Consider the following 57,671-nt stretch of genomic DNA (forward strand, 5'->3'; position numbering starts at 1 on the left):
TTGCAGTATCTCTGCCACGGATGTACTTATGTGGTGAAATATAATAACATAAACTCTGTTCGCTTTATGATACAAAGAAGGAGCGTGTGTCAGAGTCAATAGTAACAAAATTCTCCTCCTTCCCGAAGGAGAGGAGTTTAGTTACTATTGACATACCCTCCAACAAAACTATAACCTAATGAAAAAACGAGGAAGAGGGGGCGGGGTTATACCCGTATTTCCCAACCTTTTTCGTATTCTCTGCCCCAGAGCTTGTTAGCTTCCAGATCGTTCAGAATACGTCCGCTTCCCGGATCAATATCTAAAGAATGACCTACACGCTGTGCGATATTGCCTAACTGTACTAACTGAGTACTGATGCAAGCATCTACAATGCCAGAATTCAGCTTACCACCTTTGCGGATGGCGTCAAACCAGTTTTCGAAGTGATAAGCATCCAGCTTTTCCGATGGATTTAGCAAATTACCAGTTTCAAACTTCAAGTTACTTTTTACATCTTTGATTACTTTCCCTTGTAAGTCTGTTATTTTGTACTCATTGCCTCCACTGATGAAAAGGGTGCCTGTTTCTCCGTAGAAAGCGGTACCTACTCCGTATCCGTCTACCGGTGTGCTGTTGCAACTACGTCCTTCCCAGGAGCAGCATGCTTCGTCGCCGAACTGGAAAGTAATTAGTTGTGTATCAGGAGTTTGCTGGTCGTCCTGAAAGCGATAACGTCCTCCTACAGAATCTACCTTTGTCGGATAATCAACGCCCAGCCCCCAACGGAGGATATCAACGAAATGAGTTCCGTTATTCAATGCTTCACCGGTACCCCAGTTCCAGAACCAGTGCCAGTTATAATGAATATAATTGTCTTTAAAATTGGGCACCCGTGGTGCAGGACCTTGCCATAAATCCCAGTCCAGATAGTCGGGTATAGGAACCACTTTTCCTGTGCCTATGGAAGGACGGTTGTTGACATACCAGGACTTGGCATATCTTACTTTCCCGATTGTTCCAGACTTAATCTCTTCTATTGCTTTGATAACGTTCGGCCACGAACGACGCTGGTTGCCGACTTGGACAATCCGGTTATATTTAAGCGTCGCCCTGACTAACATTTCATTCTCTGCCGGATTGTGGCTGGTCGGTTTTTCCAGATAAACATGCTTTCCTGCTTGCATAGCCATAATGGCTGCTTTGGCATGCCAGTGGTCAGGCGTGGCAATGACTACCGCCTCAAAATCGTCCGATTCCAGCATTTTGCGGATATCTTTTTCTCCTTTGGGAGTGCGTCCGCTTATTTTATGAATATCTGCCTGACATCTTTCAAGTGCTCTTGAATCAACATCACAAAGGTAAGTAACTTCACAACCTTTCATCTTGGCAAATCCTTGTGCCAAGGCATTACCTCTGGAGTTTACACCAATGACTCCGATTCGTATTTTTTCGTTCGCACCCAGGATTTCCTGATAACTATTTGAACCGAAGCCGGGAATAATGCTTCCCAAGGAAAGGGCGGCCGTGCCTGCAACTGTTTTTTTGATAAAATCTCTTCTTGTTGTCATAGTGTTTATTTTTCCTCAAAGTTAAGCCGTTATTAACTGATATCAGACTTCTTTTCCGTCAATCAATCTTCAAAAAACGTAAAGCTGTTACTTCTTTTTTCGAAGGAGATGACGTAACCCGATAACGAGTATACGCGGAATCCATAGTATGAAATAGATGAAAAAACTGATAACGAGCACATACCCCAGTTGAGTGAATATTTCAATCCACGGACGTGTATAGACAAGAATTGCAATAATATTGATTGCAAAAGAGAGAAGAAAGCATATCAGATAAATGTTTCTTTCCCTTTTAATTTTTTTGAAGGTGATGATGATATCTTTCATAATTTAAAATTTCATATATGGTATTTTATATTCGTCGGGGAAAAGGATATGGCGCTCTTCCTCCATTGCTTGATTGCCAAGCAGGCAAAGTACGGTGGAGCAATAGGCTTCTTCTACCACATTTTGTGCTTTTTCTCCAGTGATACATGATTGGCAGAAAGAAGAGAGAATGATATCGGAACCATCTTTGTCGGCTCCGATCATGCTCAGCCCGTTGTTGATGTTAATGTCTCCTTCAATAACAAAATGTGGCGTGTATTCCATTTTTGTTTCCGGTCTCCAGCTGGGTCCGGCTGTCGGGATAGCAGCGAATACTTTATCCTTAACCTGTCCGATAAGTTGCCGGATGCCCGATGTTGAATGGTCCTCTTCCAGATAATAGATACCTTTTGCCATTTCCATAGTACCTTTGTGCCCGAGGATCTGGTCTTCCATACCGTTGAATTTATTGGAAATCAACGATTCGTAGGCAATCTTGGTTCCGTCGGAGTATCGGTAAGTCACATTTACGCTATCGTATACTTCGCGACCGTCTTTCCAGTAGACAATGTCACCCATACCGATGATGCTTACCGGCATTCTTTTAGCTGCCCAGTTGCATACTTCCAGTTGGTGACAGGCCAGTTCGGTCATTAATCCGCCTGAGCTTTCTTTGTACAATCGCCAATTGATTTGATGTTCCAGTTCCGGTGAGGGAACGGGACGGCGCCAGTCTGCATTTCTGAACCAATGGCAGCGCATTCCTACCACATCTCCGATGAGTCCGGAATGAATCATTTGCATTCCTTTGATATACTTCTCGTCATACATACGCTGCATGCAGAAGTAGAGAACCTGATTGGTCGTTTGATAGGCATCATAAATAGCTTTGCATTCGTCTAAAGTCCGTGCCATGGCTTTTTCACAGAATACGTGTTTACCGGCTGCCATGGCATCCAGTACGATGGGGGCATGCCAGTTCAACGGAGTAGAGATAATTACGCCGTCAATATCTGCCGATTCCAAAAGCTTCCGGTAGTCTGTGTATGCTTTGGCACCCGGACATAACTCTACTGCTTGTTGGAGGTTAGGAGCATAATTGTCACAAACGGCAACAATCCGGGCATGGGGAATCTCTTTTAGATTGTGGATATGATACTGTCCCCTGGAACCAGTACCGATTAAAGCGATCCGGGCTTTCTCGTTGCGGATTTCTTTAAGCTTTTCGGGTGTGCAGGAAGACAGCCAGGGTGTGCTTGCCAGCAGTGCTGTTCCTCCTGCGATATATCCCAGACTTTTGATGAATTGTCTGAGATTCAAATCGACTCCTTTTTCTATTTTGTTTCTCATATTTTATAGAGTATATATAGTTCCTTTTATATGTTTGAAGTTCTCGTTGATCTGTTCCCGTTGTTGGTCGTCGGCAATCATCCAGACTGTACTGAGTATTTCTGCATCCAGCGGATTGTCTGATAAGATACTCGTAACTTTTTTTTGTTCGTTGTAGATTCCTGTAAGCGGATTTATAATATGTCCGGTGTACTGTTCCGTATTCCCGGAAGTGGACAACGTATTGTCAGTAAGGCAGAATTCGTCAAGAGTTTGTTGAGTGTAAGGATTCTGCAAACTGACTTTCCAGCAGTCTCCATAAGGATGGTGTCCTATTCCCATAATCGAACTGTTGCCAAAATCGACGAAAGCATTCTCTATATTTCCCCGCAAGAGGATTTCTTGAATCTTTTTTAAGGCGTATCCCTTCGCGAAACCTCCAAAATCAAGTGTTACGGAAAAGTTGCTAAAAGAGATATGGTGATTGCCGTGAATTTGTATTTGTGAGAAATCGTTTAATGTGATGTCGAAAAGATGAAGAGTCTTTTCATAATAATATTGGCATGACCGTAGGATATCTTCCAATTCCGCACTGACAGAAACTGAATCTTGTTGTGTATGGCTGTTTAGCTTTGATACTTCACTTGTGGCATCAAATCGATTCAACATCTTATCCAACTTTTCTAACTCGTCGGTAATATGTGCCCAAAGCATGTTTAGGAGGGGAAGGTTGGAGTGAATCATCAGGATATCAAGACGTGTCCCCATAACATGAGGAATGAATCCATGAAACATGGATTCATCTGCATAATATTTTATTTCACTTCTTAACACGTGTCTGCGGCCTTTCTTATTTCTCTTTCTTTGCCAGCTCTACAGCTGTAGTGGTAATATAATATTTAGATATTGTATTCTCGTTTTCCCATTCCGGCATATTTTTATCATGCAAATAGCCAAGGAATGCTTCTGCTACTTTACTGAAGTGAGCTTCATGTCCCAGTCTGTCCGCCTGTGGAATATCAATCAGATAAAGTCCTTCATTCATTTTTTTGACGGATAGGAACGGATAGGTCGCTTGCAGTTGTTTGATTGCCTTTTGCAACTGGCTCTCAAATTCAGAGTGATCAGACTCTGCGGCTTTTTGGATGTAGAGCTGTTTCACAAAACCACTTTCTTTGTCCTGAATTGTTTTCAATGTAGCCTTACTTCCTTTCTTAAGGGAGGTAAAAGTGTCGCCGCCATCACTTGGAGGAGTGTAATTCCAGATAACCTTCATACCTATATGAATCCCCTTTACTGTGTAATTTAGGCTACCATTCGCTAAAACCTCCAGCACATTATTATTGATATATTTGTTCAAGAAGGCGGGGAAGGTGTCAGCCTGCGTCGATTGCGAAAATTCAGGTAATGTAATGCGGGTAGGCCAATGTCTGGCTTTCAATACTTCTACATCCGACTGATAACGGATGGTTTCGTTGGGGAAACATTGCCAGTTGACCAGATCGATAAGATGAGTGGTTACATCTGCAATACCTTCTCCTTGTTGCTCTGTGTCATAATACCATACCGGACGAATCAGTGGCTTGCCTGATACATTCTTAAAGAAATGATGAACACTTTCCATAGAAACTGACGGATCATTCAAAGACCCTTTTTGCAATTCACCAAAAAGATCCGGATTGTTCAGTAATGATTTTTCGATGATATTCAGGATGTCATATCGTTCAGTCATCAAGTCGTAAAGGAGTAATTTCCTTTCCTTTGCCAATTGATATGCTTGAATCAGTAAGTCGAAATCCTTCTTGTTAATGGCCAAAGGCTTGTCGGAAAGCACATTGTATCCTGCTTTGATAGCTTCCAGAATATAGTTTGTTTTTTTCTGGTTGTTTCCGGCAAGCACGACTACATCTCCTTGACGGTCGGAAAGCATCCTGGAAAGATAATCGCCCCCAATATATATTTCTTCTTTCCAGGATGTGGGATTCTCCGCCCGTTGATTATAGCTATTTATATCGTTCAGATATTGTTTGACTTCCGCTCCTTCGGGAGCATATACCCGAATTGTGTCGTTCACTGAGGCCAGCGGATTCTTTTGCAACAGACTGGCATGAAAATGTCCTGGGTCGAGGACCACTATTTTTACGTTCGGATTCATATCTTTGTCATGATTGTTGTTTGCCTGCTTTGGGGAAAAAGAGCAGGAAGCAACTATTAATGAGATGGTCAGGATCCCGATGTGTCTGTATGTGTACCTCATGTGCTATTTTTATTTATAGGTTTTAATTAGCTTCTGTGCATCTTTCAGCCCTTTTCGGTATGCCTCCTCCATGGTAACGATTTTGCCGTTCTGTTCTTTGCTCATATTGGAAGCTTTCATAAAAGTGAATATCTCAATTGTTTCTTCTTTCGAAATCGGAGCTACTCCGGTCTTGAAAAAAGTGAGTATTTGATCGAGCAAAACTTTGTAACCTTCATATCCTCCTGCTGCTATTGCACCTTTGGGGGTATAAGCTGTACCGCCATAAATGGCCGGACCTTCTTTGATTCCCCTGAAAGTACCTATCCGCCCGTCTTTCCAACGGCCTACCACTACATCAGCATCTTGGGAAGACATACGGTTGACTGACTCGCAACCGGTTCCCATAAGAGTATAAAGCGTTTCTACTCCGTGAATGCCATAAAAACCGAAGTCGGGGTGAGTCGGTTCTACCTTGTGAGGAGAATAACAGTCAGTTCCCAGAATTTTGCCGAACTCTCCGTTTCTCAGCTTTTGATTCTGTGGAGAATATCTGAGTGCAGAAGAAGAAAAGATAGGCACATTGTATTTCTCCGCCATTTCGTAAATGGCAATAGCTTGTCCCAATGTCGCTCCAATAGGCTTGTCGATATAGCTTATTTTTCCGGATTTGAATACTTCCATTGCTTGTTCGAGGTGGATTCTACCGTCGTTTGTTTCAAGCATGACGCAATCTACCTTGTCAAGCAATTCCGCAATGGAAGATGTAATCTCCACACCGTGTTTCTTGACCTCTTCTATATATCCGGGAATTCGTTCGTAACTGGACTGGATAGTCTTTGAACCATAAGGGTAAGCTGCTACGACTTCGAACTCTTTGACAAACTTATCGTCAGAGTCTCCGTTCAGTAGCTCGGTGAAAGCTGTAGAATGGGAAGTATCGAGCCCGATAATTCCTATTTTAATTACATCCTGCGCATATAGTCTGAAGCTGACAGACAAGAAAGTAAGGAGGATAAATAAGATATTTTTCATATGTATTTATAAGTTTATTCGTTCTGCACTTTCAGGATCCAAATATAAACAAGAATTTTCTTTTTTGCGTAATATACTGGCCGGACATTTTTCGGAAATTTCTCCATAAAGAGTGTTGTATACTGCATTGGCTTTATTTTTAAAAGGCACAATGCAGAACATCCAGTCCGCTTTTAATAAGGCTGGAATGGTAAGAGTCAGTGCTTTAGCAGGAACAAGGTCGAATGCTTCAAAGCATTTTTCATTCACTTGTTGCTGCCGACATATCGGGTCGAGTTCTACTACTTTAACTAAATGGGAGTCGTTGAAATTGGCTACATCCGGATCATTGAATGCAATATGACCGTTTTCTCCAATTCCCAGACAGACAATATCGACAGGATGACGAAGCAGCAATTCGGAATAACGTTTGCATTCTTCTTCAAGGTTTTTTGCTTGTCCGTTCAGATAGTTTACAGTCTTGAACGGGACTTTGTCGAAGATACGCTGACGGAGAAAATTTCCGAAACTTTGTGGGGCTTCCGGATGAATGCCGATGTATTCATCCATGTGGAAAGCGTTGATTCTGCTCCAGTCAATCTGTTTACTGTGAATAAGATGACTTAAGAATTCATTTTGTGAAGGAGCTGCGGCAAAAATCATATTGATTTCAGCTTTCTCTTTGAGAAGTTCGCATATTTTGTTAGTAACTTCTGTCGCAGCACATTTCCCCATCTGTTGGATAGAAGGGAACATTTTGACTGTTAATAGTTCTTGTTGAAACAGGTATGTTTCATTGATTGTAGATAACATGGCCTTTTGATATAGTTGTTGTTACGTTAATTTGATTGTCGAAGATGACGATGTCGGCATCTTTACCTTCCTCCAAAGAACCCTTTTGGGAATCCACATGCAGAATGCGGGCGGGGGTAAGGGTTATCATTCGGATAGCATCGATTAGGGGTATGCCGGCTATACTTATCATGGTTCTTACCAAACGATCGGCGGTAGCTACGCTTCCAGCGAATGCCGAACGGTCGGGAAGCTTGGCTACTCCGTCTTCAATAATAACTTTCTGACCGTTGGTCAGGCTGCCTAATATGGATTCACCGTCCGGCATTCCCGCACCTCGCATGGCATCTGTGCAAAGTGCTGTTTTATCGGTCCCCTTGAACTTATATACGAATTGTAGTAAAGGTTTGGGCAGATGAATGCCGTCCGCAATGATTTCTACTGTCATACCATCAATCAGATAAGCTGCCTCTACCACACCTGCATAGCGATAGGCATTTCTACGGGTGATGGTTGACATCGCTGAATATAAATGAGTGATATGAGTATACCCTGCTTCGTATGCTTTTACCACTTCTTCATAAATGGCATCGGTATGTGCGATGGATGGGAGGATGTGACAGCTATTGAGCTTTTCCCCCAGTTCAATTGCTCCTGCCAGTTCCGGAGCAATACTCCACCGTACAATATCTTGTGAAGCTTCCAGTATTGTGTTATATTCGTCCGGATGAGGCGTTTTCAAATGATTGGGGTCTTGGGCTCCACACTGCTTAGGCGAGAAGTAGGGCCCTTCCAGATGCAACCCGATAAATTGGGCACCTTTTTTATTAAGACTTTTGGCTTTTTGATAAACGGCAAAGGTCGTCATTAGCTCTTCGTTTGTGCTGGTCAGTGTTGTAGGTACCATGGCTGTTGTTCCATATCTGGCATGAGTTTCGGCTACTCCCAGAAAGGCCTCTACGGTTCCATCCATAAAGTCATGACCTCCGCCACCGTGAACATGTATATCGATAAATCCTGGGGAGACATATTGTTGGTTGGCATCTATGATCCGGTCGTCAGCTTGAGGAATATATGCTTCGGATGATACAATCTGTTCTATCTTACCATTCCGGCAAACCATTATTTTATTGGTTTCGATGCCGGTAGGGAGTATTAGTTCCCCATTGATAATAATCAGTCTTTCCATTTTTTTAATTTTTAATGTCTTACGTTCAGTCTTATCTCCAGGAGTTGATTTTATGCCCTTTGATGGCAAAGAATACCAGATAGATAAAGCAAGGAATAAGTACCCAGTAACCGATACGCAAACTGTACTGGTCGGCAAAGTGACCATATACCAAAGGTAAGATGGCATTGCCACATAATCCCATAATCAGCAGAGAGGAACCGGTTTTGGTGAATTTGCCTAACCCATGAATGGAAAGAGGCCATATTCCTGCATAGATCAGAGCGTTGGGAAAACCTAAAGCATTCAGAAAGAAGATGGAAGCATTGGCTTGATGACCGAATAATGTCATATCGAAGTCTGCCCATACCACTCCGAATGAGAGAGCCAAACCTAGTAATGTACACCCTATCAGTGCATTTTTCTGGGAAATGTATTTAGGGATAAGGATGATACCAAGTATATATCCTATCATTGTGCATCCCAGTGTGTAAGAAGGGAATACTTTTGCTTCCAGTAAATCCATCCCCATAGAGTTGGCGTAATTGATTATAGTGTCAATGGCTATAACCTGTGTACCTACATGAAAGAAAATGGCCAATGCACCTAATATGAGGTATGGAAAGTCGAGAATGCTTTTTTTGTCAGTATGTTTATTGTCCTGTTCATCAGTGGCATTCTGCTCGTCAGTATTTATTTCCGGTAATACGGAGTAGCGGATACCGATACCTGTCAGCAGTAAGATGATGCCCAGAATAATGTATGGGATAATGACACGTTGTATCAATTCATTGAGCATGGCGTTCTTTGTTGCTTCGTCCAGTGCACCGGATTCAATTAATGCAAAGAGTTCACTGTCGTTTGCTTTCAGAATAAGGGCAGCGAATATGAGCGGGGAGATAATTCCTGCCACTTTATTGCAGATTCCCATGATGCTGATACGTCGTGCTGCACTATCTATCGGACCGATAATGGTGACATAAGGATTGGCAGCTGTCTGCAAAATAGCCAGGCCGGTGCCAATAGAAAACAAGCCGATGAGAAATATTTCAAATTGCCGTGCCAGAGCTGCCGGGACAAAGATAAAGGCTCCCAAAGCAGTCAGCATAAAGCCATACATGATTCCTTTTTTAAATCCTGCTTTCTTCAATAGAATGCCCGAAGGAATGGCCATGACAAAGTATGCTATATAGAAAGCAAAGGCTACAAAATAGGATTCAAAATGGGTAAGCTCGCAAGAAATACGGAAGTATGGAATCAGTATGGAATTGACCCATGATACGAATCCGAATATAAAGAACATACCGGCCAGAATAGCCAGAGATATATAATAAGTTTTTTTTCTTGCCGAAGGTTGATTGTTTCCCATAAATTGGTCTTTTATAGTATGTATTTATATAATTGATAAAACAAAGGTAGGACATTCGATTCCTTTCTTCTCTGTGAAAAACGAAAAGCTACATTCAAAAAACGTATCTTTTGAAGCGCCTGTTTGTCGAATGTCCGCCTTCATTATTGTGCTTTGGTAAAGTACGTATCGTATTTTAAGATAAGACTGTCTGCTATTTGAATCGGGTCTTCCTCTGAAACAATAGGGAAAGAGTCTTTCTGTAGTGTCCAGTTGTATTCAAATTGCGTAATGTCCTGGTGGAATTTGTCTTCGTCAAAAGGTTTATCTTCCGAAACGGCAGCGATGACTCCGTCTGTGAAACGTTTCCAACGTTCCCGGTAGAAGCTTCGGGTAAGTCCGCCCCAGCCTCGATTGGCATAGTCATTCAGTTGGGTGTCCTGTTGCCCCCATACGGTCAGGATACAGCGTGCATTTTCTTCATAGTAATCCTTTTCCGACACGGTTGCACCACAGTTTCTGGCGTCTTGTAACCATTTCCCGATGGATAGAGTCGCGTCACAGGAAAGGAGGCGGTCTACGTCAAGCAAGAGGTTGTCCATACGGGTACTCCATTCTCTCATGCCTGTTGTATCTTTCCGGTTATAGCAAGCGGTAAACTGATCTCTATATTCGGAGAACAAGTTTCCTAATACTTGTCTTCCGATATTGATTACGTCAAAGCGAAAATCACTATTGTTGATGTTCCGGGCTTTTAGTAGCTCTTTCCATATTTGCCATAAGTCGTTATTTGCGTAATGTATGCCGGGGTTTGTATTCCAACTTTTAGTTCCCGTTAGTCTGGGGCGTGCGTTCATTAATACCGATTGGCCGCATGTGGCATGTTCGGTATAAATTTTCTGATGCAAGGCTCTCCACGCTTTGATGATATTGGCATCCTGATTTCCTCCTCTGCACATGGACCAGTTGGTTATCCATTGGTCGGTAGTGACAGGATAATCCCATGCCTGGTCAAAAACAAATTCGTACATAAGAGGGTTTACATCAAAGCCTTCAAGAGTTGCTCCCAAGCCATAGACATTGTCTCCTCCTTCCTTGAAGAGCCGTTTAATCTTGAAATCAATATCATTCAGATTGCCTGCTATCATTGTATTGCCGCCAAAATTACCCAGATAACACCAAATATAGGGATTCCCGTAATATTTTTCAGTATTTCGCCAGATTTCTGTATGATCGCAATAGTAATCGAGTAATATCAGTTTGTTATCTGGTACTGCTTTTAGAAAGGAACGGATACGGGGTTGAGTCCATTTCTTTTTGTCATAGAAGAACATCCAGGTCATTTGTAACCATTGGGCTGCTGAGTCTACCTGATGAATCGACTCGTAAATCTTGCTTGAGACATTGGCTAAAAAATCCTCGCTCCAGTCAGGAGAGTCGACTTCATTGAAAGGATCGATTCCATAAATATGGTCAGTACCATATACTTTGGTTTGTTCCTCCAGAAAACGGCGCTGAATGATTGAGTATAATGAGTCCATCGGATCGATAAAATGACTGCGGTATTTTTCATCGAAGCCACCCCACTGACTCATCTGATAGATTTTTGCATTCGGATAAATTGTTTTTAATTCGGCTGGTACATGACCGGCAAATGCTGGTAATACAGGAGTCATATCAAACTCACGTTCTCTTTCGAGAATACGTTTTTGTAATTCCTCCTGATCCTTTAGCCAGGATTGAGGTAGTGGACTTTGCCAGTAATCGACATTGGACATCCGATGCCAGGGAAGATGGGCTGGCCCTGTAAAGTATGAGCGAACCTGTTCGTCGCTCAAACCCATGTCTGTCCATACTTTGTACCAAATGGATTCTTGTCCGGTAATGGCAAGAGGCATGGTGACTCCGTTTAATGCCATCCAGTCTATCAGTCGTTCCCAGTCCTGCCATTTCCAATAGGGCATAGTATAACCGAATGTACAATAGTTGAGAAAAAAACGATTGTCACATTTGGAACGGATATATACTGGCTGAGGTATCTCCGGTAGTACATCAGGCATTTCCACTGTCTCTGAGGCATACCAGGAAACATGGGTATGACAGTAGTTTTTCAGATAATGATTCAAACCGGCAGCCAATGAGTTACGATTGTTTCCTTTTATCCGTATTTTCCCTTGACTCGATTCCAGTATAAAACGGTCTGTATCAATAGAATCTGTCAGTAACTCGAATAGAAACGACTGGGCATGCCGGGGAAATAATCTTTGGCACATTTCTTTTAATACAGGAGGGCCTGTTTCTACATTGCGTTGGCAACCGACTATCAAAAATAGCAGGAGTAAGTATAGGTATTTATGATTCATAGAATGGCGATGATTAAACTGTTTATACTAATGTGAACTCCGGATGGGGCGGCTGATGACAAAATTACAGAACTCATGATAGAGTTGGGTATCGGCTGCGTTCCCTGATTTTTTTAGTGTAAGTAGGGATGCACTTCCCTGATAATAGGCAAGGCGTTTTTTCTCCCATATGCCATGTTTCTTGAATGCACTCATATAGTTCTTCAAACGATAAGCCTTTCCTCTGCTATTCAGAGCATTGTCATCAAATTCCAGTTCCATGTGCATATCATACGTGAGTGCTTTCTGGCAGGCATCTTCCAGACGAGAATCGGGGACGGATTCGTTGAAGAAATAATTAGGCTGGAAATAAGCATAATTAAATCCTAGTGATTTCCACTGATTATATCCATCTGCTCCATAATAGGGGATCCAGTTGAAACTATATTTTAGTTTATTCAGGTAGATGGCAACCGCATTTAAAATGTCACGGGTGTCGGTCGCTTTCTCGGCAAGCCAATAAAATCCCGCTAATTCTACATGTTGATAGTTCTTTTCATTGAACTTGGCACGTACCTGATCGATATACCATTTGCAGGCTTTAATTCGGTCGGCAGAGTTGGAAAAGTTAAGCGTCTGGTTATCAATTTTCCCCCAATACTTAGTTGATGAGGATGCTTGTTCCGGGTGTTGGTAGACAATGGGCTCTGGTATACTGATCACAATCTGACGTTTCTGCCGTGGGGTTCCCAAAATGGCAGAGGCCTCTTTGACTGATGCATCTAATGCTCCGATTCCTGTTTCAGATTGGAAGTAATAGTCTATAAGTTTCATCCAGTCTGCTTGATTGGCTGATTCCAGATTGTACCCTTTGGCGAACATTTTATTAGCGCCTCCTGTACCTGTGTCCATAATTTCCAAAAAGAGGAAGCTGTCGAATAGCCAGTGGGATTGATTGTCGGTATCTACATATCTGATATAAGAACTTACACGTTCTTTATCCCATGTATAGGGAGTGCGATGATGTCCTCCGCCATAAAGTAACACCATATCTGTAGATGTCAGTAACTCGGTGCGGTTCTTTTCCCAATCATAGAATTCTACGACTGGATCGTTTATTTCCGGATCATTCTCGGATGGGAGGGTAGGGACCGTGTGGTCTTCGTCTTGGCAAGCAGCAAGACCACTACCTATACAACAGAGAAAGAGAATAAATAGAATACGTTTCATATTTGCTTTTATTTTATAGGTGTTATTTTGATTAGGGAGACACCGTGATAGGGGATGGAAGTTTCATAACTACCACTGAATATTCCTAAGTCTTTTTGTCTCCATAAGTCTCTGATTTTGACTTTACCTTGGATGCCCAACTGATTAAGGGCAAAGTTAAAGTTATATTTTTGTTGCTGGATATTTACTGCTTTATCCTGATCCCATAAAATGAAGTAGGGATCCATCTGGAAGAAGCCGAGTGCATAGGAACCATCGTATAACTTTTTATACCATATTTGCCCGTTGGGAACTGTGAGCTTAGTAGCAGGGGCTACCAGTGGGTCCTGATTGACTGCAATCACTTCCGGATTGGTCAGAAGACCTAACGTGAAATCGTCTATGGCAGTCATGTCACAACCAAGCAATAATGGGACGGAAAGGATGGACCATAGGGAGATATGTGCATATTGTTCGTCAGCGGTTAAGTCCGAATCGTGGGATTTGGCACCCCATCCCGGTTCTAATTTGCCTACTACCAACATATCCGGATCGTTATATTTTCCAGGTGCTGATACATGTGCGCAAACATCCTGGAAACACCTGATTGCCATTACAATATTCCATTGGTCGTTGATATCACGGGTTGTTCGCCACAAATTACCTCCGGCTTCCGCTCCCCAGTTCCATACATTGGGAGCTCCGTATCCGACACAATATACGATATCCCGTTTTATCTGATCTAAAGCGTTGCGCATGACGATAAATGGTTCTTGAATCGTTTTCTCTTCCGAGTCCTTCTCAATGGCAGCATAACCGCAATAATCGTATTTCAAATAGTCCACTCCCCACTTCTCCCAAGTTTTTGCATCTGTCAATTCGTGCTGGTAGCTACCTATATGCTTGCCACAGGTCGTCCAGCCCGGTGAAGAGTAGATTCCGAATTTCAGCCCTAACGAGTGAATGTAGTCAGTAAGTGTCTTAAAGTCCGGAAATTTTTCGTTAGCCAGGAGTTCACCTTCGGGTGTACGTTCATCGGCTTCCCATCCATCATCTATGTTCACATAAGTCCATCCGTAAGCCTGAAGCTTTTCGTGCATGATTCGGGCGGCATCACGTACCTTTTGGTCATCAGCTGCAAATCGCCAGCAGTTCCAGCTATTCCAGCCCATAGGAGGAGTAAGCATAATCTCGCTACCTATTTTCAGTGTGATCTCCTTTTCATCTGTTCCTTTCTCATTTGTCGCTTGTAGGCGGACCTTAAAGTTTCCATTTGTATTCGTGCTTCCGGTGATGAGTCCTGTTTTCCGGTTTAACTTTAATCCTTTCGGAAGTCCTTTGGCTTTATAGGTCATAGGTCGTTTGCCGCTAACCATAATTGGCATGAGAAAAGGATTGCCGGGACGAGCGCCATAAGTCAGGGGGTTATTGATTTGTGGAGCGTCCGGACTTTGTGGAGTCAATATGTATTTTTCTTTGGCAATGGGCTTGGGCCATACAGGAATGGGCTGTACGTCACCGAGAGTTGTGAATTTGACATTCAGCCAATCAGCGCGGTCGTACATCATTCCATCTCCGCATTCCTCTACCAATAATAAAACTTTGTCTATTCCTGATAAATCGATATTGAAAGGTTTGGCAGGATCTCCTTTTCTCATAATTCCGCTTCTCCATAGTTCTTTCCGATCTCCTAATATCTTGAACTGAAGATTACAAGCAAATGGGGTATTGTCATCTGCACCTGCTAATCCGGAAAGCGTCTTGGCTTTTTTTCCGATATCAAAGAGCATACGGCTGATTGCATGAGTTCCTATGCCGCGTTCATAGACGATGCCTTTCACAGTCAATGGCGTCATAGTGACTGCTTTGTTGATTCGGGGGAGTCCCCAATCCTGTATGTAATAAGAACTTTCGCCTAACTCGTCCAGCCAAATTTCTTTTACTTCTTCTGCCTGGCATTTCCAACTAATCGTTAGTATAACCAATAACATTATCTGCTTAATGTACTGCATAGTAAATTATTTTTTTAATACTTTCTTTATAACCGGACAAACAAGGTCTGCATATCTCATCATTCCTAAGTCTGTGAAATGAATACCGTCTACTGTTGCTTCTCCATCTTCTCCAAGCATCTTTTCGGAAGAAATCATGTATATATTCTTTTCACCTTTTGTTTTTAGAGATTTGAAGACACTGTTGACGGCTTTATTCTTTTTGTTTATTTCGATAGCTATTTTCTTGTCGAACAGAGCATGAGTGAATACGGGGTCCTCAATAAATATAATCGGAGTGCGTGGATGCTTATCCCGAAGTATGCGATAGAAGGTTTCCATTTTCTCATATATCTGATCGGAGGAAGCATTAGGGACGAAGTCTAGTACATACACTCCTGCATCTACTAAAGACATTACTTCGGCTATTTCGTAGTCTAAAAGTGCATTTCCACTGAATCCCAAGTTGATGATCTCTCGATTGAGACGGCGGGAAATGATATTGGTATGTGCCATCCCAGGACGATTGGCACAGCCACCTTGAAGAATGCTTGTTCCATAAAAAACGATTGGTTTAGTCCGTACTGGAATTGCCGTTCGAGGTACTGATATAGATGCTTCTGCATCTATTCCGATGGACAATGAAATTACTCCATCATAAAGAGGTAAATATAGCATATATTCTCGCTCGACCGGTTCCATATTTGCTATAATTGTGGCTTGATTCACTTTTCCGGTGGGGCGCCCACTATTCACAAATCTCCATGCTCCGTCTACCCATGTGTATAGATCGAGTCCTTTAGTACCGGTAGGTGTCATGTGATTCATCAGGTTATTATTCAAATTCTCCCATTTGGTGGCTATTGTTGTTGAATTGGAGCAAAATCTGATTGCTAATCCTGCGGAGTTTCTGCTTAAATTCCATACCGGTTTACGAGAGACATGCTTTAATGAATCCGGCAATCGTTCGTAGCGATTTTCTGTATTCTTTGTGGCTTTACCATACAATGGAAACTCGGCAGCATCATAATATTTTAATTGAGCTTCCAGATATTCCGGCAAGCACAAGAATGTAATGAGCAAAATGATGATATGTCTTTTCATAATAAATGGTTGTTTATAAAAGCAATGCAATATACATAAAAAGAAACCTACTATGTATATTGCTATAGCTTTTATGAATATCCGGATTGGGCTAATTTTTCTTGAAGAATCCAATTGTAGAAACGACTGCCCGGTTTCCTCCGGTCATGTCATTCAAGTGTTCGTCTCCTACAACCATTCCGGTAGAACCTCCGCCGTCAAGATTAATAGCTCCTACACAGCCTAATCCTTTCATTATTTGTGCCAGTTCTGTTAAAGTTGCTCCACCACTGGCGGTAATACGTCCGTCACATATGAATATGACCACTTTTCCATCTTCACGATAACCGATTGCTGTACGGTCCGGGGTTACATTCGCTCCGAAAATGTCATACGGAATGATTTCATAGTTACTGAGATAGTAATCTGTGCCCTTTGATGTCTCTGTAAAATCGAATGGGATTTTTTTGTCTTTCAGTAATACAGGACCTGCACTTAAAGCATATTTAGGACTCCAGCTAATTGCGGTAGTCGGATTTTCATTAGTGACAATTCCATATTTATTTTCTCCTTTGACAGATGGCAAAGGACGGTCGAAATAGAAAACATTACTGGAGGCATCCGTTCCTGTCCAAACAACATTCGGCTTGCCTGAAGCATCTACGCCGAATGTTCCTCTTGTCACATTATACATACTGTTGTATTCTGTATCGCCAGTTTTTAGTGACCCCCGAACGGCTGAAACAGAGCCCGATTTAATGGAATTGATAACAGCTATTCCTGTATGGTTTCCATTATAGAAGTATCCTCCATTGACCAATAAATAACAGTCTCCATTGAATGATGCAGATTGCGTGTCAATGGTTGCGGGAGAAGATGGTATGTGGACACGTACTTCTACCTTACCGGTAGAGAGATCACCAATGGCGTACCATGCATGGAAATTACTACCATTTAAGTTACTGGTGGTTTCGTACAGTTCGATTTCTGCCGGCAATGTAGACTTAGTCAGTTTATTCCATGTCAATTGGATCGCTTGTGGCTCTGTTTCCAAGGAAACAGTCGACTCTGCACTGTAATAAGTACCGGTAGAGGTTGTCAGGAAGGCACGTACTTTATAGGATTTGCCATAGTCGAGTAAGGTATTCGGAATCACTTGAAATACTTTTCCGTCTTCAGCAACTTCCGGTCCGTTTTGCTTTTGATCATTGATAGTGGGTGTGTTTTCGGTACTCCAGCATAAACCATATTTTACGTTGGTTTGTCCAGCTATGTTTGTCACTTGATAAGAGGAACTGATACAAGTTGAGTTTGCTTTGATACTTCCTATGATTGCGATGCTTGGCTCGTCACCGAGGGCTACCAACCGATAGAGCTCGTAAATGGCACGTGAAGTATTCGTAGCCGAGAATGCTCTTACTCCGAAATAGTATATGTTTCCTTCTTCCAGACCACTTTCGATTGTATATTCTGTGACATTTGCGGCTACCTTGGCTATTTCTATATTTTCACTGGTATCTGCTTTTCTTAATAAGATGCTGAATCCGGTTTCATTATTACTATTGTCTTTCCAACGTAGTAATACTTTGGTTTTTCCCATTCTTTCTATGGTTATGTCTGAAGGTGCTTGTACGCTTGCAGACTGTTCGTCGCCGTCATTGTCACTTGAGCAGGCTCCGAAGGCACATGTTAATAATATTGCTATAAATATAATCTGTTTCATTTTACTGTACTATTTATTGTTTGATTACAAAGACTGTTTATTTGTTGATTCTGATCGCATCAAGTGCTTTGATGGTTATTTGTTTTTTATTAGGCAGTGTAACCTTGTGTTCTTGTTCACTCATGTTTACTATAAGGTATACGTGTTCGTCTGATACACTAGCCCATTCTGCCGCTAATACTACCGGAGTTATTTCATAGTTGGGTATCTCTTGCGTTGGGTTATCACCAGTTGGAATTATTTCCTGTATAAAACGGCCTCCCAAGAATAAATCATGTTGTTGACGGCGGAAATCTGTCAGATTTTTCAGAAATTTAGCTTCCCTTTTCGCATCTGGGCGCATCAACAGACTGGGCTCTACCCATCCTAACTGAGAACCCCATAACAGACTACGCATACTCATGAAATTCAAAGAACCGTCTGTGATACGCCAAGGGATGTAGGTGTATCCGCTATAGATGCAACGGTCAGAATAAATGAGCGGAAACAACGGAACCATTTTTGTATAGCTGTTGTGCGGAGAATTGACAACTAACATCATGTCAAACAGGTCAATATAGCACTCTGCATTTTCTTCTGTTGTCATGGCTTGGTTCTCTTTGTATAGATTTGTGCGCATTTCGGTGAGTAAACTGCGGTAGGCAAAAGGCCACCAATCACCACCGCCAGGTGCATGTCCGTGGTTGGTTGCATAGCAGGGTTCGCTGTTGGCGCAACCTATCTGATCCATATATACACCGTTCGTTTTTAGTTCAGTTAATATCTGTTTGTTGACTCCTTTCAGCACATCTCTCCAAATATAAGAAGCTGGGCAGGTTACAGTATTTAATACCTTTGAGCTATATACTTCTGTATATAATGTACCATCAGCTTTGCGACAAGAGGCATCTTTACCATTAAGCGTTTTATAGCTGTCTGTTGCTGGATCCCATAGACGACCGTTAATATATGGAGTAATAAATCCTCCAAGTTCCTGTGTTTCTTTAATCATTTCTTTGAATCCTGCTTTTTCGGGAAAGTATTCCGGATATTTAGTATCGAAACGATGATTGTGCCAATAATACCAATGCAATCCGACTCCTTTTCCATAGTATTTCATCGCTTTACGTACTGCTTCCATTGTTTCAGCATTTACTTCTCCCGGCCGTAGCCACATATCAGCGTTTTTGATCCATTCTGCTATAGGACGTTCTGAAATAGTTTTTGCACCCCACAGTGTTTCGAAAGTAAATGGACGATACCATTGTACTGCAGCGTCCTGCCATCCCTTTTTGGTAAATCCCATCACTGTTTCCCAAGGAATGCAGAACTTCTTGTTTTGAGTCCAGGCATAGGATGTTGTCACGTTCTGAATAAATACAAGACTTTTTCCTTCACTTTTCATTCTGAATACTTTGCCAGATCCCCCTTTGTCTTGTGCGGCAAAGTAGACTGTGCCTCCTTTATGATGCATCAGCACTAATTGCATTGTGCCTGTACACGAAGGATAACGTGATTGCAGTTGTCCTTCATTGCCGATTGTGTATTCGGTCCCGAATCCGACAGGAAGAATTCCTTTTGCTCCTTCCGGTCTGTTTACAGCAATACGGGGAAATTCAGATTCTGTAATCACCCATCCTTCCGGCATTTCTGCTTCAATGCGCCATTCCGGTAGTTCGGCATCTTTACCTAATGTGACTAATATGCGTACCGGACACGTCGGTCCTGCATCTATAACCATTTGCCAGGTGAATATTAATGTTGAGGCATCTTGAGTTTTTTGTATCTCGCCTCCTTTATATTCGCCCCATCGGGGCATTAAGGTCGGGTTCTCTCCGTTGGGACCCCGATAGATTAGTTGCCACGGATGTGTTGTACTTCCATCTACAGGCAATATGTTCATGCCATCCATGCGGAATTCCTTGAATAAGAATTCTTTTCCGTTGGCAAACACTAATTCAACATTCTTGTTTTTTAATACAAAGTTTCCATTTTCATTTTTAGCAGTCACTGAGGCTGATAAAGTTCCAAAACATTGTAAATAGCATAATATGCTAATAATACTGGTTATCATATTTCTCATATACAAAAGATTAGGATGAATAATTTCTATTTAATAATTTCGATGCTTTTTCTGAATAATTTTATTATTTCCTCTTGTGGAAGAGCGGTTTCCAATATGAGACGGCCTGCTGCGGGGAGGATACTTTTGCTTCCTGCTGACCGGATAGGTATTCTTTTACCACTCTCATTCATCAAAGATAGCTTGTTTTTTTCTATATCAAGAGTGAGTTGTCCTGTACCGTTCATATGCCAATAAATGATACAAGTCCTTCCTGCTTTCTGGAAAATGAATGCCCGGATTGGCTTTTCGTCATCCTTGGTTATTTGGCGATAGGGGTATAACTGATAATTTCCTTTTTTATCTTTCATCAGAAGATATTCTTGTTCGGGATTTTTGAGTAATTCTTTCTGTTTGTCTGTCAGGACACCTTGAAGTTTTGCTTCTTCCCACATTTTGATAACTCTCAGGTTATCTTCTGTACGAGGATGATTCTGTAACTCTTCTAAATTGCCAACTAATGATATGGGAGAATTCCATGCGACAGCTTTGCTGCAAATATATTCATACATGTCTGGTTGCATGCCTATTGTCTTGTCGTTGGGAGCCAAGTAATTCACCCATCCGAAATTGACAGAAGTAAAATCTTTGGCTATCTGCTCTGCACATCGAAGTGTATACTTCTTCATTGCCGGACGGATACGTTCCGGAGGGAATATATCGAAAGCATTCCCACGACTTAAAATATGCCATCCATAATGTGATTTCAATGCTCCTTCTGCAAATAATGGAGTTGGTTTCATTTCGTTGTATACTATCATCTGAGAGCGGGAGACATTATACCAATAAGGCATCGGTACATCTTCCGCACCATCAAAATAGACAAAACGAAAGCCTGCTTCGTGGTAGATTTTTCCTAAACGTTCGGCAATCTCTTTTTGGATTCCTGTATTTTGGTTGACACGGATAAACAGGGGCCAGTCATCTACATCCAATAGTCTGAAATGTTGTCCTTTGTCATGTGAGGCTGCTTTTGAGTTAAATACTCCCCGTACACATCCCGTAAATTGATATGGTGGTTCGGTGGTATAGTTCTCATAAGTGACAAGCTCGTTGTCAATTTGCAGGAGACGTCGTCCTTTCTCCATACGTACGCCTTCCGGATTACCTTCTATAGTGATGATAGTACTTGAATCATCTAATGGTTCCGAGAGAATAAATTCGCGTACATGGTTGGTGCGGGAGTCCGGTATGCCGTTGTTGATATATGGGTCATTCACTGCTACTTTGGAATAATGAATATGAATGCCGGGTATCATGCCTGCTGCTTTGATTTTATTAGTGATTTCCTGTAAATCTTTCATTCCATTCGGATATTCTTTTCTCCATTCATAATGTCCGCAAGCTTTGGCGAAATCAACATAATAGACGACAATGGATTTGAAACCACCTTTTTGAGCATATGCAATATGTTCATCTATATTTTTAGTCGTGACATCACGTAGCTCATAATAGGAGTACTGATATTCTTTACGTTGGCGACTTTCTACTCCTAAAGGCATATGATAGTCACGTTCTACTTTATCAATACAGGTTAGCAGTTTTTCTTTTGAAGTAGTAATCAGTGCTGCACCAGAATTGAATAGTTTCACTTGAAAATCAAGTCCTGCATACATCGTAGTATATTCCTTGTTTGCAAAAGCATCGATATAGGTGGTCGGATGGGTGCCTAGCAGGCATATGGCTGTCTGTTCATCCCATGATACATTCAGCCACTCACCAAAGTTCTCACGTTTACGTACTGGTAATTGTAATAATGAGATTTCATCTATTTCAGTTTTGCGTTTTACCCCAAAATCTTCGATACGATAATCAATTTGCTTCAGAGTGAAACCTATATAATAATCTGTGATATTTAACTCTATAATGGCAATGTCATAGGTATCCTGAAATTCTATACGTAATTCATTTCCGTTACGTTCAATTTTATTGGCTGGGAAGGTGCGTGGCTTTGCAGGAAACATTAGGAAGTTTTCATTATCGTAAGGACGGTATTGGGTAATAGCGCATAAAGGTACATCTGCATTTGTTATCAGACATTCCTCTCCCGTAGCTTTGTGTATCAGGCTGCGTGCTTTTCCGTCATTGCTAATAATTAGACGCATTTCCGCGTTCTCTATGACCACATTATTGTTTTCTTTCTGTTCATTAGGCATAGCTATACAAAATTGTGGCAACAATGTCGACACAAGCCAGACTAATAAAACCGGATATGTATAATATATTCTTTTCATCATTTATTTTATGTTTTTATTACCACTTATCTGTGCGAAATGGTCTGACCGGCAGATTGCGTGTATTAATCAGATTTCCTTTCAGGAAATTCCGAAAACAGTAACGAACGGCAACGGGAGATTTGACTGTTGGGGATTTGACAATTACTGTATGATCCTTCTGATTTAAAGAGGCCTCTGCCGGATAAAAGACTTTATCTGAACCTGCAATCTCAAATCCGGAGATATTCATCCAGGGGCTTAATCCTTTTTCTGCATGGGAAAAGGAGATTTCAATTGTCTCTCCGTTGATTTTCATGCTTTTATAAGATGGATATTCGGATTCTATTCCCTGATATCCGTATGTCTTATTCAAGGACATATATGCGAGGCGTTCTCCAATCCCTTTTTTATTGTGAGGATGCACTTGAGGAGCTTCGTATGTCTCTACTAAGTCGTTTGTTCCGATCATACCACTATTGGGAATGAGTGAAAGCGCCTTTTGTTGAGCTTCCCGCAATAATGCTCCTATGTAGCCATCTTCTTTATATTCACAGGCAAATGGGACTGTCTCAACATAGTAGAAAGGCAGGTCTCCTTGTTTCCATATTGATCGCCAATGTTTTACCATTGTAGCTAGGCGTTCGGCGTATGTTCTGCTACTTCTTACATTACTTTCTCCTTGATACCAGATAAAACCTTTTATTGTATATTTGTGACAGGGGTATAAAATTCCATTATACATTAACATCGATTGTAAATAGACTGGTGTCTTGTCACTTCCTATTAAAGTCAGGTCTTCATCCTTGTAGGTTTGTAGTATTTCCTTAGGTAGCCAACCTTCTACTCTTGAGCCTCCCCATGCACAGGTGATAACTCCTATAGGAATCTGCAAGGTCCGTTGTAAAGTTAATGCATAATGATAGGCGGCTGCACTAAACTTCGGAGCATTTTCCGTAGTTGGTTGCTGCCAGCTTCCTTCTGCATACTCCTGCGGAGATAGTTTTACTGTCGGCTTTATGGTTACCATTCGTATTCCCGGATGATTGGGAGCATCTGCTATGACATTATTGGAGTCGCTTATGGGACAATAATCAAATCCGTTCAAAGGCATTACCATATTTGATTGTCCGGCACATAACCAGACTTCTCCGACCAGGAGGTGCTGCAAAGTGACAGATTGTTCTCCATCCGTCAGTGTTAATGTATGTTCTTCGAAACTGGCAGCAGGCGTTGTGATCTGTAATTCCCAACACCCCTTTTCGTCAGCATGGGTTTTGACTTCCTTATTTGCCCATGAAGGAGTTACTACAACAGTAGAATTTGGAGTCGCTTTTCCCCAGATTCGTACATTGCTTTTTTGCTGTAAGACCATATTGTCACTAAGTAGTGGAGGCAATTTGACTTTTGCCTCCATATTGATGCTCCACAGTACAATTATTAAAAAGTAGATAAGAATCTTCATGTAGCATTTCTTTTTTTAGTCACGGAAATCCATTTGTATTTTTTCTTTCTTTTTGATGACAGGACCAGCCGGTTCCGGATGGTGCTGAGGATTACGATAATCAAAGTAATAAATATTCAGCTTATCAAATAAGGTGAATGCATCTTCCATACGTGACAGGAACTTGTCGTAGTCTTTGACTGTCGGTGCGGACCAAGCTGATTCTGCCAGTGCGCAGAGGCGGGGAAAGATCATGAAATCTACCCGATCTTTAGTATGCATTAGTTCCGTCCATGTATTGGCCTGTATGCCTTTGACATGTGAGAGGTCAGAGGCTGACACTCCCCATTCGGCAAACCATTTGTCGGGGAAAGCATATACATCTTCTATTGGGCAGAATCCGTCCCAGATTCGTCCCCATTTGTGGTCTTTATATTGTACGAAGTCAAAATAAAGCGGTTTGCGCGGACACATGATAGTCGAATATCCTTTGGTCAGTGATTTGCGCAGGTAATCGGGTTTATCATGCCTCCACCACATAATGATAGTATTATCTTGCTTTACATTCAAGTCGAGAAGTTCATCCCAACCGACTAAAGTTTTACCTAGTGAGTTTACTACATCTGTCATTCTATGCATAAAGTAGCGTTCTGCTTCCTTTACAGTTTGTAACCCTTCGCGTTTCAATAGTGCTTGTACATGTGGGTCTGTTTCCCATGCCTTGATTCCGTAAGCTACTTCGTCGCCTCCGATATGTAAATATGGAGAAGGGAATAAGGCAGCTATTTCTTTTAGTATATTAGTCAGATAAGTATAAGTTTCTTCTTTGCCGACGTTAAAAGTGAATTCCGGATGTTCTTCCGTTCCTCCGCCTGAGTATTCCGGGTAAGCTTTATTGGCTGCTGTGGCATGTCCGGGCATGTCTATTTCGGGTATAATTTCAATATGACGTTCTTTGGCATATGCTATGATATCACGGATCTGCTCTTGTGTATAATATTGTGCCGGTGTATCTGGATCACTATGGCAACCTTCTCCTCCTATAGTTGCCAGTTTAGGGTATTGTTTAATTTCGATTCTCCATCCTTGTGCGTCTGTCAGATGCCAATGGAAGCGATTCATCTTATAATATGCCATCAGGTCAAGGATTTGTTTTACCCTTTTTTCGCCGGAAAAGTGACGTGCTTCATCAAGCATATATCCTCTCCATTCATAACGCGGGGCGTCTTCTATCGTTCCACATCTTAGATCTCCGTAGGTTAACTGCTGTAATAGCGTTTGAATACCATAGAAAACTCCAGCTGGACTTCCTCCTTTGATTAGGACCTGTTTGGGGGCGATAATCAGCTGATAGCCCTCTTTGTTTTGCAGTCTATTGTCTAATGATAAGTTGATTCCTTTCGCAGCTTTTTTGCCGGGGATTACTTTCATTTTATAGTTTAAATCAGCGAGTTCCTTTTCAAGGAATGCTGCTTCTTTATATAAACTGGCATCCAGATAGTGGATTTTCTGACCCGATTTGAGTTTACACGTTTCTGCTTGCATGGTGACTTCAGTAGGATAGGGGATAACCCGTACCTGTTCTTGTGCTTGCAGGCTCATGAACAAACTTAGATAGACTATTGCCAAGGTTGTAAGTAATAGTTTCATGTTTCTTGGTTTTATTAGTTATTTAATAATAATTATAGGATTTTCTCCATGTAAATCCTCTATGGATACTGTCGCAGTGATGGTACGGGTCTCATTAGGGAACAATGGAATGAAGTTATCACTCCAGAATACCGGATTTACGACTTCTTTTGTTTTTCTCTTTGTATCTTTTTTATTAGTTTGATTACTTCGTAGCTTTTTTTCAGACTGCGAAATACATATAATCAACGCTTCCAAGCTTATTAATGAAATTTGATAATGCAATAATTCTCCTGTTTTCAGAGCATATGTCGGGATCTTATATGAATTAAGTAATGATGCAGTTGCTCTTGTATTTCTTGGAAGAAGGATGGCATAGTATAAATAAATGTTTTATATTTTATATCAAGAGAGGTTACTATAAATTTTTGTAATAGAAATCCTCTCTTGATAATGTTAACAATAATTAATCAAGGATTTTTATGCGGATGTTACGATACCATACGTCATCACCATGATCTTGAAAGCCAATGAATCCTTCTCTGTTGTCACCACCACAGTTATTTAATAATTGAAATGCTAAAGGACGTTCTTGCTCGCTAAACTTACTGGATTGCAGTAAATCTGTCCATTCTCGTGTCCATAGATGATATTCAAGAACGTTCTCATCGTTTTGGCTATGAACAACCGTACCTTTGTATACCATAATTTTTGCTTTATTCCATTCTCCGGCAGGTTTGGCATTTTGTGGAATAGCAGGGATCAAGTCATATAAAGAAGCTGATTGCCGATTATTGCTTTTGCCTAATTGAGCATCTGGGTGAACTGCATTATCTAATATCTGGTATTCAGGTGCAGACATAAAAAGCATTTCTAATCGATCGTTTCCATCTTTGTCTTTAGATGTGACTTCTTGTCCTAAGTAGAAAATTCCGGAATTACCGCCTTTGGATATTTTCCATTCTAATTCCAGTTCAAAGTTTTTAAATTTATGTGCGAAGATTAGGTCACCACCGTCACTATTTTGAGCTTCTCCAATACCACTCCCATTGAATTTAATACTACCGTCTTCGATGGTCCATTTAGATGGAACTTGTTCTTTACCATATCCACGCCAACCTTTGAACGTTTCTCCGTCAAAAAGGGTGATATAGCCATCTTTGTCAATGGGAAATTGTATACTGTCAATCTCAGAAGCTTTTAATGATTTGGAACACGATAAAGTTATGAAGTTAGATGAGGTGTCATCTTGTGATACTGCAACTTTCTTATTGCCGTTGCAAGATACCAAAACTCCGGCTATAAGACTATAAATTAGTGGATAAAATTGATTTCTCATGATTCTAAATTAATGTTTAATAGTTAATTATTGGGCATATCCGGTAACTTCCATCCATCTCGGTAAGTATGCTTGATTAATTCCTGAGCAAATGCTTGAGCATTTATTGGGTCTGTCCATTGTTTATTGAAGGTTGGATGCCCATCTTTAATCGTAAAGCCATCTTTGATGACTGTTTGGATGGTAGCATTAGGGGCTATGTTTGTGAATTTCATGTTGAGACCATCCCATAACAATTCTTGATTTAGTGATTGAAGTCTGATAGCAAGTACTCCCATTACTACCATCTCATTGAAAGGTCCTGCTTCTTTGAAGGGAGAAGTAGTCTGAATACGGCTTGAGGCATTTTCCTTGCAGGCACGTACAAAGTCCATTTCATGAGTTTCTTTAACTTCACGTAATACTGGTGGACATTTAGGATCTCTACCGGAGAGTAACCAAGGTTTTCTTCCGTAGCATCCGCAGATCAATGTGTCTTTTGTTCCGTGGAAAATGACACCTCCACCATCTACATTCAAATTTTTGTTTTGAGGGAAACCTTTTGGACGCATTGGTTTCATGCCGCCATCATACCAATAAACTTCCACTTCTGGCATTGCAACTTTCGGCATATTATCGCGAGCTGGGAATGTGAATTTAACCATTTGAGCATTGGGAGCACAATCTGTCATAAGCAATGTCGAACTACCTTGTACTTTAGTAGGATATCCTAATTTTAATCCTTTAAATACCGGATGAAGAACATGACATGCCATATCACCTAATGCACCTGTACCAAAATCCCACCAACCTCGCCAGTTCCAAGGAGTATAAATAGGATTATAATCACGGTACTGAGCAGGACCGAGGAACAAATCCCAATTTAATGTCTTGGGTACTCTTTCTGCCTTGTCTGGTCGACTAAGTCCTTGGGGCCAGATAGGACGATCAGTAAATGCTTCTACTTTAGTGATTTCACCAATTTCTCCGTTCCATATCCATTCGCAGATCTTGCGGACACCAGCTCCTGAAGCGCCTTGGTTTCCCATTTGGGTAGCAATATTATATTTATCTGCGAGTTTGGTTAATAGGCGTGATTCATATACGGTGTGTGTTAATGGCTTCTCACAATATATATGTTTTCCCATTGTGATGGCTTCTGCCGCAATAAGAGCATGGGTATGGTCAGGGGTTGCTATCATTACAGCGTCCGCTGATTTGCCCAATTCATCAAACATTTTGCGATAATCATAATAACGTTTTGCTTTAGGGTATTCATCAAATACATGTCCGCTATATTTCCAGTCTACATCACAAAGCCCAATAATATTTTGGCTGGACATGCTGCGGATTGCACTAGCACCACGTCCACCAATTCCAATGCCAAGGATGTTTAACTTATCACTGGGTGAGATATGGCCATGGCTCATACCTAGAATTGAATTAGGAGCTATTGTGATACCGGCTAATGCGGCAGCTCCAGTTTTTAGGAATTTTCTTCTTGAAAAATCTGACATAACCTGTTGGTTGAATTAAATTAGAGAATATTTTATCTGCCCAATCGGACGATGATTAACGAAATTGACATATTGCATGAACGTCATTGCAGCGATTTTGCCTGCCATTCGGGTGAAAAGACCGCAGGATTGCTTTGCGTAGTTTCGTATCATCATAAGATTGTCGTTGAGCTGAGAGAATATCGTTTCGATACGTTTACGGAACCTCTTGTATGCCCATGTGGGCGGACGCCAGTTTTTCTGATTAAGCCGATATGGAACTTCAAGAGTGATATTTGCTGCCTCAAAGAGATTCTTCTGAATCTCAGCACTGAGATAGCCTTTGTCTCCAAGCATCATGCAATCATGATATTCCCAGCGTACGTCCTTGAGATAATGAAGGTCATGGACGCTTGCGGCAGTCATGTCAAAAGAATGGATAACACCACGTATTCCGCAGACTGCATGGAGCTTATATCCATAGTAATGCAAGCCTTGCGAAGCGCAGTATCCCCAGTCAGGAGCCGCATCGGGATTGTCTTGTCCCATGGTGCATCGTTTCGCCCGTGCGTTCTGGCATACCTTTACAGGTTTGGAATCAATGCAGAACACATCTTCGGATCCATCAATGGCTCCGGCTACATCCTTGCGGATTTCTTCTGCAAGTCGTGCCGTAAACTTACGTCGGGCATTGAACTGTCTCCGACTGATCAGGTTTGGAAAATCCTCCTTACACTCATTATGCAATCGATGAAAAAGAAGATTCTCGCTGTCGAATCCGAAGGCTTCGGCGGTTATGCCGAGAGCAATTACTTCGAGGTCCGAGAACTTGGGGATAACACCACATCTTGGGACGTTTCCGAGTTCATTAACACGATTTCCAGCGAAATCCTTGCATATTTTGAGGATTCTGACGAAATTTGCTATGAAGTTGCGCATAAGCAGTGTAATAGTACTTAGTAGTTTGGTCACCACTAATTTACTAATAATCTGTGAATTGTGCAACTTTTTCATTTGTAAATATTTAAAACTTTAATTCAACCAACGAGTTGACATAGTATTATTGTATTTATTTAATAAGATTATACCTATGGCTCTGTAGTAGTCCGTATCCATTTTTCAGGTGTTTCCTTCGTTCACGGATTTCTTCAAGAGTTTGTAGCTCACCAATTGCCGGAAGAACATGCTGGTGGGCATCTTTCAGAAAGAGCCATGCATTCTCTGAGGCAATAGCGGAATCTCGTATGAATGGTAGTCGGGGATTACGTTTTCCTGTTTTGATGGAATCAGCAAATAATTTGCATAATACATCTATGTTCTTACCGCCAAATGGTCTTTCTAAGTGTAGTGTTTCGTGAACTCCGTGAAGATCAACTACAGCAGTTTGGAAATCATGCGTCATGCGTACAATTCCCTTTGTACCAATAATATCAACATAGGAATTGTGTGTCTGGTTTTTTGATAATTGGCCATATACAAACCCCTGTGTAATATCAAATACTATTCCGTTCTGAAAGGTCCCATGACATTGTATCCACCAAGGTTCTTTATAGTTCCACATGTTGACTCCTTGTGCATGCCAGGTTTTGTATTCACTGTTAGCATACCATCGGGCAATATCTACATAATGCATTCCGCAATCGTGGAATGCCGGACCTTCATATTCGTGGCCTTCACCAGGAACAAGTCCGGGAGTCATATGGCAAATACGAAGAATTGCTAATTCTCCGATTTTACCTTGTTCAATAAACTGTTTGATAGTCTGGTGATACCAAGAATTGCGTAGATATAAATTGACAGTGGAGAAGCGATCATACTTTTCTGTGAGATTTACTACTTCCCATTCTTTATCAATGGTATCAGACACTGGTTTCTCTGATATGATATGTTTTCCACTTTGAATAGCTTGCTCGATTTGTCTTTTTCGAGAGTCAGCGAGTGCAAAGAGACCTACTACCTGTACATTCTTATCTGCGAAGACAATACGTTCATCTGTGATGGTTTTGGATTCGGGTGATAATAATTTGGCAAGTTCTAGAGCATCTGTATTTACATCACAGATGTATACAATGTCCCATTGACCGCTTTTTTGCATTTCTTTTAGATAAAACTGTCCCATGCGCCCAAAACCTATCAGACCAACTTTTATTTTCATGACCAATTATAATATTTACAGGAATATAGATAAACAATTCCAATTTTAGGAAATCAAAAGTCGATAAGCTTTTGGGGCAATATCGACTTTTGATTGAAACAATGATTATAGATTATACTTCGTTAATTCATATGCTATAATACCATGGTCAGTAGTTAACATGTAAACTTGTATAGAGTTACCGTCAGCACTATGACCGATAGCTATGTCGCCTGTTGAGTTTGGATTTTCACCGATTGCATTATAGAATGAAGTCATTCCGGTTAGAGAACTGTTATTCCCATTGGGTCCAGTTGGTCCGAATGCTGGGTCATAATTGTCCAAGCGTGAATCCATTATTTGTGCGTCTGCCATTGCCGTCGTAGTCATAGAAGTTATATTTCCTATGCAAAGGCGACAATATTGAGGTTTGGAAATTGTGTTGGAATTTTGGACAGCCACTAGTTTTACACCATTAAATTCGGTATATGCTGTACCAATCAGACTACCACCCCACCAATTACCTTTAGGATCAAATATTATCTGACTTCCTTCTTTGGGAGTATAGATCACATTCTTTCGGGCATTGTTGGAGCTCATAATATAATCACATTCGTCTTCTGTTGTCATAGGAATAGGTTTACTTTGCAGGTACCAGCTATAGAGACCTTTGGCTGAGCCATGTACGGAGATAACTTTTCCATCTTCTGTTTTTACCCGAAGAACCCGGTTCATTACATTATTTGCTAATGACATTAATATGGCAGTTCCGTTTGTAATGTCTCCTTTTATAGATACGGTACGTCCCATATCCCACGTTCCTGTAGTTGCAACACTAGCATTGGTACTACGGAACTGAGCAAAAACATCACTAGTGAGAATATCTTCGGACATAATTTTTGTTGGTGGATTGGTAATGCCGTTTTTCCAAACATAAATCTCGAATAACTGATTTTTGCTCCATGGGTTATTAGCTGCACAGAAAGTTATGGCTACCATGTGGTTGGCATCGTCTTGTGTGATTGCATGGATAAGTCCGGTAGGCAATCCTGTCGTATTAACTTGTATATCTTTCAGATGTTCACCGCTATAACGGTTTAGGACTACAAAGTCTAAGGTTGTACTACTTACTATCAAATAATTGTTAACTATGGCTAGACTACGGTTATTTGTAGGAACGAAACCTCTAGGATCAGCAGGGGTTGTTTGGAATCCGAATAATAAGGATTTATAGCCGATTCTTCCTGGAGCAACGAAAGAAGGAGTTTGGATTTCGACAGTATACTTCTGCTTGGTAACTCCATCTTGTGCGATAACATAGATGTCTGCCATTTGGCTTAAATCAATATTACCTTCTGAGTCCATAGCTGTTGATTCAATAGTAGCCCATGGTGAGGAAAATAGTTGTGCCGAACGTATAGCAGCATCAATGGAGGAAGATGTTTTATAAATAACGATAATCCCATTTTCACCTTCGTTTTCAGGCGATTTGATTGTGATCAATGGATTTGGTATATCCGGTAACACTATTTTAGTAATGAGCGCTGATTTTGATTTTGCATAAATCGCTTTGAAAGTGTAAGGGATTTTTATTCCATCTTCTTTGATTAATGTAGATTGGAAGCCTGCAACCAAATCATGAATGCCAGAGATTTCAGGCTCGAATCTTGCACCTGTGGGCATGTTTGCAGTAACTTTCATTTGAGTCAAGTCTCCTTGAATTTTTTCAGTATCCGAGATATAATAAGGGACCTGTACTGTGATAGTACCATTTGCTTCATCGACAATAGCATCATATTGCTTGTCTGCATCGGATATTAGAGATCCTTTGACAGAAAGAATATTAATGTTTTCACTATCGCTTCTTACCAAATCATCTGGCTCTTGACATGCAGTAATGAGAAGGATTGAAGCTAATAAACCGTGAAATAAATATTTCATTTTCATAATTCTTCTTTTTAAATAATATTATTTCCACAAATCATTTTGTTCGCAAAGAATGTTAGTTTGCAACTCGCTAAAAGGAATAGGGAAGATAGTATATCTTTCCGGGAACAAACGATCTTGTGTGTCACATTCTACTTTTTCATAAACGAAATCATTACCTTTTTTCTCTATCTTGATACCATGCAGACGTTTTTGGTTAAGCGTTTGTACGGCAATCCCCCAACGGATCAAGTCAAAATAACGATGACCTTCCAGACCTAATTCACAAATACGTTCTTTGGCTAAATCAGTTAGGTAGTCACTCCAATTATTTTTTTGTTCTAATTGGGGTAATCCTACGCGGTCACGGATTGTTTTTAAATCAGCATATGCTTTTTCAAATTCATTTTGGCGGGCATATGCTTCTGAACGGATCAGATATATTTCTGCCAATCGCATTTCTATCCAATATTGGCCGCTTAAGACATTAGTAAAGTTGTATTCAGGGTCATTACTCATGAATTTGCGAAAGATATAGCCCGTAGTTGATCTATGAACATTGTCTTGTCCAGCTGTGGAGAAGTCCATATATCCGTCATCACCGTCAACATATAGCTGTAGAGTGCGTCCTTTCCATGAAGCCCCGTTATATAAAATAGAAGCGTAAAAGCGAGGCTCGCGATTATCAAAAGGTTTGTTTCCATAAACGTTAAGCTTATCCCAGTCAAAAGCTTGATACACACCATTAACTTTAATGTCAAAAGATGATGCATATTCATCTGAAGGAGTAGCTGCAGCTCCGTTATTAGCTCCACCCGTCCATGGCTTAGAGTCAAATGGCGGACAAAAATATGTATCAAAATTATGTTGTTTCTTATTTTGTCCTTTTTCGTAATATACGGGCAATATTAGTTCTTTGTTATTGACTGATGTGAAGATCTTATAATAGCTTTCATAACTCGTGCCGGGAAGTAATGTATAGTCTAGTTTTAATACTTCTTCACACGCTTCAATTGCTTTATCCCAGCGTTTCGCATACAAGGCTGCACGTGCTTGCATGCCATAAGCTGCTCCTTTAGTTAAACGTCCGGCGTCACTATTTGCCCATGATTCAGGTAAATCATTAGCGGCTTTTTTGTATTCTTCCAATATGAAATCCCAGCATTCGGTTTCCGATGAACGAGCTTTTGCTCTTTCTTCTGGGCCGTCTATATACTCCTCAGATGTGCGTAGAATTACGCCTCCATGTCGAATAACCAATTCTTGATAAGCAAAAGCACGCATGAAACGGACCTCTGCAGTACGTGCAGCTACTTCTTCCGGATTTAATCCGTTCCCATATTTTTTTAAGTCATAAAAATATTCATTCAACTGGCGGATACGAGTATACATATCATTCCAGTTAGAACGGAAATTGCCTTGAGGAGTTACGAAGTTGCTTTGATAGAAGAAACGATTCATTTTACCTCCATCTACTCCATACCATGAATATTTGATCAAATCACTAGCTCCGTCATCCATCAAACAGTTCGCATCTACGTATAATTGTGAGTTTACGTAGAATATGCTATAAAAACCTTTTACATATAAGTCTAGATTTTTGATAGAATTAAAAGCGGTAGTTTCACTGTAATTTCCAGTAGGATCAATATCCAATACGTCGCATGACTGGCATAAACATAAAGCTGTAGCCATACCTAATATGTATTTTTTTATATTTTTCATATGAATAGTCTGTTTAGAATGAAACATCAACACCTACACTGAAAGTACGTTGTTGTGGGTAATAGCCGGTAATTACATTGGCACTTTCAGGATCTAGGTATTTAAATTCTGTAAAAGTTAGTAGGTTCTGACCGCTTGCATATATTCTGAGGCTACCGACACCAAGTTTACTCATCCATTGTTTAGGGAATGTGTATCCTAGCACAACATTTTTCAAACGTAGGTATGCGCCATTTCTTTTCCAGTAGTCTGAAATCTGGGCGTTATTGGTTCCAGGACTTATTGATAGCCGTGGATATTCTGCATTAATGTTGTCAGGTCTCCAACTGTTTTCTACTAAATAAAGTGGAGCATTGTCTACTCCTGCGTAGAAAGGCTTGGTTAAAGGAGTTTGGTCTGTAACACCGTTTAGATTATACCAGTTTTGTTGCAGCATTTTGTCGCAAAGGGCAGCTCCCTGTAGTTGAATAGATAAGTCGAATCCTTTATAATTGGCATCGGCCATTAGGGCAAACATCAGTTCAGGACGTGAATTACGTGCAATCTTCACTTGGTCTTGTGAATTAATCTGGCCATCTCCATTGATGTCCATATAGCGGATATCACCTAAGCGTGGTTTAGTTCCAATAGGTTTGGGAGCATTATCTAGTTCCTCTTGAGTTTGATATAACCCCATCGATTTCAACCCCCATACATCTCCTATTGAACTCCCCAAGGTGCTTTGCCAAGGTAATGTACCGTCAGCTTGTCTTTTGCTTAATATACGGTTATGTGCATATGTTAAATTCCCGGTTAAGCTATAGTTAAAATCACCAATTTGATTGCGGTGTTTTAGTATTAATTCGAAACCTTTGTTGTCGAAAGTTCCGTCATTCATTCGGGTGGGTACATGACCTCCTAGAGATGCCGGATAGATGGAAGTAATGTTTTGGAGAATATCATAAGTATATTTATAGAATACATCAAATTCTACCCCTAATAAACCATTCCAGGCATTCATTTCAAATCCAAGATTGATTGTACGGCATTTTTCCCATGTTAGATCGGTCATTGGATAAGCCACTTTATTGGATAATGTACCTTGTGAAGATGGGCTGGTTCCGAAAGCTACATTGTTGCCGTTTAGTTCATATAGTTTACGATACAAGAAAGGATCTACATTATCATTTCCTAATATTCCGACTGAACCTCTAAGCTTAAAGTAATCGATTTTAGGGAGTAAGTCTTTGAAGAAGTCTTCTTCAGAGGCAACCCATCCTAAAGAGACGGAAGGAAAGAATCCCCATCGTTGACCTTCAGCGAAAAGGTAGGAACCATCGTAGCGGAAAGAAGCTTCTACTAGATATTTGTTGTCATAGGCATAATTTAAACGTCCCACGTATCCAGCATATGCAGATTTACCAGATGACCCGTTAATGATAGCTGTTGCGGCATCACCGAAGTTTAATTCAGGAAGGTCAAATATATCAAAATCCTTGCGGCTTCCTGATAGTGAACTTGAGTTTTCTTTCTTTTGTTCGTAAAGAAATAATGCTCCTATATCATGCAAACCAATTTTGTTGTTATAAGAAATAGAAGGACGTAGCATTACCTTTTGTCTCTTGTTATTCCCTACATACATATTTCCTTCTGGTGAAAGATTTGCGCTTTTTACCAGTGAATATCCATTCCCTTTGTTGGCGTTGTTTTTATCTGCCGGAGTGAATGCCATTAAATCATAGGCATAAGTAAATGTTTTGCCATCTCCATCATAATAGTCCCAACTTGCAAACATACTTGCTTTTAGACCTTTTAAGAAGGGGAATGAGTATTCTATTTTGGCAGATGTTTCCAGTCGGATATTACGTGCTTTTTCAAATCCTGAGTTAGCTGATCCATATACAGCGTTGGCTGCACTACCGGATTGACGGTAACCGGAGGTGGGATACCCATTATATTCTTGAGGAACATAAGGTAGTGAATATAACATTAAATGGAAGAGATTGTAACCTTTTTGGTTTTCATAAGTATATCCTCCTGGTCGATAGTAATCTTGTATATTGCCAGCAATATTTAACTGAACATTGAGGTTTCTATTGATTTCTGTTGTGATATTGGACCGGAAGTTACCACGTTGATTTTTATGGTCTTTGATGATACCATTGTGGCGTAGGAATCCACCACTGATAAAGTATTTAGTTTTATCTGTACCTCCACTGACAGAAAGGTTATGTTGATGCATCATAGTAGTTTTGTATATGGGCGATGTCCAGTCTGTATTTTCATATCCGTCTGTCGGGTCCCCATTGTAGGTTGCTGCAATCTCTTCATCAGTGAAAAATCCTTCACCAGGTTCCAAGCCATTTGCTATATTGTCTAGTTGACGTGCTAAGTTGTAGTATTGCATGTATTGTGTACCATTCATCATTTTAGGGAGGTTAGTCGCATGGTTGAAAGTAACACTGCCTCGATAAGTGATTACAGGCTTACCTTCTGTTCCCTGTTTGGTTGTAATTAATATAACTCCATTGGCTCCTTTCATACCGTACACAGCACAAGACGAAGCATCTTTTAAAATAGTAACAGATTCTATATCTGACGCATCTATGCGTGCCATTTCACGTTCTACTCCATCAACTAATACTAATGGGGTACTAGTACCGTTGTAAGATGAATAACCTCGTACTAAGAAAGATACATCATCAGCTCCAGGCTGCCCGGTAGATTGTTGGCTTACTAAACCTGGTAATTTCCCGACCAAGGCTTGTGAAATATTACTTGCTGTGGTTTTTAATATTTCCTTTGAGGAAGCGGAAGCGACAGAACCTGTCAAGTGGACTTTCTTTTGAGTTCCATAGCCTACTACAACAACTTCATTCAAACTTGATACATCTTCTGACAAGCTGACATTGATGGTTGTTTGTCCTTGTGTTTTAACTTCGTGTTTGGCCATACCAATGTATGAGAAGATTAATGTACCTGTGGAAGGTACATTGATAGAGTATCTACCGTCAATATCGGTAGTGGTACCTGTGGTCGTACCTTTGACAACGACGCTGACTCCTGGCAACGGATCACCGGTCACGTCTGTGACGACTCCCCTAACCATGTTCTGGGCATAGCCATTTGTGGCATACGCAAAAAGCATCGACAATGAGAATAGTATGATTCTGATTGTTCGGAAACTACTTTTTTGCTTAAAGCATTGTTCTATCATAAGATAAAATTTAATTGGTTAATAAAAAAGTTTTTGGGTATTAGATTTATTGTAATTCTTCTAGTACTTTCCAGCATTGATATAAGCCCCTGGGGACATGGAAACAGCCTTTCCATTTGCCTCCTTTAAGTGGCAGAAGTACTTCTCCCTGGCGGTTTAAGTAACCGAACCATTCAGGATATTGAGCATCTTTGAAGTGCGTCCATACATACTCATGTATTTTCTCGAACCACTCCATACATTGTTTGTCACCTGTCAATTGGTAACCTTTTAGTAGGGAAATAAGTGTTTCAATGTGTACCCACCAAAGTTTTTGGTCCCATTCCAGTTGTTGGGGAGGGCAACCTTTGCGGTCCATGAAATAGTAGATGCCACCATATTCTTTGTCCCATCCGTAGTTAATCATCGTCAAGGTTACATTTTTTGCCTTCTCGATTAGATCAGGGCGATTCAGGCGTTTTCCTAAATCCATGATAAACCACATCGCTTCGATGTCGTGTCCGGGAGTCACTTGCCGTCCTTCAAAACAGTCTACGAGATTGCCGTCCACTCCTATATTTTCAACAATAATTCCTCCGAGCTCTGGGCGATAGAATACTTCCATCACTTCGTGAATACAAGTCTCTATTGTTTTTTCCAGATACTCTTTGTCCAACAAGTGTTCTATTTCAAGTGCCAGATTACAAAGGATCATCGGGAGGGCGAAATTTTTCAGATTACGTGTGCCCGGATGGATTTTGTTCCATTTACCTTTCGGATTATCTGCCTTTGAGAGAATAATATCGAACGTTTTCTTTGCAATGTCAGCATATTCCTGATTGCCTGTAGCCAGGCTGAGTTGCCCGAAAGCCATTGTAGCAAATGTATAGGAAAAGATGTTGTATGGTTCTACCAGAGGATTACCTGCCCGATCCAAAGAAAAATACCAATGATAGTTTCCATCATGTCCGTATTTCTTTAGAAATTCACCGCCTTGAATAGCGCAATCCAGCCATTCCTGTTTTTTCTCAACTTTATTGTAAAGCATTGAGAATAACCAAACTTCGCGTCCTTGTAGCCAAATAAATTTATCTGTATCGAATACGTTGCCTTCACGATCCAGACAAGTGAAATAACCACCGAATTCGTGATCCTGAGAATGGTCTAACCAGAATGGAAGAACATTATTCAGTAGTTCGTCTTTGTATTGGTTTGCTAATTTTTTAAAATCCATAATTGTTAGTTTTTTATTTAATAAGGTCTATTTTACTGTTCCGAACGGGTCCAGTATCTTTCAATCTCTTCCAGAGACTTTCCGGTAGTTTCCGGTACGAGTTTCCAGACAATGAGCATATACGGTACACACATGATGGCGAACAGGAAGAATGTTCCGGCTGGAGTAAGATTCTGGAGCATCCAGGGGGTTAGCTGTCCGATCAGATAGGTACCGATCCAAAGAGCGAATCCGGCAATGGACATTGCTAATCCGCGTATTTTGGTAGGGTACATCTCAGAGAGAAGTACGAATATCACAGCGCAAATGGAAATGGCGCAACAAAAAACATAACACAGAAAGAAGGCTAACAGAAACAGGCTGGAAATATTCCAGGCATTTCCGAGGAGGAAATAACTGCCAATGAGTATCAATGAAACGACCATTCCGGATACCCCATAATATATCAGTTTCTTGCGTCCTACTTTGTCAATGATGAGAAGTGCCAGGATAGTGGTCAGTGTATTCACAAGTCCTACAAGAACCTGATAGAACAGAGAATCCCCTCCTGAAAGACCGGCATTCTCAAAAATAGAAGGGCCGTAGTAGAGAACTGCATTAACCCCCATAAACTGTCCCAGAATAGCAATACATACACCGATAATGACTGCTTTCAGAATACCTGGTTTCAGAAGGATAGACCATTCTGAACGGGTTTCGGAAACAAGGACGGATTTTGTCTCGTTTAGCTGGAAATCAGCTTCTTTAAATGAATTGTAAATCTTTTCCAGAATATAAGTGGCCCTCCTTTCTTGTCCTTTTACTATCAGCCATCTGGGGCTTTCGGGTATGAAAAAGATAATAATGAAGAATATTATGGCTGGTAATGTCTCCATGCCTAACATACCTCTCCACACTTCTGTAACTACTATTTTTTCTAACCAGGCGATAGGTAAGTGGTTTCCACTCTCTGAATATGCCAATAACTGGTAGTTGACAAGGTAAGCTCCTAGAAAACCGACAGTTACGGCCAGTTGATACAGGGAGACCATTCTGCCTCTGAATTGTGCGACGGAAACTTCGGAAATGTAAAGAGGAGATACAATAGAAACGACACCAATCCCGATGCCACCTATGATTCTATAAACAACTAACTGGTTAAAGTCAATGCAAAAAGCACAGCCGATTGCTGATGTAGAAAACAGAATGGCAGAAAGTATCATTGTTCTTTTACGTCCGATGCTGTCGCTCAATATTCCGGAAAAGAGAACACCGACAATCGATCCGATCAATGCGCATCCTACATACCATCCTTGTTGCAAGGTGTCCAACTGAAACAGATGTGTCACCTGAGCTATTGTTCCGGATATGACAGCAGTGTCATAGCCGAACAGAAAGCCTCCTAAAGCAGCAACGACTGAAAGGAATATGATATAACCCAGATTAATTGTTGCTTTCATATAGTTTATTTGATTTCAAAGTATTCTCTGTATCTGTCATATAAATGTCCTGCTTGCAGATAAGCTGATTGCGGACTTAAAAAGTGAGAAAACTCAAAAGTGATTGCTTTATCATATCCGGCACGTTTTGCCGCTTCCAGTTTCATGCGGAGTTTGTCGAATTTGATCGGCAGGAACCGGATGGGCATATCGCGGTCGAATGTTTCCGCGTTTGTCCAACATTGCATTCCGTATTTGTCTGCCAGTTTCTTGTTTACAGTGAAAAAAGCATCCAGTTCATCGTAGTCGATGTGTCCGTCTTGAAAAGCACAAGCGTCTACTACATCGTGTATGCCATCAAAAATTTCATTCCATTCTCTCTCATGTTGTTCTACGGATACAGCATCCTCCCTTGTCATTTTTCCGGTTCCCATGACTGCCTTTTTACCATCAATCCAAGGGGATATAAAAGTAGGGAGGCCATTCGATACATCTTTGCATTGTTTACCCATGGTATGAAATGCACCGATAGCTCCTTTGGTATTACGGCTGATTTCCGTGCTGATATACCAGCCTCCGAAACTCTTATACTTTTCACCGTAAGTATTCCATACTTCGTCAATCACATATTTATTATATTCCACTTCCCACGACATATCACGTGTATCCCAATAATGACCGGTGTCATACAGTCCAAAATAAAACTTCATGTTATATTTTTCAGCCAGTCGTAAGTACATATCTACTAAATCCACGGAAGGCATATAGCATCCTTTTCCTAATAGATATTTGGACGGATAAGTGATGAACTTGCGATATCCGGAACGGATCATAATAACGGTATCGATACCAATTCTTTTCATGTGCTGAAAGTCGAGATCCCATTCTTTTTCTCCCCAGTTCTGGTGTGGAATATCGTGGGATATTTCATCTAGAAAAGTGCCTGTGATTTTCAGACCATTATTTTTCGGTACAATTAATTGGCTGTCCGTCCTTTTGCTCGGAGAGAGAACGAATTCACTTTCATCTTCGCCTTCAGCGGCCAGTAGTGTGGGAGCCATTAGGGCGGAGGCTCCCGCTAATGCGGCTTTCTTTAAAAAATCTCTGCGATTATTCGCTTCCATAGTTTACTTTTTTTAGTTTCTACTCTTTTTAGTATATATTTAACCTATTGAATTTTCTAGTAGTTTAATATTTATTACTAGCTCGGAATTATTTGCTAGATTTATTAATCCCTTTGAGTTGGCGCTTTTAATTTATTAATTAGGAATTTATTATTACGTTATTTATTAATTAGGTGATAATTTATGATTAATTTTATTAATATGGCATTAATATTGCCCCATTCGCAGATGGGGCATTTGATGTTTTCTAGTGTATATTTTTCATAGGCTAATCATTTTAATCAAGTAATTTAGGTTACTTGGATGAATTGATAGAACAAAGTTAGGCATCCAGAGTCGATTTTTTGCGCAAAAAAACGAAAAAGTGTATTCAAAAAACGCATCTTTCTACTCTTTGGGAGATTTATTTGCTGAATATAAGTACCATTCAAAAAAATCATATACAATTTCGTTTGATTCAGGGGTTGGGTCATGATTGACTCTATTGCTCATTGCGACTTTATTGCGGTATCCTAAGAGCCGGTTGACCGCTATTGTATGGTTTAGCGCTGTCCACCGGTCTGTTCCGTCAGAGTATCTGTCCTTGATTTCAGTTCGTCGTCTTTGCCAGTCTTCAACGGTTCTGACTGTATCTCCATTATAATATAATGAAGGAGAGCGAAAATTTCCATATACATTTTCGTATTCTGCGGGCGGGCGGAAGTGGCTCGATAACTTATTCCATAGGTTAGAGGAGTCATAATTTCCGCTATTTTTGTTTCCGCTGCATCCTGCTAGAAATGCTACCAGATGAACGATCAGGATGAATAGCACGATTTTCTTTTGCTCCATAAGTGTTGATTGACTTTAAGAGTTAACATTTACCGAACAAAGATATGCCACTTTAGTAATGCCTCCGGTACTAAAAACGAAAAGCTATATTCGAAAAACGAATAATTTATTTTTTATCTGTTCTTGATTTTTTCTCCCGATATTCCAAAGGGGAACATCCTTTGAACTTTTTGAAAATCCGGGAGATATTATTATAGTCTTTGAATCCGGCTTCCGTTGCAATGTCTGCCAATGAACGATCTGTAGTAAGAAGTAAATCGGCCAGATGGTTGACCCGGCAGTTTAAGATATACTGATAGATGGAAGTATGCATCGCATTTTTGAATTTCACTTCAAAATTTCTGCGTGAGAGCGGAATCTGTGCCAACAAAGACTCTATGGTCAGGTCGGAATTGTAATGACTTTCTATGTATTTTACAACTTCGAGAATGTAAGGGTCCTTTATATTATGTTTTTCTGTGGATTGCCGCAATTCTATGCGGATAGGGTTGATGACGATATTGAAGGTCCCTTCATGTTCCTTTTTGATTTGTTGATGAATGAGCCTGCCTATAGAATATCCTCCTCTTTCTACTTCGAGCTCTATGGATGAAATGGGTGGATCGGAAATATTACACATCAGTTCGTCGTTATCTACACCCAATAGAGCAATTTCTTCCGGGATCTGAATATTGTTCATCTGGCAAGTTTCAGAAATGAACAAGGCGTGCGCATCATCACAACAAAATAGAGCGACTGGCTTAGGGAGTTGCTGCAACCATTGACTTACTTCCATTCTTATTTCGTCTTCCTGCTTATCCGATTCGAAACTGAAAAATTCACCTCCGATACGTTTTATCTCCTGGCGATAACCTTCGCAGCGTTCGTCAGACCAGACAACTCCTTTAACACCGAAATAAGCAAAATTGCGAAACATCCGTTTGGCAAAAAACTGGGCTGCCATTCTTCCCGTACCTTTATAATCACCTGTCAGATTAGAGTAAGTGACGCTCCGGTGATGATAGTTTTGTAGCACTACCGGAATATTCAGCTCCTTCTGCAAATCGATTGTATCGTTATTCCATTGTCCGATAATGGCGTCGGCTTTCCATTCTTTCGCCCATTTCAGAATACCTTGTTCGCCATGCATTGTGCTATAATAAGAAGGTAGTCGGTAAAAGAGCCAGGGACCGTTTTCTTTGGAGTATTGGACAAGGCCCTGTAGCAGTTTCCTGTCAAAATCGCTTGAATAGTCTATCAATAGAAGAATCTTAATCATTGTTTTATGTTTTTCTTTAGATATGTAGGGATGCACAAATATAAAAGAATTCTTTTGTTCTCTTGCAATGAAGACTTATTTTTGTTGCAGCCAACTTATCTGACACTCGGGTGTGTATTGACGGAAATGGTTTGATGCTATTCCTTTTAATCTATATATGCCCGAAGAGATGCTGACCAAAGAAATGAAGAAAGCGGACCGGGAACAGGAACGGGAGGAATATGACCGTATGGTGGCACCGGAAATCAACGAAGAAGTCTAGGAATAAGATAAATTAATACCCTCCCTGGCTTATTTATGAGATAAATCCCTATCTTTGTGGCACTTTTTACGAAAAAAGCAAATTCAAATTAATAGATATAGAAAAGAAAATGGCACAAGAAGACGTTTTTAAGAAGCTTGTATCGCATTGCAAAGAGTATGGTTTCGTATTTCCTTCGAGCGATATCTACGACGGACTAGGCGCTGTGTATGACTACGGTCAGATGGGCGTTGAATTGAAAAATAACATTAAGAAATATTGGTGGGACAGCATGGTGCTGTTGCACGAGAACATTGTCGGTATCGACTCTGCCATCTTTATGCATCCTACTATCTGGAAAGCTTCCGGACACGTTGACGCATTCAATGACCCTTTGATTGACAATAAAGACTCTAAGAAACGTTATCGTGCTGACGTGTTGATCGAAGAACAGTTGGCAAAGTATGACGATAAAATCAATAAAGAAGTAGCGAAAGCTGCCAAGAGATTCGGCGAATCTTTTGATGAGGCTCAATTCCGTTCTACCAACGGACGTGTATTGGAGCATCAGGCAAAACGTGACGCTCTTCACACTCGCTTTGCTACAGCTCTGAACGACGGTAATCTGGAAGAGTTACGCCAGATCATTATTGATGAAGAAATCGTATGTCCGATTTCTGGTACAAAGAACTGGACAGAAGTTCGTCAGTTTAATCTGATGTTCTCTACTGAAATGGGTTCTACTTCCGAAGGAGCAATGAAGGTTTATCTTCGTCCGGAAACTGCACAGGGTATTTTTGTAAACTACCTCAATGTACAGAAGACAGGTCGTATGAAAGTTCCTTTCGGTATTGCACAGATTGGTAAGGCTTTCCGTAACGAGATCGTTGCCCGTCAGTTTATCTTCCGTATGCGTGAGTTCGAACAGATGGAAATGCAGTTCTTTGTAAAACCGGGAACCGAACTCGACTGGTTCAAGAAATGGAAAGAAATCCGTCTGAAATGGCACAAGGCTCTTGGTTTCGGAGATGCAAGCTATCGTTATCATGACCATGATAAACTGGCTCACTACGCAAATGCGGCTACTGATATTGAATTCCTGATGCCGTTCGGATTCAAGGAAGTGGAAGGTATTCACTCTCGTACTAACTTCGACTTGTCTCAACATGAGAAGTTCTCAGGAAAGAGCATCAAATACTTCGATCCGGAACTGAACGAATCTTATACTCCGTACGTAATCGAAACTTCTATCGGTGTGGACCGTATGTTTCTCAGCATCATGAGCGCAGCTTATTGCGAAGAACAACTGGAAAATGGTGAAAGCCGCGTAGTGTTGAAATTGCCTGCTGCTTTGGCTCCGGTGAAACTGGCTGTTATGCCGTTGGTGAAGAAAGACGGTCTGCCTGAAAAGGCCCGTGAGATTATTGACAGCCTGAAGTTCCACTTCCATTGCCAATATGATGAAAAGGATAGTATCGGTAAGCGTTATCGCCGTCAGGATGCTATCGGTACTCCGTACTGTGTGACAGTTGATCATCAAACATTAGAAGATAACTGCGTGACATTGCGTAACCGCGATACCATGCAACAAGAGCGTGTAGCTATCTCTGAATTGAATAATATCATTGCAGACAGAGTAAGTATCACTTCTCTATTAAAAACTTTACAATAAACCTTTGACGAATGAGTAAAAAGATCTATTTATTCTCCTTAGTATTGCTGGCTTTGGTGTTCACTGCTTGTAGTGAAACGGAAGAGACGAGCAAATATGATAACTGGCGTGCACGTAATGAAGCTTTTATAGACTCGATCGCTAGTGTGTATGATAGTCCTGAAAATCAAGCTTTGGCTAATAATAATCCGGAGAAACTTCATCGTTATAAAGATGAGGTAACAGGTCAATGGATATATGTTAAGAAGGTGAAAAATGGGACAGGCAAAGAGTTGCCTCAATATACTTCTACGGTAAGTGCACATTATCGTATGTCTTATTTCAATGGAGATGTAGTTCAACAGACTTATACAGGAACAGAGCCTACAGAGTTTGATTCTCCGGCAAATTTCACATTGAATGGTGTTATTTCCGGTTGGTCTTATACGTTGATTCATATGGTAGCTGGTGATTTTTGGACTTTGTATATTCCTTATCAAAGTGGGTATGGTTCAAGCACTAATGATGATAATCTAGAAGCTTATTCTGCATTAGTATATAATGTTAGGTTGGAGAAGATTGTAGAGAGATAATCTTATAACAATATAATAAATACGAATATAGGTGTTGGGTCTAAATGATACAACACCTATATTTTTTCATAATAATAACAGACTTACCTTCTTAGAGATTATACAATATCGTTTTTCTAAAAGTATATAAGGAATTATTTCTTTTGTTTTGTTCCTCCTTGCTTGAATTACAGAAGATTACATTTTTGATTTTTTTTATACTACTCTCCCTAATCTGCAAATGTGTCATTCATGGCAAGGCTATTACTTTGTTTAGTACGACTAATCCTGAAAATGTGAAAAAGAATATCGCTGGCTATTCGTGAAGCGGCAGAATTGGTAAGAATGAGGAAACTGGTTGAGTTCTGATAAGTTCTTTTGATGAGTATAGTTGTTGATGCCCGTTGTTCCGGGTATGTAATAGGTGTGAGATGGGGTAATGTAACATGGGTAAATATAGATGTAACATCCTTTATCCGATATGTAGCATCACAAAGAAATCATGTAGCATACTTGGGGTAATATATCTGTTTGCATTTTCTATTTTTGTGATGTGGAAGATAACAAGGAACATTTATAGAAAACAAATATCATGAAAACAAAACTCAAATTGACGACTGGTCTTGTTTTGCTCACGATCTGTCCTGCGTTGCAAGCACAGAATCCAGTGGTGCAAACCTCGTACACTCCTGACCCGGCACCCTTTGTTTATCGGGACACCGTATTCCTCTTTACAGATCATGATGAGGATGATGCCCAATACTTCAAGATGAAAGACTGGCAACTGTACAGTACCACTGATATGGTGAACTGGACTTATCGGGGGACTCCTATGTCGACAGCTACTTTCCAATGGGCTAAACAAGGAGACAATGCTTGGGCTGCACAAGCAGTAGAACGCAATGGCAAGTGGTATTGGTATATTTGCGCCGAAGACACTACGAAGCATTTGCATGGAATTGGCGTAGGCGTAGCAGACTCTCCCACAGGTCCCTATACTGATCCTCTGAAACGTCCGCTTGTTCCGGGCGATTGGGGGTATATTGATCCTTCCGTTTTTATCGACGATGATGGGCAGGCGTATCTCTTCTGGGGAAACAACGGGCTGTGGTATGCCAGATTGAATGAAGATATGATTTCTTTAGGCAGTGAAGTGATAAGAGTTAATACAGAAGATACGGACGCTTTCGGACCGCTTGTGGTGAAACATGATTATCAGTTGAATAAACGAATCCCGAAAACCAATTATGAGGAAGGACCGTGGGTGTTCAAACGCAACGGAATCTATTATCTTGTCTATGCTGCCGGTGGAGTTCCGGAACATATGGCTTATTCTACTGCAAAGAATATCAACGGTCCATGGAAATATCAGGGGCGTATAATGAATGAAGCGGAAAACAGCTTTACCATTCATGGTGGAAGCATCGAATTTAAAGGGCGGAATTTCATGTTCTATCACAACGGCCTTTTGCCGAACGGTGGAGGCTTTCGTCGGTCTACTGCCATTGAGGAGTTCACGTTTGGTGAGAACGGTGAGATTCCTTTTATTCCTTTCACTAAAGAAGGAGTACGTACCCCGACTGCCAACCTGAACCCTTATCAACGGGTAGAGGCTGAAACAATGGCTTTCGGTTATGGCTTGAAGACGGACCGCCTGCCTGGCAATAATCATTATCTGACTTCCATTCATAACGGCGATTGGCTGAGACTTCGTGCCGTAGACTTCAAGAACGGAGAAGCGAATCATGTTGTCGCTTCTCTTCCTAAAGTAAGAGCAGGTGGAACCATTGAATTTTATGTAGACAATTTGGGTGGAAAACCGATAGCTATATTGCCTGTCGCACCAACTGATAAGAAGCAGCAAGAGTGGCAAGCGGATATTCAGAAGAAAGTGACCGGCATACACGACTTGTATTTGCTTTTCCGGGGTGGTGACGATGAATTGTTTGATTTCGATTGGTGGCAATTTAAATAATTCGTTTTCAAATAATTCGCTTTCAAATAATAGATAATATAGCCAGTTAACAAAAAACGATGATTATGCTGAAAACAAAAATCAACACTATTCTGCTGTGTACTCTTTTTACATGGTTCTTCCCGCTATCAGCCGGAGCACAATACCGTAATCCTATTCTTTATGCTGACGTGCCCGATATGTCAGTATGTCGCGCAGGCGATTACTTTTATATGGTTTCCACCACTATGCACCTGATGCCGGGAGCGCCTATCATGCGTTCGCCGGACATGAAACATTGGGAAACTATCAGCTACGTATTTCCCCGCATTGACGATGGTCCCCGTTATGATCTGCTCGAAGGTACTGCTTACGGGCAAGGACAATGGGCATCATCCATCCGCTATCATGACGGTAAATTCTATGTATGGTTTACAGCCAATGGCGCGCCCGGACGCGGATTTGTCTATACTGCGACAGATCCGGCCGGTCCCTGGAAACTTCTTTCGCGCCCCCCGCATTTCCATGACGGTTCGCTTCTTTTTGATGATGACGGGCGGGTGTATCTCTTTCACGGTACAGGACAGCTTACGGAGTTGAAACCCGATTTGACCGATGTACTTCCCGGTGGCATCAACCAGCAGATCTTTGAACGGGATGCTGACGAACAAGGTCTGTTGGAAGGTAGTTCCGTCATCAAGCATAATGGGAAATATTACTTGCTGATGATTTCTATGGATTGGAGTATTCCCGGCCGTCTGCGTCGTGAAGTATGCTATCGTGCCGATAAGATTACCGGACCTTACGAAAAACGTGTCATTCTTGAAACAGAGTTTGACGGGCATGGCGGTGTTGGTCAGGGATGCATCGTAGACGGGAAAAACGGTGAATGGTACGGACTGATTTTTCAGGATCGTGGTGGCGTAGGGCGTGTGCCGTGCCTCATGCCTTGTACATGGACGGAAGATGGTTGGCCTATGCTGGGAGACAAGAATGGGCGCATCCCGAATGATACCACTTTATCGTATATGTCAATGGAGGGTATCTGCGGTTCGGATGATTTTTCCGCTTCCGGGCTTTCCCTCTATTGGCAGTGGAATCATAACCCCGTCGATCAGGCATGGAGTCTTACCGATCGTCCCGGATTTCTGCGTTTGAAAACCTCCCGTGTGGTAGATAACCTGTTTGTTGCTCCCAATACGTTGACCCAACGTATGGTAGGACCGAAATGCATGGGCACTGTCAGTCTCTCTCTGGCGGGGATGAAAGATGGTGACCGTGCGGGATTATCGGCTTTTAATGGTGACAGCGGTGTGCTTACGGTTGAAAAGAACGGAAATAAACTGTCTCTTGTGATGAGTGAACAGAAAAGTGTGTTTGATAAAACGAAGCATGCCATTAGCCGTGTGGATATGACCGAACAAGCCCGTATACCTCTTAAAAAAGAGCTTGTCTACTTGCGTGTGGAAGGTGACTTTACCAATGGACGGGATGAGGCACGTTTCTCTTATAGTCTTGATGGGAAAGCATGGATACCTGTCGGTCTGCCTATTAAGATGAAATTTGACTACACCCGCATGTTCATGGGCAGTAAGTTTGCCATATTTAATTATGCTACACGTTCCGTGGGCGGTTATGTGGATGTAGACTCTTTTGATTATTCGTTCTGTGATGCGTCAATGTAACACACAAATATGTATTTGTCACCAATGGAACATTGTTTTATTGGGAAATAGGCTATTTTTGTTTCCAAATTAATCATAACTAATAAGTATATAATATGATGAAAAGAGGTTGGATACCGATTATGGGTGTTTGTTTGGTGTTATCGTTTTCGGCATGTAAGCAGTTGCTGCCTTATCAGGACACTTCTTTAACGGCGGAACAACGGGCGGAGGATTTGTTGCCCCGGTTGACTTTGGAAGAAAAAGTATCAATCATGCAAAATGCGTCACCTGCTATCCCCCGGCTGGGGATTAAAGAATATGAGTGGTGGAATGAAGCGTTGCACGGTGTGGGACGTGCCGGATTGGCTACTGTTTTTCCCCAGTCTATCGGTATGGGAGCTTCTTTTAATGATTCATTATTATATGAAGTGTTCAATGCCACTTCCGATGAGGCTCGCGTAAAATCGCGTATTTTCGGTGAAAGTGGCGTGTTGAAACGCTATCAGGGATTAACATTCTGGACACCGAATGTCAATATATTCCGTGACCCTCGTTGGGGACGTGGTCAGGAAACCTACGGTGAAGACCCTTATCTGACAGGACAAATGGGAATGGCTGTAGTCCGTGGCTTGCAAGGACCGGAAGATGCCGGATATGATAAGCTGCACGCATGTGCCAAGCACTTTGCCGTTCATTCAGGACCGGAGTGGAACCGGCATAGTTTTGATGCGGAGAATATAGCTCCCCGGGATTTATGGGAAACCTATCTGCCTGCTTTTAAAGATTTGGTACAGAAAGCGCATGTAAAGGAAGTGATGTGTGCCTACAATCGTTTTGAGGGAGAACCTTGTTGTGGCAGCAATCGCCTGTTGATGCAAATATTGCGGGATGAATGGGGATACAAAGGCATTGTAGTCTCTGACTGTGGAGCGATTTCCGATTTCCATAGACCGGGAACGCATGGGACTCATCCGGACAAGGAACACGCTTCGGCAGCTGCTGTGCGGACAGGCACAGACCTTGAATGTGGAAGTGAATATGCTTCACTGGCGGATGCTGTAAAAGCCGGGTTGATTGACGAAAAAGAAATAGATATTTCATTGAAACGTTTGTTGACAGCACGTTTTGAACTGGGAGAAATGGACGAACAACCGGCTTGGTCGGAAATTCCGGCCTCTGTGCTGAATAGTAAGGAACATCAGGCATTGGCTTTGCGTATGGCTCGTGAGTCATTGGTGCTCTTGCAGAATAAAAACAACATCCTGCCTCTGAATACCCATCTGAAAGTAGCCGTTATGGGACCTAATGCCAATGACTCCGTGATGCAGTGGGGAAATTATAACGGTATTCCGGCACATACGGTTACCTTATTGGAAGCTGTCCGTGCCAAACTACCGGAAGGGCAAATCATATACGAACCGGGTTGTGACCGTGTGGACGGAAAGACACTCCAAAGCCTGTTTGATGAATGTAGCATAAACGGTAAACCCGGTTTCCTGGCAGAATATTGGAATAATCGTGAGCGTGAAGGGGAAGTTGTTGCTACCGATCAGATTTCCACTCCGTTCCATTTTGCGACAACAGGGGCTACTACATTTGCGCCCGGTGTGGAAATCACTAGTTTCTCGGCTCGTTATGAATCAGTCTTTCGTCCTTCGCAGTCGGGTGATGTTGTTTTCCGTTTTCAATTGGACGGTGCGGTGACACTTATTATCGACGGCGAACAAGTGGCGGAAAAAGTATATGTAAAAAATCCGACGAATCTTTATACCTTGCAGGCAAAAGCAGGAAAAGAATATAAGGTCGAAATTCTGTTCACTCAACGGAATGAAGGGGCAACCCTCGATTTTGATATGGGCAAAGAGATGGAAATCAATCTGGATAAGGCTGTAGAGAAAGTAAAAGATGCCGATGTGGTTCTTTTTGCAGGTGGAATTTCTCCAAGTCTGGAAGGAGAGGAAATGCCGGTTGCTGTTCCCGGATTTAAAGGTGGTGACCGTACGGATATTGAACTTCCCGCTGTTCAGCGTAATCTGTTGAAAGCATTGAAGAAGGCAGGAAAGAAGGTGGTCTTTATCAATTATTCCGGTTCGGCTATCGGGTTGGTGCCGGAGACAACTACTTGTGAAGCGATTCTGCAGGCATGGTATCCGGGACAGGCGGGTGGTACGGCTATCGTTGATGCTCTTTGGGGAGAGTATAATCCCGGCGGACGCTTGCCGGTCACTTTCTATAAGGATGTGAATCAATTGCCGGACTTTGAAGACTATTCCATGAAGGGGCGTACCTATCGGTATATGCAACAGCAACCACTTTTCCCATTCGGTCATGGGCTGAGTTATACTACGTTTACTTATGGTGAGGCTAATCTAAGTAAGAATACGATTGGAAATGGAGAAACGGTTACGCTGACTGTTCCGGTAAGTAATGTAGGGCAGCGCGACGGAGATGAAGTGGTTCAGGTTTATCTGCGGTCTCCGGCAGATAAAGACGGTCCTCGTTATACCTTGCGTGCTTTCAAGCGCGTCCACATTCCTGCGGGGCAAACTAAATCAGTAACCATTCCTCTTACCTATGAGAGTTTCGAATGGTTTGATGAGGCGACTAATGCCATGCATCCGGTGGCTGGTACGTATGAATTGCTGTATGGAGGCTCTTCCGATGAAAATCAGTTGAAAGCGATAGTGATGGATGTGCAATAATCATACTTCCTGATTTTATCCGATTCATTGGAACTATTTACTTTCTACTGCTGATATAAATAAGAGGCTGTCTAAAAAGTCGTTAATAACTCTAACTCTTTCCTGAAGGAGGAGAATTTAATAGAACCGACTTTTTAGACAGCTTCCTACTAGAAAAGATTTTCTTCTTTTATTTCTCATATTCTCATCATTTTAGATAATACGCAGATTATCAGGTGTGTTCCTTATGAGAAATACTTTCCGGAAATTCATTTCTCATACTTTTCCTCCTTATTTTATTCTTATTCTCATCCTATTTGGGGGCATATCAAGGTATTTCTCATAGTCAAATGCCCTTGTTTGCCTCTCTATCCTATGAGATATATAGAGCTACTTCACGTCTGATTCATTAATAGAAAAGTTTCTCTTCATTACCGGTAAACTTGTTTTTAGTTACTGGTAAAGTTGTTTTGCGCCTATTGCAAACTATAAACGCAAGTTTTGTTTTTATAAATGAAGCTTGCGTTTATATAATTGCAAGTTCCGTTTTTATAAACAAAGCTTGCAATTATAGATTGTAATTAAGAAAAAACAAGTTTATATACTGAGTTGCAGAAGTTTTCAATTAATAGGGAGCAAGTTTATTATTAATAGATCAGATCCTTTCCATTAATACTTATCGTGAAATCCTCCCATTCCACAGGCAATTGTCCTTAGTTGTCTTTTCAATCTGACATACCTCTTATCATTTTATGGATTTAAGACTGGTGTAACATCGAAAAAGAAGAATGTTACATGTCTGTGATAAATGTAACTTATATATAGATGCCTGTAGCATGATTCTACATATATGATAAAACCGAATCGATACATTTGCAAACACTACTATGGAACAGAAAATTATAGAAAATAAAAAGTGATATTATGAGAACATTAAAATTGATTTTGTCGGGTTGGCAATCCGTGGCGCTTGTCGTATCTTTTATGCTGTTTTTTAATATGGAGGTGAGTGGCAAGGGTAAAATAACGAAAAATGCTCCTGTCTTTACGCAATTTATTTATCAGGGAGAGGATGCTATTTATCAAAACAATCCTTTAAAGCCGGGTGAGTTCTATAATCCTATTTTGCAGGGTTGCTATCCCGATCCGAGTATAACGCGGAAAGGGAATGATTATTATTTAGTGTGCTCATCTTTTGCCATGTTTCCCGGGGTGCCTATTTTCCATTCTAATGATTTGGTCAACTGGAAACAAATCGGTCATGTGCTGGACAGAACATCACAATTAAAGGTTGAAGATTGTGGTATTAGTGCTGGTGTATATGCTCCTGCTATAAGATATAATCCCCATAATGATACGTTTTATATGATAACCACTCAATTTTCCGGCGGCTTTGGAAATATGGTGGTAAAGACAAAGAATCCGGAGAATGGCTGGAGCGATCCGATCAAACTTCAATTTGAAGGCATTGATCCTTCTCTTTTCTTTGATGATAATGGCAAGGCATACGTGGTACATAATGATGCTCCTGCTCAGGGAGAAGAACGTTATTCGGGACACCGTGTCATAAAAATATGGGATTATGATGTAGAAAATGATAAAGTGGTTCCGGGAACAGACCGGATCATCGTAAACGGTGGCGTCAATATAGAAGAAAAGCCGGTATGGATTGAAGCTCCTCATATCTATAAGAAAGACGGACGTTATTATTTAATGTGTGCCGAAGGAGGAACCGGAGGCTGGCATAGCGAAGTCATTTTTGTGAGTGATCATCCGAAAGGACCTTATCTTCCGGCAAATAATAATCCTATTTTGACTCAACGTTATTTTCCTGCAGACCGGGCGGATAAAGTAGACTGGGCTGGTCATGCAGACTTAGTGGAGGGACCCGACGGAAAATATTATGGTGTATTTTTAGGAATACGCCCCAATGAGAAGAACAGAGTGAATACCGGACGCGAAACTTTCATTCTTCCGGTGGACTGGAGCGGAACATTTCCCGTTTTCGAGAATGGGCTTATCCCTATGAAACCTACATTGAAGATGCCTTCGGGAGTAGAGAACCAGACAGGGAAAAACGGTTATTTGCCTAGTGGCAACTTTGTCTTTAAGGATGATTTCTCCGATAAGACATTAGACTTAAGATGGATCGGTCTTAGAGGTCCTCGTGAAGATTTTGTTGATATGACCGATAAAGGGTTGCGCGTCATCCCTTTTACTACGAATATCAATGAAGTGAAACCTACTTCTACCTTGTTCTACCGTCAGCAGCATAATCAATTTACCGCGGCAGCGACCATGGAGTACAAGCCGAAAAATGAGAAAGACTTTGCCGGTATAACATGTTATCAAAATGAAAGATATCACTATGTTTTCGGTATCACTAAAAAGGGAAAAGACTATTACCTGATGCTGCAAAGAACCGAAAAAGGGCAAGCGAGTGTCCTGGCTGAGGTGAAAATAGAAATAGAGAAACCTGTGACACTGCAAGTGGCAGCCAATGGAGATGATTATCGTTTTGATTATTCGATTGATGGCAAAAGTTTTACCAATGTAGGAGGAACCGTTTCCGGTGATATTCTTTCTACCAATGTGGCTGGTGGCTTTACGGGAGCAATGATTGGCTTGTATGCAACATCTGTTGGTAATTAATTAGAAACCTTATTATTCTATAATTATGAAAATACATCATCTGTTTTGGGGTATATGTGTATGCTTCAGCACCCATGTCTTATTCGCACAGAACTATCAGAAAACATCGTCAGGCATTAAGACCACTGTGAATGCGGTGGATATAGAAGTGCAATATGAAAAAGGAACTTATACGGAAATTCCAATCTCTTGGAATAATGCATCTCGTAAATTGACGATAGGGGCAAGAAAAGGTGCGTATGAGGGAATGTTGAAGAACCGTAAGTTTACTGTAACCCTTCAGGACGGAACTCAAAAAAGCGTCGATTATAGTGGGAAGGCAGTTTCTGTAAAGTTTTGATTGTAAATAAAATGTGTGATTATGTCAGTAGAAAAGAATCTGAAAAGTAGAAATAGGATGAAGTTTTTTATAGTAATGGCTATGCTATTGGGGAGTAGCGTTGCAAGTGCAGAAAATAAACAGATAACAAGTCCTGATGGGAAGCTGGTAGTAACAGTCTCAGATACGGATGGAAGACCTTCTTATTCTGTTAGTTATGACAATGTTCTCTTTTTGCAACCATCTCCATTGGGGATGGTTGCAAATATAGGAGATTTCTCATCGGGGATGTCGCTGGAGAAGAATGTTTCAACCAATAAAATAGATGAAACATACGAGTTGGCTTCTATTAAAAAGAGCAAGGTTCGTTATGTGGCGAATGAAGCTGTATTTTCGTTTACACAACAAGGGAAAACAATTTATGACGTTATATTCCGCATAAGTAATAACGATGTTGCTTTTAAATATAAGATGTATCCGCAAGGTGAGACACTAAGCTGCGTGGTTGAGCAAGAAGCCACAGGATTTGTGTTTCCTGACGGAACCACCACTTTCCTTTGTCCGCAAAGTAAACCGATGGGAGGATTTGCCCGTACTTCTCCAAGTTATGAGACGTCTTATACGGCAGATGATGCCGCTGGGAAAAATGGCTGGGGAGAAGGATATACATTTCCCTGTCTGTTCCGTAATGGGGATAACGGTTGGGTGCTTGTTTCCGAAACGGGAGTAAATGGTGGATATTGTGCGAGCCGTCTGTTGGGACACAAAGGAGGAACGTATACAATCGGATTTCCGCAAGAAGGTGAAGCGAATGGAAATGGTACGGCTTCTCCGGGGATAGCGTTACCGGGCGAGACGCCTTGGCGTACTATCACTGTGGGCAAGACTTTGGCTCCGATAGTGGAGACAACGGTTCCTTTTGATGTTGTAAAACCGCTTTATCCGGCAAAAGGAGAGTATACGTATGGCCGGGGTTCATGGAGCTGGATTATCGGTATGGATGGAAGTACTAATTATAAAGAGCAACTCCGGTATATTGATTTCTCGGCAGCAATGGGCTATCAGTCCGTGTTGGTGGATGCTTTGTGGGATAAGCAAATAGGGCGTGATAAAATGGAAGAATTGGCTAAATATGGGAAGGACAAAGGGGTAGCTCTTTATTTGTGGTATAATTCGAATGGGTATTGGAATGATGCTCCGCAAACTCCGCGGGGGATTATGAATAATGCCATAGCCAGACGTAAGGAGATGAAATGGATGCAAAGCATTGGTATCCGTGGAATAAAAGTTGACTTTTTCGGAGGCGACAAGCAAATGACTATGCAGCTGTATGAAGATATCTTGTCGGATGCAAACGAGTACGGTCTTCTGGTTATTTTCCATGGATGTACTTTGCCTCGTGGCTGGGAACGTATGTATCCTAACTTCGCATCGAGCGAGGCTGTATTGGCTAGTGAAAATCTTCATTTCTCTCAAGGCAGCTGTGATAATGAGGCTTTTAATGCCACCCTGCATCCGTTTATCCGTAACACGGTAGGTAGCATGGATTTCGGCGGTAGTGCATTGAACAAATATTATAATGCGGATAATGCTCCGCGGGGAAGCCGGCGGGTGACATCAGATGTCTACGCACTGGCTACGGCGGTGCTATTTCAGAGTCCGGTACAGCATTTCGCCCTGGCACCGAATAACCTGACCGATGCTCCGTCGTGGGCTATTGATTTTATGAAAGAGGTGCCCACGACTTGGGACGAGGTACGTTTCATTGATGGTTATCCTGGTAAATACGTTATTCTTGCCCGTCGTCATGGAGACCAATGGTATATTGCCGGAGTAAATGCGCAGAAGGAAACACTGAAACTTAAAGTTAATTTGCCGATGTTCTCCAATGGAGAAAAGGTAAGACTGTTTAGTGATGATAAGGCATTGCAGGGTAGCGTAAAACAAATAGAAATAGGAAAGAAACAAGAATTACGGTTGGCTATTCCTTGTAATGGCGGAGTATTGATAACCAAATAACCATTTAAAATAAAAGAATATGAGAAACTTAAAATTTTTAGGCGTGTCGTTTTTGTTGGCAATGGCTGCCGCCACTTCGGGAACTGCACAAAATCCTATTATCCAGACAAAATATACTGCCGATCCGGCTCCGATGGTATATAACGATACCGTTTTCCTTTATACAACCCATGACGAGGATGATGCCGAAGGATTCAAAATGTTGGACTGGTTACTTTATACTTCCACCGATATGGTCAATTGGACCGATCACGGAGCGGTCGCTTCTCTGAAGAGTTTTGATTGGGTGAAACGTGATAACGGTGCCTGGGCAGAACAAGTCATCGAGCGTAATGGTAAGTTTTACATGTATTGCCCGATTCACGGTAATGGTATTGGCGTATTGGTATCCGACTCTCCTTACGGTCCTTTTAAAGACCCTTTGAACAAACCGTTGGTTTGGCAAAAGGAGCATTGGGATGATATTGACCCTACCGTGTTTATTGATGATGACGGGCAAGCTTATATGTATTGGGGCAATCCGAATGTTTATTATGTAAAGTTGAATGAGGACATGATTTCATATTCGGGGGAAATAGTTAAATTGGCTGATAGACCGGAACATTATCAGGAAGGACCGTGGGTATATAAACGTAACGGTCGTTATTATATGGCTTTCGCTTCTACTTGTTGTCCGGAAGGGATTGGCTATGCCATGAGTGACAAAGCTACCGGACCATGGAGTACGAAAGGATATATTATGCGTCCAACGGAAAGAACCAGAGGGAATCATCCCGGAATTATTGATTATAAAGGCAG

The 57,671-nt window shown here is 41.2% G+C and carries 39 protein-coding genes and 2 pseudogenes (1 of these 41 running past the window's edge); 10 read left to right on the top strand and 31 right to left on the bottom strand.

Features of this window, described 5'->3' with window-relative positions; genetic code table 11:
- Positions 1-206 precede the first annotated feature (206 nt).
- The 31 genes from A4V03_RS00005 to A4V03_RS00150 all read right to left on the bottom strand — a co-directional run bounded on the left by A4V03_RS00005 (position 207) and on the right by A4V03_RS00150 (position 43,117).
- Positions 207-1,550: a Gfo/Idh/MocA family protein gene (locus tag A4V03_RS00005; protein WP_065537455.1), complete on the bottom strand. Its 1,344-nt coding sequence runs from the start codon at positions 1,548-1,550 to the stop codon at positions 207-209.
- A gap of 87 nt (positions 1,551-1,637) precedes the next feature.
- Positions 1,638-1,877, bottom strand: coding sequence for a hypothetical protein (locus tag A4V03_RS21490; protein ID WP_065537456.1), 240 nt, complete (start codon positions 1,875-1,877; stop codon positions 1,638-1,640).
- Between the two features lie 3 nt (positions 1,878-1,880).
- Positions 1,881-3,206, bottom strand: a complete 1,326-nt coding sequence (locus A4V03_RS00015; protein WP_065537457.1) for a Gfo/Idh/MocA family protein — start codon at positions 3,204-3,206, stop codon at positions 1,881-1,883.
- A 3-nt stretch (positions 3,207-3,209) separates the two neighbouring features.
- Positions 3,210-3,980 (bottom strand): FAD:protein FMN transferase, encoded by a 771-nt coding sequence (locus A4V03_RS00020; RefSeq protein ID WP_065537458.1) that lies wholly within the window; start codon positions 3,978-3,980, stop codon positions 3,210-3,212.
- Positions 3,981-4,035: 55 nt separating this feature from the next.
- Positions 4,036-5,442, bottom strand: a complete 1,407-nt coding sequence (locus A4V03_RS00025; protein WP_065537459.1) for a putative oxidoreductase C-terminal domain-containing protein — start codon at positions 5,440-5,442, stop codon at positions 4,036-4,038.
- A gap of 9 nt (positions 5,443-5,451) precedes the next feature.
- On the bottom strand, positions 5,452-6,456 hold the full coding sequence (locus A4V03_RS00030; protein ID WP_065537460.1) for a Gfo/Idh/MocA family protein: 1,005 nt from the start codon (positions 6,454-6,456) through the stop codon (positions 5,452-5,454).
- Between the two features lie 6 nt (positions 6,457-6,462).
- A complete protein-coding gene (locus A4V03_RS00035) occupies positions 6,463-7,248 on the bottom strand; it encodes a glucosamine-6-phosphate deaminase (RefSeq protein WP_065537461.1) in 786 nt (261 codons plus the stop codon).
- A complete protein-coding gene (gene nagA / locus A4V03_RS00040) occupies positions 7,229-8,416 on the bottom strand; it encodes an N-acetylglucosamine-6-phosphate deacetylase (protein ID WP_065537462.1) in 1,188 nt (395 codons plus the stop codon). The genes A4V03_RS00035 and nagA overlap by 20 nt, the downstream gene beginning before the upstream one ends.
- A 31-nt stretch (positions 8,417-8,447) precedes the next feature.
- Positions 8,448-9,764, bottom strand: coding sequence for a sugar MFS transporter (locus A4V03_RS00045; RefSeq protein ID WP_065537463.1), 1,317 nt, complete (start codon positions 9,762-9,764; stop codon positions 8,448-8,450).
- Positions 9,765-9,907: 143 nt separating this feature from the next.
- Positions 9,908-12,106, bottom strand: coding sequence for an alpha-N-acetylglucosaminidase (locus A4V03_RS00050; protein WP_065537464.1), 2,199 nt, complete (start codon positions 12,104-12,106; stop codon positions 9,908-9,910).
- 27 nt (positions 12,107-12,133) lie between these two features.
- Positions 12,134-13,315: a DUF4855 domain-containing protein gene (locus tag A4V03_RS00055; protein WP_065537465.1), complete on the bottom strand. Its 1,182-nt coding sequence runs from the start codon at positions 13,313-13,315 to the stop codon at positions 12,134-12,136.
- Positions 13,316-13,323: 8 nt separating this feature from the next.
- Complete coding sequence (locus A4V03_RS00060) at positions 13,324-15,285, bottom strand: NPCBM/NEW2 domain-containing protein (protein WP_369882205.1); 1,962 nt, start codon at positions 15,283-15,285, stop codon at positions 13,324-13,326.
- A gap of 27 nt (positions 15,286-15,312) precedes the next feature.
- Positions 15,313-16,389: an SGNH/GDSL hydrolase family protein gene (locus A4V03_RS00065; RefSeq protein WP_065537467.1), complete on the bottom strand. Its 1,077-nt coding sequence runs from the start codon at positions 16,387-16,389 to the stop codon at positions 15,313-15,315.
- Between the two features lie 91 nt (positions 16,390-16,480).
- The gene (locus A4V03_RS00070; protein WP_055299859.1) at positions 16,481-18,091 is read right to left on the bottom strand and encodes a phosphodiester glycosidase family protein; all 1,611 of its coding nucleotides are present in this window, start codon (positions 18,089-18,091) and stop codon (positions 16,481-16,483) included.
- A gap of 37 nt (positions 18,092-18,128) precedes the next feature.
- A complete protein-coding gene (locus A4V03_RS00075) occupies positions 18,129-20,153 on the bottom strand; it encodes a DUF6259 domain-containing protein (RefSeq protein WP_236588687.1) in 2,025 nt (674 codons plus the stop codon).
- A gap of 26 nt (positions 20,154-20,179) precedes the next feature.
- Positions 20,180-22,429 carry an alpha-amylase family protein gene (locus A4V03_RS00080; protein ID WP_065537469.1) on the bottom strand — a complete coding sequence of 750 codons (2,250 nt, stop codon included), beginning with the start codon at positions 22,427-22,429 and terminating at the stop codon, positions 20,180-20,182.
- 16 nt (positions 22,430-22,445) lie between these two features.
- The gene (locus tag A4V03_RS00085; RefSeq protein ID WP_065537470.1) at positions 22,446-23,870 is read right to left on the bottom strand and encodes a sialate O-acetylesterase; all 1,425 of its coding nucleotides are present in this window, start codon (positions 23,868-23,870) and stop codon (positions 22,446-22,448) included.
- A 15-nt stretch (positions 23,871-23,885) separates the two neighbouring features.
- Entirely contained in the window at positions 23,886-25,499 is a 1,614-nt protein-coding gene (locus A4V03_RS00090) for a beta-N-acetylhexosaminidase (RefSeq protein ID WP_065537471.1), read from the bottom strand.
- An 18-nt stretch (positions 25,500-25,517) separates the two neighbouring features.
- Positions 25,518-25,763, bottom strand: coding sequence for a hypothetical protein (locus tag A4V03_RS21425; protein ID WP_306821710.1), 246 nt, complete (start codon positions 25,761-25,763; stop codon positions 25,518-25,520).
- Positions 25,764-25,944: 181 nt separating this feature from the next.
- Positions 25,945-26,817 carry a 3-keto-disaccharide hydrolase gene (locus tag A4V03_RS00095; protein ID WP_065537473.1) on the bottom strand — a complete coding sequence of 291 codons (873 nt, stop codon included), beginning with the start codon at positions 26,815-26,817 and terminating at the stop codon, positions 25,945-25,947.
- Positions 26,818-26,840: 23 nt separating this feature from the next.
- Positions 26,841-28,313 carry a Gfo/Idh/MocA family protein gene (locus tag A4V03_RS00100; RefSeq protein ID WP_065537474.1) on the bottom strand — a complete coding sequence of 491 codons (1,473 nt, stop codon included), beginning with the start codon at positions 28,311-28,313 and terminating at the stop codon, positions 26,841-26,843.
- A 15-nt stretch (positions 28,314-28,328) separates the two neighbouring features.
- A complete protein-coding gene (locus A4V03_RS00105; RefSeq protein ID WP_065537475.1) occupies positions 28,329-29,306 on the bottom strand; it encodes an IS982 family transposase in 978 nt (325 codons plus the stop codon).
- A gap of 55 nt (positions 29,307-29,361) precedes the next feature.
- Positions 29,362-30,447, bottom strand: a complete 1,086-nt coding sequence (locus A4V03_RS00110; RefSeq protein WP_065537476.1) for a Gfo/Idh/MocA family protein — start codon at positions 30,445-30,447, stop codon at positions 29,362-29,364.
- 105 nt (positions 30,448-30,552) lie between these two features.
- The gene (locus A4V03_RS00115; protein ID WP_065537477.1) at positions 30,553-32,373 is read right to left on the bottom strand and encodes a DUF5018 domain-containing protein; all 1,821 of its coding nucleotides are present in this window, start codon (positions 32,371-32,373) and stop codon (positions 30,553-30,555) included.
- Between the two features lie 21 nt (positions 32,374-32,394).
- Positions 32,395-34,077, bottom strand: coding sequence for a RagB/SusD family nutrient uptake outer membrane protein (locus A4V03_RS00120; RefSeq protein ID WP_065540208.1), 1,683 nt, complete (start codon positions 34,075-34,077; stop codon positions 32,395-32,397).
- Between the two features lie 13 nt (positions 34,078-34,090).
- Positions 34,091-37,273, bottom strand: coding sequence for a SusC/RagA family TonB-linked outer membrane protein (locus A4V03_RS00125; protein WP_065537478.1), 3,183 nt, complete (start codon positions 37,271-37,273; stop codon positions 34,091-34,093).
- A gap of 46 nt (positions 37,274-37,319) precedes the next feature.
- Complete coding sequence (locus tag A4V03_RS00130; RefSeq protein WP_055220617.1) at positions 37,320-38,486, bottom strand: n-acyl-d-glucosamine 2-epimerase; 1,167 nt, start codon at positions 38,484-38,486, stop codon at positions 37,320-37,322.
- Positions 38,487-38,518: 32 nt separating this feature from the next.
- Positions 38,519-39,925: a sugar porter family MFS transporter gene (locus tag A4V03_RS00135; protein WP_065537479.1), complete on the bottom strand. Its 1,407-nt coding sequence runs from the start codon at positions 39,923-39,925 to the stop codon at positions 38,519-38,521.
- 5 nt (positions 39,926-39,930) lie between these two features.
- Positions 39,931-41,028, bottom strand: coding sequence for a DUF4434 domain-containing protein (locus A4V03_RS00140; protein ID WP_065537480.1), 1,098 nt, complete (start codon positions 41,026-41,028; stop codon positions 39,931-39,933).
- Between the two features lie 542 nt (positions 41,029-41,570).
- Positions 41,571-41,768, bottom strand: a complete 198-nt coding sequence (locus tag A4V03_RS20940) for a hypothetical protein (RefSeq protein WP_065537481.1) — start codon at positions 41,766-41,768, stop codon at positions 41,571-41,573.
- A 197-nt stretch (positions 41,769-41,965) separates the two neighbouring features.
- A complete protein-coding gene (locus A4V03_RS00150; protein WP_065537482.1) occupies positions 41,966-43,117 on the bottom strand; it encodes an AraC family transcriptional regulator in 1,152 nt (383 codons plus the stop codon).
- Positions 43,118-43,256: 139 nt separating this feature from the next.
- Between A4V03_RS00150 and A4V03_RS21495 the strand changes: the two are divergent.
- From A4V03_RS21495 to A4V03_RS00200, 10 genes and pseudogenes are all read left to right on the top strand, one after another.
- Positions 43,257-43,379: pseudogene (locus tag A4V03_RS21495) on the top strand (DNA-binding protein); the annotation flags it as partial.
- Positions 43,380-43,488: 109 nt separating this feature from the next.
- Positions 43,489-45,030 carry a glycine--tRNA ligase gene (locus A4V03_RS00160; protein WP_065537483.1) on the top strand — a complete coding sequence of 514 codons (1,542 nt, stop codon included), beginning with the start codon at positions 43,489-43,491 and terminating at the stop codon, positions 45,028-45,030.
- Between the two features lie 11 nt (positions 45,031-45,041).
- A complete protein-coding gene (locus A4V03_RS00165) occupies positions 45,042-45,602 on the top strand; it encodes an FKBP-type peptidyl-prolyl cis-trans isomerase (protein ID WP_065537484.1) in 561 nt (186 codons plus the stop codon).
- A 571-nt stretch (positions 45,603-46,173) separates the two neighbouring features.
- On the top strand, positions 46,174-47,556 hold the full coding sequence (locus A4V03_RS00170) for a glycoside hydrolase family 43 protein (RefSeq protein ID WP_065537485.1): 1,383 nt from the start codon (positions 46,174-46,176) through the stop codon (positions 47,554-47,556).
- Positions 47,557-47,621: 65 nt separating this feature from the next.
- A complete protein-coding gene (locus tag A4V03_RS00175) occupies positions 47,622-49,220 on the top strand; it encodes a glycoside hydrolase family 43 protein (RefSeq protein ID WP_065540209.1) in 1,599 nt (532 codons plus the stop codon).
- A gap of 98 nt (positions 49,221-49,318) precedes the next feature.
- Positions 49,319-51,904 (top strand): xylan 1,4-beta-xylosidase, encoded by a 2,586-nt coding sequence (xyl3A, locus tag A4V03_RS00180; RefSeq protein ID WP_065540210.1) that lies wholly within the window; start codon positions 49,319-49,321, stop codon positions 51,902-51,904.
- Between the two features lie 903 nt (positions 51,905-52,807).
- Positions 52,808-54,535, top strand: a complete 1,728-nt coding sequence (locus tag A4V03_RS00185) for a glycoside hydrolase family 43 protein (RefSeq protein ID WP_065537486.1) — start codon at positions 52,808-52,810, stop codon at positions 54,533-54,535.
- Positions 54,536-54,689: 154 nt separating this feature from the next.
- Positions 54,690-54,875 (top strand): annotated as a pseudogene (locus A4V03_RS00190) (DUF5110 domain-containing protein); the annotation flags it as partial.
- A 21-nt stretch (positions 54,876-54,896) separates the two neighbouring features.
- A complete protein-coding gene (locus A4V03_RS00195; protein WP_065537488.1) occupies positions 54,897-56,873 on the top strand; it encodes a glycoside hydrolase family 97 protein in 1,977 nt (658 codons plus the stop codon).
- A gap of 19 nt (positions 56,874-56,892) precedes the next feature.
- On the top strand, positions 56,893-57,671 hold the 5' portion of the coding sequence (locus tag A4V03_RS00200; RefSeq protein ID WP_089280764.1) for a glycoside hydrolase family 43 protein. Its footprint extends 553 nt past the window's final position; 779 of the gene's 1,332 nt are visible here — the first part of the coding sequence; the start codon lies at positions 56,893-56,895; its stop codon lies beyond the right edge, outside the window.

The organism is Bacteroides caecimuris, assembly GCF_001688725.2.
In the GTDB taxonomy this organism is placed as follows: domain Bacteria; phylum Bacteroidota; class Bacteroidia; order Bacteroidales; family Bacteroidaceae; genus Bacteroides; species Bacteroides caecimuris.

What these genes read in the sequence shown, in the direction of transcription:
- A4V03_RS00170 (WP_065537485.1), top strand. Translation starts at nt 46,174, where the DNA reads ATGAAAACAAAACTCAAATTGACGACTGGTCTTGTTTTGCTCACGATC.
- A4V03_RS00050 (WP_065537464.1), bottom strand. Translation starts at nt 12,106, where the DNA reads ATGAATCATAAATACCTATACTTACTCCTGCTATTTTTGATAGTCGGT.
- A4V03_RS00090 (WP_065537471.1), bottom strand. Translation starts at nt 25,499, where the DNA reads ATGAAACTATTACTTACAACCTTGGCAATAGTCTATCTAAGTTTGTTC.
- A4V03_RS00005 (WP_065537455.1), bottom strand. Translation starts at nt 1,550, where the DNA reads ATGACAACAAGAAGAGATTTTATCAAAAAAACAGTTGCAGGCACGGCC.
- A4V03_RS00035 (WP_065537461.1), bottom strand. Translation starts at nt 7,248, where the DNA reads ATGTTATCTACAATCAATGAAACATACCTGTTTCAACAAGAACTATTA.
- A4V03_RS00150 (WP_065537482.1), bottom strand. Translation starts at nt 43,117, where the DNA reads ATGATTAAGATTCTTCTATTGATAGACTATTCAAGCGATTTTGACAGG.
- A4V03_RS00015 (WP_065537457.1), bottom strand. Translation starts at nt 3,206, where the DNA reads ATGAGAAACAAAATAGAAAAAGGAGTCGATTTGAATCTCAGACAATTC.
- A4V03_RS00135 (WP_065537479.1), bottom strand. Translation starts at nt 39,925, where the DNA reads ATGAAAGCAACAATTAATCTGGGTTATATCATATTCCTTTCAGTCGTT.
- A4V03_RS00120 (WP_065540208.1), bottom strand. Translation starts at nt 34,077, where the DNA reads ATGAAAAATATAAAAAAATACATATTAGGTATGGCTACAGCTTTATGT.
- A4V03_RS00045 (WP_065537463.1), bottom strand. Translation starts at nt 9,764, where the DNA reads ATGGGAAACAATCAACCTTCGGCAAGAAAAAAAACTTATTATATATCT.
- A4V03_RS00195 (WP_065537488.1), top strand. Translation starts at nt 54,897, where the DNA reads ATGTCAGTAGAAAAGAATCTGAAAAGTAGAAATAGGATGAAGTTTTTT.
- A4V03_RS00065 (WP_065537467.1), bottom strand. Translation starts at nt 16,389, where the DNA reads ATGAAAAGACATATCATCATTTTGCTCATTACATTCTTGTGCTTGCCG.
- A4V03_RS21490 (WP_065537456.1), bottom strand. Translation starts at nt 1,877, where the DNA reads ATGAAAGATATCATCATCACCTTCAAAAAAATTAAAAGGGAAAGAAAC.
- nagA (WP_065537462.1), bottom strand. Translation starts at nt 8,416, where the DNA reads ATGGAAAGACTGATTATTATCAATGGGGAACTAATACTCCCTACCGGC.
- A4V03_RS00175 (WP_065540209.1), top strand. Translation starts at nt 47,622, where the DNA reads ATGCTGAAAACAAAAATCAACACTATTCTGCTGTGTACTCTTTTTACA.
- A4V03_RS00140 (WP_065537480.1), bottom strand. Translation starts at nt 41,028, where the DNA reads ATGGAAGCGAATAATCGCAGAGATTTTTTAAAGAAAGCCGCATTAGCG.
- A4V03_RS00085 (WP_065537470.1), bottom strand. Translation starts at nt 23,870, where the DNA reads ATGAAGATTCTTATCTACTTTTTAATAATTGTACTGTGGAGCATCAAT.
- A4V03_RS00115 (WP_065537477.1), bottom strand. Translation starts at nt 32,373, where the DNA reads ATGAAAATGAAATATTTATTTCACGGTTTATTAGCTTCAATCCTTCTC.
- A4V03_RS00110 (WP_065537476.1), bottom strand. Translation starts at nt 30,447, where the DNA reads ATGAAAATAAAAGTTGGTCTGATAGGTTTTGGGCGCATGGGACAGTTT.
- xyl3A (WP_065540210.1), top strand. Translation starts at nt 49,319, where the DNA reads ATGAAAAGAGGTTGGATACCGATTATGGGTGTTTGTTTGGTGTTATCG.
- A4V03_RS00130 (WP_055220617.1), bottom strand. Translation starts at nt 38,486, where the DNA reads ATGGATTTTAAAAAATTAGCAAACCAATACAAAGACGAACTACTGAAT.
- A4V03_RS00020 (WP_065537458.1), bottom strand. Translation starts at nt 3,980, where the DNA reads ATGTTTCATGGATTCATTCCTCATGTTATGGGGACACGTCTTGATATC.
- A4V03_RS00105 (WP_065537475.1), bottom strand. Translation starts at nt 29,306, where the DNA reads ATGAAAAAGTTGCACAATTCACAGATTATTAGTAAATTAGTGGTGACC.
- A4V03_RS00100 (WP_065537474.1), bottom strand. Translation starts at nt 28,313, where the DNA reads ATGTCAGATTTTTCAAGAAGAAAATTCCTAAAAACTGGAGCTGCCGCA.
- A4V03_RS00025 (WP_065537459.1), bottom strand. Translation starts at nt 5,442, where the DNA reads ATGAGGTACACATACAGACACATCGGGATCCTGACCATCTCATTAATA.
- A4V03_RS00165 (WP_065537484.1), top strand. Translation starts at nt 45,042, where the DNA reads ATGAGTAAAAAGATCTATTTATTCTCCTTAGTATTGCTGGCTTTGGTG.
- A4V03_RS00055 (WP_065537465.1), bottom strand. Translation starts at nt 13,315, where the DNA reads ATGAAACGTATTCTATTTATTCTCTTTCTCTGTTGTATAGGTAGTGGT.
- A4V03_RS00030 (WP_065537460.1), bottom strand. Translation starts at nt 6,456, where the DNA reads ATGAAAAATATCTTATTTATCCTCCTTACTTTCTTGTCTGTCAGCTTC.
- A4V03_RS00125 (WP_065537478.1), bottom strand. Translation starts at nt 37,273, where the DNA reads ATGATAGAACAATGCTTTAAGCAAAAAAGTAGTTTCCGAACAATCAGA.
- A4V03_RS00080 (WP_065537469.1), bottom strand. Translation starts at nt 22,429, where the DNA reads ATGATGAAAAGAATATATTATACATATCCGGTTTTATTAGTCTGGCTT.
- A4V03_RS00160 (WP_065537483.1), top strand. Translation starts at nt 43,489, where the DNA reads ATGGCACAAGAAGACGTTTTTAAGAAGCTTGTATCGCATTGCAAAGAG.
- A4V03_RS00075 (WP_236588687.1), bottom strand. Translation starts at nt 20,153, where the DNA reads ATGAGAAATATGATAACCAGTATTATTAGCATATTATGCTATTTACAA.
- A4V03_RS20940 (WP_065537481.1), bottom strand. Translation starts at nt 41,768, where the DNA reads ATGACTCCTCTAACCTATGGAATAAGTTATCGAGCCACTTCCGCCCGC.
- A4V03_RS00095 (WP_065537473.1), bottom strand. Translation starts at nt 26,817, where the DNA reads ATGAGAAATCAATTTTATCCACTAATTTATAGTCTTATAGCCGGAGTT.
- A4V03_RS00070 (WP_055299859.1), bottom strand. Translation starts at nt 18,091, where the DNA reads ATGAAACAGATTATATTTATAGCAATATTATTAACATGTGCCTTCGGA.
- A4V03_RS00060 (WP_369882205.1), bottom strand. Translation starts at nt 15,285, where the DNA reads ATGTTATTGGTTATACTAACGATTAGTTGGAAATGCCAGGCAGAAGAA.
- A4V03_RS00185 (WP_065537486.1), top strand. Translation starts at nt 52,808, where the DNA reads ATGAGAACATTAAAATTGATTTTGTCGGGTTGGCAATCCGTGGCGCTT.